This is a genomic window from Gemmatimonadota bacterium, assembly GCA_009838845.1.
Taxonomy (GTDB): domain Bacteria; phylum Latescibacterota; class UBA2968; order UBA2968; family UBA2968; genus VXRD01.
This window is the reverse complement of the sequence record VXRD01000138.1, coordinates 1-42017: the sequence shown is the minus strand read 5'-3', so window position 1 is coordinate 42017 and position 42017 is coordinate 1. Positions and strand designations below refer to the sequence as shown.

Sequence of the window (42017 nt, the reverse complement as noted above, 5' to 3'; positions counted from 1 at the left end):
CTCGAAAGGAGATACAAGATGGGAAAAAAAAGTGCAAACCTCGAGTTACCTTCACAGGGCTTTGTATTCTGGCCTGTCGGAACAGGTGACAGTACTACTATTGCAGTCACAGAGGATGTAGTTCTGCAAGTGGATCTACGCCACATGAAGGCTGCCGATGAAGAAGACGATCCCCACACGCCTATTGTAGACCGGCTGGTGGAATTACTTCCGCAAATTGATGAAAAACCTTATCTATCGGTTTTTGCCCTCACGCATCCAGACGAGGATCACTGCCTCGGATTTGCTGATCTGCTGGAGCAAGTCAATATTGGCGAACTTTGGTTTACTCCACGTATCTTCCGAGAATATACGAAGGATCTATGCGACGATGCAAAAGCATTCCGTAAAGAGGCGAAACGTCGAGTTAAGGAGACTATCTGTCAAGGGGAAGACACAACTTCCGGTGACCGGGTACGTATCATTGGCTATGATGACTTACTGGAAGAGAAAGAATATAAAGACTTTCCGAGTGATCGGCTGACTATACCGGGCAACGAAATTTTGGATCTGGATGGAGAAGATTACTGCGATTACTTCCGTGCCTTCGTACATGCCCCTTTCAAGGATGATGCCGATAGCGAGAGAAATGATACGAGTTTGGCATTGCAGGTAACTTTGTATCAGGGTGATACGTCTGCACGGGCACTTCTCCTGGGAGATCTGTGCTACCCGATAATCAAACGGATATTCGACCGCAGTGAAGCTGATGACCTTGAGTGGAACGTGATGCTTGCGCCTCATCATTGCTCTAAGTCGGTTATGTATTGGCAGGATGAGGACGAAGATGAAGAATCTCTCAAGCAAGATATCCTAGATGATATGGAAGAAGCGGCAGTTGACCCAGGCTACATCGTTGCCAGCAGCGAACCGATTCCTGCGTCTAACAAGTCTGGAGACAATCCGCCTCACGCGAAGGCTAAACGCCGATACGAAGAAATCGCTCCGGATGAGTTTCTTTGCACACAGGAACATCCAAATGAGGAAGCCCCCGAACCTATTATCTTTTCTTTAGACGATGGGGACTTTGAATATATCCAGCCGGGAAGCAAAGAGTCAAAAAATGAAAATGATCTCGCAAATTCTGTTGCTGTCGCAAGGGGTGACAAAGAGCCACCAACTGAACGCATTGGTTTTGGGAGAAGCCTATGACCAAAGAACAGAAATTGGCGGTTGAGCAACTCCAAGAGATCGCTGCTATATCGGACGGTCTCTTGGAGATTATCTCTGTAACCGAACAGTCTATATCTACTAAAGTTGAGATATCCATATCCTGCGGAAATATGGATAAGAAGCCAGATGGACTCCCTCTCAGGAATCGGGAGCGGTTTTTTATATTAATCCCATTGGACTTTCCATTCGATATTCCTACAGTGTGTACGCGGCATACCCGTTTTGAAGGATTTCCGCATGTCCAATGGAAAAGATTGCTCTGCCTCTACCAGTCACCAGCCACCGAGTGGAATCCAAGCGACGGCATGTTTGGCTTTATTGACCGACTTAATATCTGGCTAAAACATGGGGCAATCGGACAACTCGATCCGGAGGGGGTTCCTTTACATCCTCCTGTGGCTTACCTCTCATCCGGCCCTTTCCGCACAGTTATTCCGCGTGTAGACACTCCACCCACCGAGAATCAACCTTGGTTCGGCGTAGCTCACCTACGGGTTGTATCAGACACGCGGGTAGATATCCATGGGTGGTCGAAAATGGGAGAAAGTGCATCTTCTCCTGTTAGTGCTGCGATCCTATTATCTCAACCGATGCCTTATGAGTTTCCGTCCAAACTCAGTGATTTACTTGTCGAGCTTGAGGCGCAAGGAATTTCACGTGAGTTAGTGCTGTGGACGCTACAAAATGCAGTGTTAAAAAATAATGAGGGCGATCCTTTTTTTTTAATTCTTGGAACGCCAATGCGAGGCATTTCAGGAAGCAAAAAGTTGCGCCAGCACTTAGAAGCCTGGTATATCGACCCGATAATTGTGAAAGGCCTGCGGATATCTTTAGAGAAGTTTTCTCACAATGAAAAATTAAAAAAAATAGGGAAAAAGGTAGAAAAAATTATATTAGAGTGGATGGAAGAAGCACCTGTTGAGTGGTGTATAGTTCGAGAAGATCGACCAGAGATTGTAGTGAGGCGCGATAGGGGATCTCCCGTTACATGGTTTGCCGGTAAACGAGTAGCCTTGTGGGGATGCGGAGCGCTGGGAAGCCCAATCGCAGAGTTTCTCGCTAGGGCAGGAGTGAGAAAACTAATCCTACGTGATAAAGGCGTCGTAGCTCCGGGACTATTGGTACGCCAGCCCTTTGATGATAGCGATATTGGACATGCAAAAGCAGCGGTCGTAGCAAAACAGGTCAAACGTATCAGACCGGATATCGAAGTAAATTATTGCACCAAGAGCATTTTAGATGGACCATTAGACAGCGAAAGCTGGACGGAAGATGCTGATATTATTATTGATACTACCGCTTCGGTAAGTGTTATGAAAAAGTTTGAACTGGTGCGCCGCACTTCAAATATACCTCCGGTCCCTGTCGCTTCCCTGATGATCGGACATCAGGCTGAAAATGGTCTGCTTGTCTTGGCGCAGGAAGAATACGATGGGGGACCGGCTGATGTTTACCGGCGTGCAAAAATAGAGGCCTGCAATCAGCCGCACCTCAAACATTTTGCTGATGAGTTCTGGCCTGATCCTTCTCGTACAGAAATTTTTCAGCCCGAGCCGGGATGCTCTGAGAGTACCTTCGTGGGATCTGCCGCCGACGTCACTGTATTAGCGGGTGCAATGCTGAACCGTCTAGCACAGATACTTGCTGAAGATATGTCATCCACCGCTTCTGCATATTTTCTTACTCAGCCATATTTGAACATGAAAATAGATCAAAATACCTATGCGAGTTTCAATTGGGGTGGCGGTCAGATAAGCCAAGACCCACATAGTGGCTATGAAGTTAGGATAGCGGCATCCGCTTGGAGCGAGATTATAGGTTGGATCAGACAAAACCAACGCACTGATGGTTCAGATACGGAAACTGGAGGAATACTGTTTGGAGAACGAGATGATGTTTCGCAGATCATTTGGGTCACCGAAGTCACCGGTCCACCATGTGACAGCCAAAAGTCCACTAAGGGATTTGAGTGCGGAACAGAGGGAGTAAGAGAAACCAATGACGAAAAACGTAAACGTACACGTGGGTCTGTTCAGTATATTGGTATGTGGCATACTCATCCTAATTCTGTACCTCTACCAAGCCCGATAGACTTTCTCGGCATGAAAAAAATACTTAGCACCACAGATAATCCTACCCCTAAATCTCTGCTACTGATAGTGGGTACTAACACAGATTCTGATACATTTACGATTGGTACTTTCGTCTTTAAGCGGTCTGATTTTAAAAATACAAAAAATAATATTCAGGTTCGCTGCTGTTCTATTCAAGTTGCTTGTCAAGAACCTAAGCCTCGCCGCATTGGTCTTGCCTTATCAGGTGGTGGCTCGCGTGCGATTGCCTTCCATCTTGGATGTCTTCGCGCTCTGCATGACCGTGGCATTCTGGAGCAGGTTCAAGTTATTTCAACAGTTTCTGGCGGCTCTATCATAGGAGCGATGTATGCTTATAGTGATGTCCCATTTGAAGAATTTGAAAAACGCGTAATAACTCTTTTACGCCAAGGAATATTTCGCCCGATAGTTTATCGATTATTGTTTTCGCTCACATTAGTAAAGTCTGTAATTACGGTAGCCGTATCCGGTGTGACTGCTTTGGTGGCAGGCGTTTTCCGGTGGACTTTAAAAAAAGGAATTAATGTATTCAAAAAACAAGACAAAGGAAAATTGAGTTGGATCGATAATATTCAGCCACCTTTCTGCCGCTGGAGCAGCAGAACTAGCGCGTTAGAATCTGCGTTGCGTCATAAGCTTTTTAACGATATGAAGCTCACCGACAAGCGTCGAAATGATATCGACGTTATTATTAACGCTACTGAACTGCGGACAGGTTCAGCATTTCGATTTGGAAGCAAGAAATCAGAATGCTGGCGGTTTGGTCGTATAGCCGAGAACGAAGTTCAGGTCGCTCAAGCAGTAGCAGCATCGGCAGCATACCCAGCCATCTTACCCGCTATTGATCGCAGGTTTACCTTTTTAAAAAATAATAGTGAACAATTTTCTGACCGAGTAATTCTTACAGATGGAGGAGTCTATGATAATCTTGGGATTACCTGTATAGAGCCAGAACGTTCATCCGGGTGTGATTACCTTATTTGCTGTAATGCAGGACAAGGAATTTTAAGTAATCATATACATCCATATTGGTGGGTGTCACGCATAAAACGGTCATTTGAGTCCGTTTTTCGTAAAGTTCAGGACCAAGGCAATCAGCGGTTACATAACCACGCGGTTTCAGGTACATTAAAGGGATTTATCTTGTCTTATTTGGGGCAAAATGACGATAGGATAACACTTCCTGATCTTGTTCCCCGGGAAGATGTCTGGAACTATCCTACAGATTTTTTTGCTATGAATGAAGAATATATTGAGCGGCTTGCTAAGCGAGGAGAACAATTGACTCGTTGGCTTATCGCCCGCTATACACCCGAACTTTGAAGCATAAAACTTAGGATTTGAGACGAGCGTATCAAATAAGCTGATACTGAATCATTAACCTATGTGCAGGTCTGTCAAAATAGGGATGTAGAATGATTGACACGCCCGAAATCAATTGATTATGCTAACTGTCTGGGCGAACTGACGTTATGTATTCGAGCGGCTTTCCCGTCGTGCTGTGCTACAACTTGATACAATCTAACCTCAGCCTAAATCCCAGAGCAGAAATAATAGCCATCAGATTGTCGAGCTTCGGTTTGCTGCGACTCGAAAGCACGCGGTAGAGATGTTCGCGGTTTAGTCCGGCGCGTTTTGCCAATGCACCAACGCCACCTTGTGCCTGGGCGACATCGCGCAAGGCCAATAACAGCCCATCCGTCTCGCCGCTTGCTTCACACTCATCCAGTGCAACTTCCAGATAAGCCCGAGCTTCTTCGGGGTCTTTGAGCGCTTTTAGCAGTCCCTCTTCATAACTGACCGTGTGTTTCAAAACCTGTTTTTTAGTCATTACTGCGGCTCCTCAAGTCTTGCCAATAGATTTTGGCGCGTTCATTTTCAGAATGTAGCGCACACGCGACAGAAAGTAAACAATAAGACGATACTGCTTCAGAATCTACCCCCACAAGATCAATTGATTTTGTGGGATTTTTCATATCATCAATTTGTAGGTACATGATTCGATCAGAGATGCAAGCAATAGTACATATTTTGGCATACTATATGTTGATAAATACGACATCACATCGTATGTTTATTTGTACATACGAAAGGAGACCCATCATGGCGAAAAGCAAGCGTGTTGGTTTTTCATTTGATGAGCGGAGTTTAAGAGCTTTGGAAGTTATGACTGAAGAAGGTAATTATGACTCGATGGCTGATACTGTTCGTGAATCTTTGCGAATCAGTCGTGTTCTTCAAACCCAGGCGAAGCAAGGCTTTTCTGAAATCACGTTACGCAATCCCGACACAGGTGAAGAACGCGTTGTTGTCATTCCTCATTTGCAATCATTGGCTTAAGAAATAGCCATATTACTTTTACTGTCACCAAACATCGGCTCGTTTTTTTTAGTACAGGATGCCTGGTGGCTATTGTTCTATCATTCATAATGGAAATCCCAAAGATGTATATCGATTTGGAGTGCCTGAAAATCCGAGGGGGCGGCTGGTTTGATTTTGCGGGTGCAATAGAGCAGGCGTGTAAAAATGTGGGGCGCGCACCCGATCTCAGGCATATTCTATTTTCTATTCGCGATATACCTTATGGCCGTCCGACAAACAATACGCCAGAGGATGTCTTGAGAGAATGGCGGGGAACTTGCTCTGGAAAACACCTTGCTCTGCATGAGATAGTAACGTCGCTTGGTTATATTTCTCGCTTTTACATGGCTCAATGTAGAGTTACGCCTCAGGTTGACTGGATTCCAAGAAAGGTTCGAAAGAAAATTCCAGAGGATGGAATTTGGGATGTTCATAACTTTCTGAAAATTGAAGTTGATCATCATGAGATCATAGTGGATATCACATGGCCTGAATCGCTCAAAAGAGATGGTTTTCCTGTTACAAGTTCTTGGGATGGAAAGGAAAATTTCAATCTGGCGGTAGATATTGAAGAATACGTCGAAATTCCAGCGAATCAGGATGGGTTGAACTATAAGAAGCAATGGCTTCGTGAACTAAACTCTGGAGTAAAGGCGGAATGCAGAGAAGAATTTATTGAAGCATTGTCTGACCATCTTCTCTCTCGTATGGTAGATGAGAATATGCATTGCACAATTGAAAGAATTGTAAATAAGCTGGTGCGTTAGTAAGGAAAACAGCATGCATGTTTATATCGTATTTGCTCATCCGAGTAGGCGATCTTTTACGGGTGATGTGCTGGCAGAATTTTGTCGTGGGTTGGAGGATGGGGGCCACTCATATCAGATAGGCGATTTGTACGAAATGGATTTCATGACCGATATGAGTTTGGATGAATACAACCGGGAGATGAATGTTTATGGCAATCGTCCAGACTTACCTGTTCCCCCTGATGTGCAGGCTGAACACGCAAAGATCGAAAAGGCCGACGGTCTGGTGTTCATCTTTCCAAATTGGTGGAGTGATGGTCCGGCAAAATTGAAGGGATGGTTTGATCGGGTCTGTGTATGTGGATATACGTATGTGTATGAGAACGAGGAATATGCGATATCTGGACTCGATATTGATAGGGCGTTGGTCTTGTGTACTGCAGGTCACACACTTGAGCATCTCGAAGAAACCGGCATTTTAGAGAGCCTGCAGCGGATATATCTCAATGATCGCCTTCGCCCTGAAACAGGCGTGGCACGGACGGATATAGTTGTGTTGGGAGGGATGGCAGAAAGTAGAGAAAGTCTGAGGCTCAGAAATCTCGCACAGGCTTATCAGTTGGGTAAGGAGTTTTGTTGACGCAATCTCAAACTGTTGTGGTTTGATCATGGTGTAGATTTTTTTTATATTTTTGGAATTAAAGGTAAATTGAAGGCAGGCGCACATCCAAAATAGGAGATGGAACGATGGGCCTCAAGATTCAAAACCTTACATTAAAACATTTTCGCGCATTCCGCGAATTGCATATCAATGGCTTGGGCCGCGTGAACCTCATCACTGGAAAAAACAATACCGGAAAGTCGTCAGTGCTCGAAGCATTACACATTTTCGCGCATGGCGCAGCACTTGACGTAATTAGCCACGTACTTGAACGGCGCGAAGGAAACATTAGAGTAGAAGGGGAAGGGCGTACTGCTGATAGGGAGCGCCTAATTCAAATTTCCACTCTATTCTATGGGTTCCCCGAACCTTCAGATTTCACTGAGCCGATCATTATTTCCACCAAAGACAATTCATGCCCCATGCAGTTGACAATACAAGTAGGCTGGTTTTCGGAGGAACGTGACTCTGACGGCAACTTGCGGTTGGTTCCTTTGCAAGCAGACTCCTTTGATGAGCCTGATGATGTAGCAGCATTGGTAGTTGAGACACAAAATAAAAAAAAGCGAATCCTTGCACTGGAAAGGCTTGAGCGGTACTCTTACCTGAGCAGAATTTCCGCACCTGGTTCTGAAACTCAAATACCCTGCATCTTTGTCAGTCCTTATGATGATCGTACAACGATATTAGCTCCCTTATGGGACAAGGTCTCGCTAACGAAATTTGAGAATCATGTCGTTGAGGCTTTGCAAATCATCGAACCACGCATATCTGCTGTCAATATGATATATGATGAAAACAGTAACATAGGACGCAAAGCGATTGTCCGGATAGAGAATATTGATCGACCTATACCACTACGGTTATTGGGCGACGGCGTGAATCGCCTCCTCGACATAGCTCTCTCGCTCGTCAACGCTCGCGGGGGGATCTTGTTGATAGATGAATTTGAAAACGGCTTGCATCACACAGTCCAGTTTGATGCCTGGAAGACTATATTCCTATTGGCGAGAGAACTTGACATACAGGTCTTCGCTACTTCACATAGTTGGGATGCGGTGGAGGCATTTCAGCAGGCTGCGGCTGAAACACCTGAAGATGGGGCTCTCGTGCGTCTGACCCGGAGAGGTGAAGAGATCATTCCCACCGTATTCTCGGAAGATGAACTGGCTATAGTGACTCGTAATAGAATCGAGGTGCGCTGATATGGCTGTCCGAAAGAAACTTTTGGTGGAAGGCACGGACGACGAGAATGTCTTGAAACATATCTGTGGAACGCGCGGCGTAGGTCGCCTTGACAAGGTAAAAAATCTTGGCGGTTTTTACAAACTGCGTGCAAGCATACCTGCTGAGCTCAGAGAAAGTGATCTGGAAGCTGTTGGTGTGGTTGTAGATGCTGATACCGATATGAATAGCCGTTGGCAATCGATTCGCGACCAAATCATCAGTGTTGGATACCAGAGTGTGCCAATACAACCGGTTGTGGACGGAACCATCCTTGATCCGCCCGAGGGAACCCTGTTACCAAAAGTAGGTATTTGGATTATGCCGAATAACCGAACAGACGGAATTTTAGAGAATTTTCTGCGCTTTCTCGTCCGTCCACCAAACGATCTGTTCGACCATGTAGAGGCGAGCGTGGCGGCTATCCCGCAAGAACATCGGCGTTTCAAAGACCTGGATGAAATCAAGGCGATTATACATACCTGGCTTGCATGGCAAGAAGATCCAGGTCAGCCTTACGGCATAGCTATTACTGCTGGATTCCTTGATCCGAACATCGCTGAGGTAGATCCTCTTGTCTCTTGGCTGAAGCGATTATTTTTTGATTCCTGACGCCCGTTCGGAGCAGAACCAGAATAGCTTGAAGACCCAAATGGACAATAAATTTGAAATTTTGCTTGCTCGGATGGACAACACTTTTCATGAGTTGAGGCAAGACAATAAGGACTTGTCCAACCAGCTAAGGCAGAACCACAAAGACTTATCTGACCGGATGCACAAAGATTTTAAGTGGCTGATCGGTGCGATTTTAGGGACTGGGATTCTATTGAAAATTATCGATAAAGTGTGGTGAATCTAAACCTCACGCTGATGATCATTTTACCCCACAAGATCAACTGATTTTGTGGGGTTTTTTTATTTTTGCTAAACTATTTTTTTGAAAAACATTTGATGTGTTTGACTGAGCGTCGTATTATTGGGAAAATAGAGGAGGTGATCTGTGTCAAATATAGAGACAATCAAGTCGGCAAATAAAAAAGATTGGGACACATGGGACAAACAGATTGAGGCGGACTCGAAATCGGGGAAATTGGATTTTTTAATCGCTGAAGCCCTGAAAGAGAAAGAGAAGGGAACGCTCAAGGAGCTTTAATGCATCGGACGGAAAACGAAAAGGTAAAACATGCGCAGAGCGAAAATTGTGAGTACACTGGGTCCTGCGAGTTCATCGGAGCGCGTGATAGAGCAACTGATTGGGGCGGGGGTGGATGTTTTTCGGCTCAATTTTTCACACGGGACGCGGGATGAACACGCGGAGAATGTTGGGCGCATTCGGCAGATAGCGGATAACATGCAGCGCAGTATCGCCATTTTGCAGGATTTGCAGGGTCCAAAAATGCGGGTGGGAAAACTCGCAGAGGATCCGATTGAACTGAAGGAAGGCAACAGGCTGACGGTGACGACCCGCGAAGTTCCGGGCGATGCCGAGTGTGTATCGACAACTTATACGAGATTGCCCCGAGATGTGAAGCCAGCGGATCGCATTTTGCTCGACGACGGGCACATTGAGTTGCTGGTGCGCGAGGTCTATGGCTCGGATGTCGTGTGTGAGGTTGTGGTGGGCGGGCTGTTAAAATCCAATAAGGGCATCAACTTGCCCGGGGTACAGGTCAGCGCGCCTTCTCTGACGACCAAAGATCGAGAGGACCTGGACCTGGGTATCGAATTGGGTGTGGATTATATTGCTCTGTCTTTTGTGCGGGAACCCGACGATGTGCGAGAGGTTCAACATATTATTGAACGGGCAGAGAAGGAGATCCCCGTTATTGCAAAGCTGGAACGCGCCGAAGCTGTCGATCACCTCGAAGATATTCTCGATGTCGCCGATGGCGTGATGGTTGCGCGGGGCGATCTGGGCGTAGAATTATCACCTGAAGATGTGCCAGTGATCCAGAAGCGCGTGATTTCGGCGGCCAACCGCGCAGGGGTATTCGTGATTACGGCCACGCAGATGCTGGAGTCGATGACCGGCCACCCACGGCCCACGCGCGCCGAAGCGTCAGATGTGGCCAATGCGATTTTTGACGGCACCGATGCGGTGATGCTATCTGGGGAGACCGCGATTGGCAAATATCCCGTTCAAACCGTGCAAATGATGGCGCGGATTATTGAAAAGGCCGAAGCGAGTGTGGAACTGGCTCCACCAATTTTGAATCTGGATTCATCGCTCTCTTTTCCCGATGCGATTGGACAAGCTGCCGCTGCGGTATCGACAGCGGTATCTCCCAAAGCCATTGTCGCATTTACCCAATCGGGATCCACAGCGCGTCTGATTTCAAAGCGCAGACCGCGCACGCTGATTATTGCATTTACGCCCAGCGCGCGGATATGTCGGCGGTTGTGCTTGTGCTGGGGCGTTGAACCCCGTCAAATTACGCTGATTGACGATACGGATCGCATGGTTGCCGAAGTTGAAGCGCGTTTGCTCTCTGAGGGCAATGTGCGTTTTGGAGATACGCTGGTGATCCTGGCCGGTGCGCCCATCACGGCGCGGGCAGAGACCAATTTGCTAAAATTGCATCGGGTTGGAGAAATATAGCTCTCATGTTTGATATTAAGCGTTTTTTACTCCTAATTTCCATGACTTATTGTGGCAGAATGGATTACAATGATTTATTAAAGGTCCTCAAAATGAGGGCCTGTTTTATACTGGCCGCTCTAATGGTCGTTGTGCCAGCTCATGGGGAAACGCCATCTGATGATCCCATTGTGAGATGGCTCTACATTTCGGGTCATCGGACGATTTGGGGGGGGGAACTGAAAGCGCTAATGATCACGCACGCTTCGCCATGGTACGATTTTCTACCCTGGGTCCAGGCGCGTAGATACGATCCTTTGACCCTTGCATCTGATCTGAAAAAATTGCGAGCATATTACCGCGATTTGGGATATTTAGCTGTTGCAGTACATTTGACCGTTGAGCAACTTAGCGCAGATGAGATTGGACTGGGGGTACACATTACAGAGGGACCTTTGACACGGATTTCCAAGACGTCGGTAATTGGCAATGAAGATAGTGAGAATGCTTTTGGACAGCTCGAAGGTAAGCCACTATCGCGCGACATCGTAGATAGGAGCGTATCGCGGGTTGTAAGCGGGTTGCGGAATAAGGGCTATGCGTTTGTGCGAGCCGAAGTCGAGACGACGATTGTGGCGCAACAAGCCGAACTCGTTCTAAAACTCACATCTGGTCCCGTATGCTCTCTGGGTACTGTTCACATATCGGGCAACAAAGCCGTGTCTGAGAACACCATTTCACGCGGATTGACATTTCAATCGGGCGAGCTATTCAACGAAGAGGCGTTGCAGAAGAGCCAGCATCTGCTCTACCGCGCAGGGGTGTTCCGGTCTGTAGCTCTGGCCTTAAAGGATAGCTCTGAAAATCGGGTAGATGTAGATGTGCGCGTGTCTGAGCGACCTTTTCAAGCGTTGCGCCTGGGGGCGGGATATGATACGGATGAAGACTTGTGGGTATCGGGGGCGTGGACCCATCGCAATTTTGGTGGGGGTGCTCGTCAGCTCAAACTCTCTGGGCGGATTTCCGGGAACAATAGGGAAACAGTGCTGGGCCTGCGGCAGCCGTATTTTATCAGCAGCAACAATTGGTTGAATATCAGCGGGTTTGTGCAGCGCGAACGGCAGGCAGCGTTTGTGCAGGATGAGTTGGGGGGAAATCTATCTCTTGAACGAAATATTACAACGACAGCGGATTTGATCGCTCAGTTCAGCGGTGGTGTGGTTGATTTTTCGGCCGATAGTGCGTTTGCCGAGATGGAGGTCGGGTTGCTCATGGACACTCGCGACGATATTTTTGACCCGCAATCGGGTATGCTCGCACAGTTCACAGTGCGCGAACGCGGGCGGTTTTTCAGATCCGATAGCGAATTTTTGCAGGCAACGGCAGAGGGGCGATGGTTTCGCCGCATACCCTTGCGAAGTGTGCTGGCACTGCGCGTGCAGGGTGGCATAATTTTTGAACTGGGGAAGGCGGGAGGTGTGCCCAATGTCGAACGTTTTTTTGCGGGGGGACTCAATAGTGTGCGAGGATGGGGACTGAATGAATTGGGGCCAAAAGACCACGGGGGCAATCCAACGGGCGGTTTGAGTCGCGTAGAAATGAGCATGGAGATTAGAACGCAGATATTTTTTTCACTGGGTACAGCCATTTTTGTAGATGTGGGCAATGTCGATGCGAAATCGGGGGCGTTTAATCCCGGATCGCTTAAGTATGCCGTAGGCGCGGGGCTTCGATATTTGAGTCCGGTTGGTCCCGTGAGATTTGATTTGGGCTACCGTATATCAGATGATAGTACTGTGACGAAACGAATTCAGTATCACATTAGTTTGGGACAGGCGTTTTGAATCGTAGAGACTGGTATCGCTTAAAATGAACAGGCGAACAAAATCAATAATCTGGATACTGGTCGGCGCAGGCATTGTGCTGGCGGTAGGAGCAATACTGGTCGCGGGTGGCTATGCCAATGGTATTTTGCGCGGGTTGGCGCAACGCGCCTGGCAAGGGGATGATGTCTGTCTGATTGGCGAGGTTCAGGGCAATCCGCTGGGAGATTGTCGCATCGTGGATATACAGGTCGGAGATTGGGTGCAGGTGGATACGCTTGATGTAGAGTACAGTTTTTGGGGTCTGCTAACAGGGAAGGCTGTGTTTCATCAACTGAGGTTGTCGGAGATTGAGGTGAGGATCGATGCTTCTGACGAAGAGACCGAGACGCCGAGGTGGGATGTTCCGCTACCCCTGGATTTAGGTATCGAATCGCTGGAGATTGCGAATGCCAATGTTGTAGTTGGAGACACACAGGTGCGCGATATCTCGCTAAAGGGCGCTATTTTCGCGGGAGAATCTAAGTGCCGTTTGATCCTGGAGCGTTTTCGCTCGGTGCAATTCGATCCGCCACTGGAGGTGACCAATCTGTCTGGTATTGCCATTTTACAGGCCGATCACTTGCAATTAAACGATGTGGCGTTGCACACCCACGGCTCTCGCATTTTGCTGCGTGGATCGGTGCAACAATTGGATAATCCCGAGGTAGATCTCGTTGTGGAAGCCGATTCTCTATGGCTGGCAGATCTCAGAAATCTGGTCGATCTACCCACACGCGCTATGCAGATGCGTGGAAACGTGAAGGGCAACTTGCAATCCCTTGTTACAGAATTGGTTGTGAAAGATGAAGAAGTTTCAATTGCGTTTAATGGCGTCATGGGGATTGCGCCGTTTGAAGTGCGCGGAGACGCTATTTTTAAGATCGAGACCAATGACCTCATTTCGTTGGGATATACAGAATTTGATACTGATTTACCCCGTATCAGTACAAGTCTGGATGGGATGATCACTTTCGCGGTGGATTCCTCTGGCGTAGAAAATGCCGTTGCTGGGGGTGTTTTTCGACGCGTGCAGTTTGGGGATGCGCGATTCGATTCCGTGCGTTTTGCCGTCAATTTGGCAAATGACCTGGTGCGAACGCAGGTCACTGCTAATGGGCCAAGTGGCAATATAGTGGGCAATGGGGAAGCGCGGTTGACCACCTGGAATGGGAAATGGGAAATGCGATTCCGCGATCTATATGCTGAACATTTACCCGGTGTGCCCAAAAAAGTCGGGCGCGTGACGGGGCGTATTGATGGTGCGAGATATGTAGATCAACAGCTTTTTATCGATCATTTTGAGACACAATTGCAGAATTGGGGAACGCGCGTCAATGGAAATGGGCAGTTGCATTTTGAAGGAGAAAAGCCAGCTATTGCGGGGAATGTTCAGGCGGAGGTGGCGTTGCCACATTTAACGGGTACAAACAGATGGGGTACATCGCTGACGCTTGCTGGAAATGTGGATGGCATCACAGGAGACGATTTGACGGTTGAATTGAGGGGGAATATCACGGGCAATGCAGCAGCTGATAGTTTGCACATTTCTGCATTGGTCAATTCTGAGGGACGATCTGATATTCGCGCGAATCTGTCGGGGACGGGTGGGGTGTTTTCCTCTCAGGGGCATATTGATCGGCATTCCGAGGGCCAATGGCTGATGGATGTACGGGATTTAGAGGCGATAGGTGAGGTGGTGGGTGTGGATTTATCGGGGACGTTGGTCCTATCGGGCACATGGTCGGGAACGTTGGATACACCCGGTTTTTCTGCACAAGGTGGCGCAGATAGCCTCGTCGTAGCGGGCATTCCAATACAAAACCTTACGATAGAGACGCAGTGGGCGCGGCCTGATTCGGGTGCTATTAACCTCCAAGTGGATCGTTTGACCTGGGGTGAACGTTCATTGCAAGAGGTGTTTTTCGAGGCGGTGTACGCACATGGCGAAACATCATTTTTGTTGGGTAACGGCGCGCAAGTAGATGACCGGGTCTTTTTTCAGGGGCGCGCAGGGCAAAAAGAAGATCATTTCCAGGTGGCAATGGATTCGCTGTACATTAAGGTCGATCAGGTCGTGCTGCACAACGAAGGGCCTGTTCGATTTGCGTATTCGCCATCTCGGGGCGTTCACATCGGGCATCTGGTGCTTTCTGGCCCAGCGGGGCGTCTGATTGCGCGGGATCAACAGGGTTTTCAGGCGACTGTAGAGGTATTGTTAAAAGATCTGGATTTGCGCCCCTGGGCATTTCTGGCGGGTGCTTCAGGTATGGGGGGTATTCTCAATGGTGAAGTGCTTTTTGCTGGCACATTGACTGATCCCCTTATTTTTATTCATTTCGCTCTTGCAAAGGGCAAAATATCGGGTGTGGGATTTGATAGTGCCGCAGGAGAGATGTCCCTGGGCAATGACAGGATACACTTTGAAGTGAAAGTCGCACCTCATGGAGATGAGATGCTGGCACTGTTTGGCAGTTTTCCCATTGCAGGTACAGGTGATATGCACCTGCGCGCTCGATCTGAGGGGATCGGGTTGAAGACGCGCCCGAACCTATCGGATGAAAAAACAGAATTGGTCGGAATAAAACGATCCGATAGATTGACATTTGGCACAGTCTCAAACGCGTTTTTTGGTGCCGATGAGGGAATTTCAGGGATGTTATCGTTCGATCTGGAGGCGCGCGGTCGTTTTGAGCAACCGGACATTCGGGGAGAGATCGAAATTCGAGATGGGGTATTCCACCTGCCCGATCTGCATCGCTCTCACAAACCTGTTTCGGGACGTGCTGTGATTGGCGACGGAAAAATTCAGATTGACAGTCTTTCGATTGGGACTTCGGCGAATCTTTCAGGTGACATAATGCTTGAGGGTTTTTTGCCGAGCAGATGGGATTTGTCTGCACAATTCCGCGATTTTGAACCGGTTGCCCTGCCCGAATTACAACTTGTGACAGATGGTCAATTGCAGATCGCTGGAACGCTTCAGGGCATCAAAGTTGTGGGCAAATTGGCGATGAAACAGGCAGAGATTCGCCTGGCGGAATTGCTCGGAGTACCGAGCCTGGCGACGAAACAGGCGGAGATTCGCTTGACGGAATTGTTTGAAGAACCGAGCCCGGAAATGCCGACATTTCTGAGGGATCCGGAAATACACCTGCAAGTGTCTGCCGACAGACAGGTGTGGTTGCGCGACCCGACCTTTGAGGTGGAAATTGGGGGCGATCTGGATGTGATAAAAAATCGCGAAGATTCGCGTATTTATGGCACGATGTCAAGCCGCCAGGGCAATTACATCTGGCAAAACCGCCGCTTGCGTATTACACGAGGTGAAATTCAATTTCAGGGCAGACCTGACTGGAATCCCGATCTGGATATTCGCGCCGAGACACGCGTGCGCGCTGTGACTGCAGTAGGCGAGAAGCCAGGACCTGTCGATATTATTGTCACAGTGGCGGGGACATTGACGTATCCTCAGATTTCGTTTGACATTGACAGCGATCAGCCACTTGGAGAGGATGTGGGGAATATTGCATCTCTACTGTTGACAGGCAGACCGGCTGGTCATTTTCCGTTTTCCCGCGATCATACGCTGGATCTGGTTGCGGGGGTTGTTGCAAATCGCCTGGGGCGGCACATTGGGCAAAAATTGCGTCTGGATCTGGTGGAGATCGATAGTGGCGAGGGCCGCCTTCTCCCCAGGATTAGATTGGGCAAGTATATTGGGGACAGGTTGTTTATAAGTTATGCACAGGATTTTTCGAGCACGGCTTATGAAGCGGCGATGGAGTTTGAGATCTTCCCAGAAGTGATATTGGAAGCGAGTCAGATAGAAGAGGTGAATCGACGCAGGCGAGGATCGGTAGGGTTATTCTGGAAGAAGGAGTGGTGATAAAAAAACGAAATAACAACGGTTGACAATATTATCCTGTAAGGTTAATTTTTTATATGATCAGGACATTTAAGGATAAAGAGGCTGAAAAAATATTTAAGGGTCGTTTTTCCAAAAAATTGCCACAGAATATTCACCACATTGCTGAACGCAAATTGATTTTACTTCACCAATCGACAAATTTAAACGATTTGCGTGTACCACCATCTAATCGTTTAGAGGCTTTGAAAGGCAATCGAAGAGGACAGCACAGTATTCGCATAAATGATCAGTGGCGAATTTGTTTTGAATGGAATGAGGATGGTGTTTATGCTGTTGAAATCGTCGATTATCATTGAGGTGATATTATGAGAGACAGACCTCCCATTCATCCGGGTGAGATTTTGCAAGAAGAATTTTTAAAGCCAATGAGAATCAGTTGTGATCGGCTTGCTCGTGATATTTGCGTTCCCGCAATGAGAATCAACCAAATTATTCGCGAAGAAAAGGGGATTAGTGCAGATATAGCACTCCGACTTGCTCGTTATTTTGGTATGTCGGTTGAATTTTGGACAGGCATTCAAACACATTATGAGATAGAAAAAGCAAAAATGACACTGGCTGACCGAATAGAAAAAGAGGTTAAGGTTTTTGCACCGGTATAGTTGTACAGTATTGACAGAAAAAAAGAAACTGCCTCCAGATATTTTTTGGATGGCAGTTTTTTATTATGGGGTAATTTTCAATAGTTCAGCCACTTCTTCTGATGTGCGGTATTTGCCGTCAAAAAGTTGGAGAAGATAGAGTTGATAGGTCACGTAGCGACTCAGGACGATCGTGTGGTCTTCACCTGCGAGGTGGCGTTGCCAAAGCTTGGAGGTTTCAGATGTGTTATAGAGAAAATGGTCGCCTAAATTTTTACCCGGCGATTGGCGCAACCAATTGGCGTAATCGGCAAAGGTCTGGGACGTGGGGTTGCGCAATCCTGTGAGTCTCCGCAGGATTTTGACCGTCCAGGAAGAATGGGATATGGGAAATCCCGTGGCCTGATAGGGTATATCCTTGAAGTATTCAGGAAAGGTCTCGAGAAGCATTTTTCGATAGAGGCGATTGTTGGCTTTTTGTTGCAGGGGAATAGAATAGAGAAATTCCTGCACCTGATTGTCGAGGAATGGCAAGCGGTATTCAAGCCCGTGCAAAAGTCCCAGACGGGGACCGTGAATGGTGAATCCGCGCATGCGCCAGTCTATGTAAAAAGCGTGTGCCGATCCCGCCTTGTTAAATGCGGTTTCGAGGTATTGGGCTGTGTTGCGATCTGCCTGGATATGTAGCTTATTTTTCAGGTAAACAGAGAGTCCTTTTGGATGAAATAGATGGCCCGCACCTGCTAATCCATCGCCACCTGCGCCATTGAGACAGATATCACAGGCCTCTTTCTGTTGTTTGAGATGTTCAATCCCGTGCATATGGAGCAGGTCAAGCGCGCCATCGGCATACCACACGCCGGAGATTCTCGGCAAGAGCCAATTTTGACTGTGGATGGGGAGAACAGTGTGTGGCGCGTTTTTTACTGATGCGGCCTGGGCTGCAATGCGAACATCTGCGCTGTCGGGGTGACCAAATGTGAAGATTTGGGGCGTGCTGGGCATGGCGGCGAGGATCGCACGCGAATCGAGACCTCCGCTGAGAGCGAGACCAGTTCGTCCTGTGGTTCTCTGTTCTACGGCAGTGCGAAAACGCGTGCCCAATTCCTGTGCCAATTCGCGTTGGCTGTGATGCCCAGTGAGAGGGGCAATTTCATCCCAGGACCAGTAGCGCTGCTGTGTAAGACTACCGTCGGAAATGCGAAATGTCATTTGCGTTGCAGGAGGCACGGGCGCGACGTCTTTGAGCCAGGTGCGATCAGAAGGCAATTGTCCGGTAGAGAAAAACATGTCGCGGGAAATGGGGTCAATCACAGGCGAAAATTCGGGAAGCGCGAGGAAGGCTTTGGTCTGAGACGCCCAGGTAATTCGATTGCCCAGGCGCGTCCAGTAGAGCGGACGCAAGCCATAGCGGTCGGTGATAATGTGCAGTTCATTTTTGTGCGTATCAAAAACCACGCCAGAAAAAATGCCATCAATGCGGTTCAATTGTTCGCGCTTGCCTGTGATAGTCTGAACCAAAAATTCTGGGTCAGAAGTAGCAGAGCGAGTCAGCGCGGCGCGGTTAAAAAATTCGCCATCGAGATAGGCAATATGTCCCATTTGTGTCTGGCAAACAGGGGGTGTCGTACGCCAATCTGGCGCGAATGCAACGCCCGCAATATGCGGGGCAAAAGTGATACGGTGAGCTTTTGGGTGTACGACAAGGCTATCTGCCATGCGCGTGAGCGTGCGGGTGAGTTCGCGAGGGGTAAGAGGCGATTGAGAGATGAATCCGGCGAGCATAAAAAAATACCTGTCTGAATGCCAATTGAAGTTTGTTCGGGATTAGATGTAGTCAATATAAGGAAATCTTTATAATTTCACTTTTCATTTTTCGCTTTTATAGGTACAATAAGACAGTCCTAATATCATCGCATTTAACCACAGAGGTCGGAATGACAGAGAAGAATTACAAGGTTCGCGCAGCGCATTGCAATTGGCGGGCATCGGAGGAAGAAATATACCGGACGTTGCGCCGCATTACAGATCCATTGCATCGGTCGTGGGAAAGGCTGGAAAAAGCCAACCGGATTGTGATCAAGTTCAATATGATGAAGCTACACAATCGCATTATTTACTACATGGGACGGCGGCGCGAGTTGGTCGATGACATGGTTGCACGCGCTGTTTTGCGTTTGTTGCGAGAACGAACCCGTGCGGAAATTATTGCAACGGATACCAATCCCTATACGCGCGAACATTTGATGGGTGAGGATTTTAATTACGCGCATATTTTGAAAGAATACGATGTGGGATTTGTCGATTCAAATGCACCGCCGTTCAAACAGTATGACGTGCCGGGTGGCGGATGTATGTTTGATCGCTATACGCTCAGCGCGTGTTTTGAAGGAGCTGAGGTGGTTTCTGTGGCCAAGATGAAAAATCATCTGTTTATGGGGGTTACGCTTTGCATGAAAAACCTCTTTGGCCTGCCCCCAATCACGCTGCCACACGGCCGCGTGAGATCCTATTATCACCACTTTATCCGCCTGTCTTATGTGTTGCCCGATTTGGGATTGATCACCCAACCTTGTCTGAATATTGTGGATGCACTAACCGGACAATGGGGTAGAGAATGGGGCGGACAGGGGCGTATTTGCAATGCGTTATTAGCCGGTGACCATGTAACCGCAACCGATGCATGTGGTGCCCATTTGATGGGTCACGACCCCGCGTCCGATTGGCCCAATCCGCCGTTTCGACGCGACCGCAACCATTTGTTGATCGCAGACAGGCGCGGTTTTGGTACGGTTGATCTACGCGAGATTGATTTTCATAGCGAGGTATCTGCCCCCCTGGCCGAGTTTGATTCAGAGCGCACAGATAGCGAGGAAATTGTAGAAAGCTGGCGTCGCACCACCTGTGAGCAGGCTCTGTTTTACCAGGACCGTCGGCGGGATATCGTTGACCGGTATCGGAATGAATTTATCTTTTTACAAGATGGCGATGTGGTCTGGCACGGTGCAGATCCCGCCAATTTGGGCAGTCGCAGGCAGTTGAGCGGAAACAAAAAAGATCAGGGAATGTGGCTCAAGCTGGTCGATCCCGAAGAGATCGAGGGCGAACGCTTTGAGACTTATGAGGCGTGTTTGAGAATGACGGGGTGACGAATAGACGAATAGACGAGAAAAGCGCGAATAGACGAATAGACGAATCCCGCCCCGCCACCCCAAGTTGTTACAAACTCCATCGTTGATTCGCTGATTCGCTGATTCGCTGATTCGTTCAAGTCAGTAAACTTATGCATACCTGTTTAGAAGCAAATACGGCCCATGTCTGGGCGGTGGATTTAGACCGCGAGACATTTGATGGTCACATGTTGGCCGAAACGCTATCGGCAGATGAGTGGGTGCGTGCCGACAGATTTCTCTTTGAAAAGCACCGGGCGCATTTTGTTGCCGCACGCGGATGTCTGCGCGCGATTCTCGCCAAATACATGGAGTGCAAGCCAGGTGAACTGGCTTTTTTTTATGGAGAACACGGCAAACCCGCTCTGGCATCTCCGTGGGATAAATCTCAATTGCGATTCAATTTGAGCCATTCGGCAGGGCTGGCCCTTATTGCGGTTTCTCTGCGCTGTGAAATTGGAGTTGATATTGAGCATCTCAGTCGCAAGGTCGGCCATATGCAGGACCTTGCGAAACGTTTTTTTGCACCTGGTGAATACAAGCAGTTGTGTGCGTTGCCGCGAAAAGAACGGCGTCGGGCTTTTTTTTGTTGCTGGACGCGCAAAGAAGCATATCTGAAAGCTGTGGGCACGGGTCTTGCCCAGTCATTAAAAAATTTTGAAGTCAGTTTGGGATGCAAAGCAAAATTGTTGTGGATAAAAGAAGGGAATATAAAAGATTGGACGCTGCTACACCTCGACCCCGCAGAGGGTTATGTCGGGTCGGTAGCGATTGCGAAAAAAGATGTTGAAGTGAAGGTCTTGAAACACTTGTTGCGCGATCTTTGTCTGAATAAGGGTGTGAATTAAAACGCAAGGTGACCGTCCGATTCAGGAGTAGAGATGGATCGTTTACTGGATAATGAACAAAACGGTAGTTTGGATTGGTTGAAACACGCTTTGCCCGAAGGGGAAGATGCACTTATCCGGGTGCAGACCGATCTGGATGAAAAAGGCGACTTCGGAAACCAGTGGGTAGTGGTGACGCGCAATCGCGTACTGGTGCGGCAAAATGGCTCGATTGCAGATATTCCTATTTCAGAAATAGAACTGGCGCGAACAGAGGCTCTGGTGGGCGGTGCGCGTCTGGAAATTCATCGAAAAAATAAGCCGACCATTCACGTTCCGTATTCCCTGACGCAGGCACAAAAATTTTCGGAGACCACGCGAGGGATCGAGCAACTGCGCAAGGGGCAAGAATTTTTTATCAATGCGCATCTGGATCGCACAATCTGCGAATCGTGTGGCAGGCTATTGCCCGAAAAAAATGGGATATGTCCGGCCTGTTTAAACAAATTTGCAACGTTGGGACGCATTGCATCGTATTTGAAGCCCTACAAAACACGCGCGATTGTGCTGGCTCTGGCGTCTATTGTGACGACAGTTGCCGAGTTGATTCCGCCTTACGTGACTAAGCTCATTGTCGATGATGTATTGGTGCTGCCCGAGGGCGTAGAGGCGCTGTACGACGAACGGCTCAGCTTGCTCGGCTGGCTCGTGCTGATTCTGGTGGGTATCCGGCTGCTAACCTGGGGGGCAGAATGGGCGCACGGTTGGACAGTTACGTGGCTTTCCGCACGGGTGACGGCGGATATCCGCAGCCAGCTTTACAGGCGTTTGGAGTTGCTATCCCTGCAATTTTACGACAAGCGGCAAGTTGGCGCAGTGATGTCCCGCGTGACGACCGATAGCAGTCGTTTACAGATGTTTTTGGTCGATGGATTGCCCTATCTGGTGATCGAAGCGATGATGTTGCTGGGGATTCTCGCCGCGCTGTTTATGATGAGTTGGTCACTGGCTATTCTGGTGCTGATTCCCGTTCCGTTAATCATGATCTGGGGATATGCGTTTTATCGGCGGATGCGGAAATATTTTACCAGTTGGATGCAGTCTTGGTCTGACACTATGGCGCGGGTCAATGAAGCGCTCACGGGCATTCGCGTGGTGAAGGCATTTGCACAAGAAAAGCAGGAAATCAGGGTGTTCAAAAGGCGCAATGATAAATTGACGCGCATCGGTATTACCACAGAGGTCAACCGGGGCATTTTTTATAAAACGATGACCCTATTGACCGCGGCCGGCGTGATTATTGTGTGGTATTACGGGGGGCTGGAGGTGATCGATGGGGAGTTGACGCTCGGCACTTTGATGGCTTTTTACAGCTATATGATGTTGCTCTACGGTCCTCTGGAATGGTTTGGGATGGTCAATTCCTGGATGACGCGCGCAATGGCCGGTGCAGAACGCATTTTTGAGATTATCGATACGCCCTCCGAGGCGTACCAAGACCCCAATGCCGTGCCAATGCCGCATATTGGGGGTCGCGTGAAGTTTAATGATGTCACGTTTGGATACGACAAGAGTAAACCCGTGCTTCACGATATCAACCTCGATGTCAAACCGGGGGAGATGATCGGACTGGTGGGAAAATCCGGCGTGGGCAAGACGACAACGGTAAATCTGATTTGTCGGTTCTACGATGTTGACCGCGGAAGCATTGAGGTAGATGGGGTGGATTTACGCGATATTCGGCTGGAGGATTTGCGGTCTCAAATTGGCATTGTGTTGCAAGAGCCGTTTCTATTTTCGGGCAGTATTGCGGAAAATATCGGCTATGGCAAGCCGGGCGCAACATTCGATGAGATTGTGGAAGCGGCCAGGGCTGCCCATGCACACGACTTTATCGTGACAAAACCCGATGGCTACGATACGCTCATCGGCGAGCGCGGAGAATCGCTTTCGGGCGGTGAACGGCAGCGCGTGTCTATTGCACGGGCCATTTTACACGATCCCAGGATTTTGATCTTAGACGAGGCCACATCGTCTGTTGATGTGCAAACGGAAAAACGCATTCAAGATGCGGTGGTGCGATTGGTCAAAGGACGAACGACTTTTGCAATAGCCCATCGTTTGTCCACCCTTCGCAATGCCGACCGGCTGGTGGTGATGGACGCCGGTCGCATTGTGGAAATGGGAACGCACCGCGAATTGCTGGAACAGCGGGGTATGTTTTACAAATTGGTACAGATGCAAGAAGAGATTTCACAGATTATTGCGATTAAGGAATAGGCTCACATGAATTACGTACCAGGAAAGCCATTGATTGAAAAACTCCCGCCATCCGTGGCGAGGAAGCTGGGTGCAGCAAAGTCCAATGGCGAGACTGTGCTGATACAGGTGGGAACGGATCTGGACGAGTCCCTGAATTACAACCCACAGTGGGTAGTGGTGACCGATCAACAGGTACTGGTGATTCCCGAATCGGGTGTGGATGGTACGCAGTCGATGGCGATTGGCGATGTGGAAGACGTGAAAGTGGAGGAGCGCGTGGGGTTGGGCGCCCTGGCGTTGACGCACAAAGCAGGACCTGAAATGCATGTCCCCTATTCGCCATCTCTTACCGCTGTGTTTGCCGAAGTGGCCGATGGAATTCGGCAGTTGAAGGACAATGAGCCGCTAACATTGCCCACAGAATTAGAGCAGACGCAATGCGAGCATTGTGGCAAGAGATTGCCCGAAAAAAATGGGGTATGTGCTGCGTGTTTAAAAAAGTGGCAGACGTTTCGGCGCATTGTGGGTTATATGGCTGCTTATCCCGTGCGACTGGTCACCACCATAGCCCTGACATTTATCAGCGCTTTATTTACGCTGTTGCCACCTAAAATTACGGAGTATGTGATCGACGGTGTTTTGACAACGGGCTGGGACGCGGTTGCAATTCCATTCATTGAGTCAACAGATCGCCTTGATCGATTGGGACTTTTGATCTTAGGGCTTGTTATTATACGGCTGTTAATCTGGGGGGTCGATGTCGTGATGGCTGCGCTGAGTCGATCGTTGGGGTTGCGCGCTATTGGCGATTTGCGGGAAGATCTCTACCGCGCGTTTCAGATGGTGCCCGTTCGCTTTTACGATCGGCGAAAAGTGGGTGCGTTGACGTCTCGCATGAATAATGATACGGACCGCATGGAAGTGATCATGACGTATGATTTTTATTTTGTGTTTTCAAACAGTTTGTTATTTGTCGGTATTCTGGGATTTCTGGCGTGGATGAACTGGCAACTCACGCTGTTTGTCGTGGCACCTATTCCGCTAATTGTGCTCGCGGGCACACGGATATGGTACCGCATTATGACCTTCTGGACGCAGTGGTCGGGAAAGTGGGGCAGGCTATCGGCGCAGTTGAATGAGTCGATTCACGGTATTCGCGTTGTAAAAGCATTTGCACAGGAAGCAAAGGAGAGCGAGCGTTTTGACCAATACAACGAGGATCTGCGCGATGTGGATACCCGGGGCGAACGTGCCTGGTTTGTTTTTTGGACCGTGACAAACCTGTTTATGAACGTGGGGGTGTTTTTTGTGTGGTATTTTGGCGGGCGGCAGATTCTGGGCGGTGAATTGACGCTGGGTGCGTTAATCGCATTTATGAGTTATCTCTGGATGTTGTACCAACCGCTGCGATGGTTTGGCGATTTTTACAGTTATATTTTGCGGGCATTTGCCGGCGCGCAGCGCGTGTTCGAAGTGATTGATTCCGAACCCGAGCCATACCAAAAACCCGATGCTGTGCGCTTGCCCAAAATTGAAGGCCATCTGGAGTTCGAGTCCGTGTTTTTTGGTTATGATCCCGGCAAGCCCGTGCTCAAGGGGGTTGACCTGGAGGTGAAAGCGGGTGAGATGATTGGGCTTGTGGGCAAATCGGGAGCTGGCAAGTCAACGCTGATCAATCTGGTGTGTCGGTTCTACGATCCCGACCGAGGGCGGTTGCTGGTGGATGGTGTACCGATGACCGATGTGAATTTACGCGATTTGCGATCGCAAATTGGGATGGTACATCAACAGCCCTTTTTGTTTGACGGCACGATAGCCGAAAATATCGCCTATGGCAAACCAGACGCGACCTTTGACGAGGTGATGCGCGCAGCAATCGCAGCCGAAGCACACGAGTTCATTGTCAAAAAACCCGATGGTTATGACATGCGGGTAGGGGAAAGCGGTGGGCGTCTGTCGGGCGGCGAGAAACAGCGGGTGTCTATCGCGCGGGCAATTTTGCACAATCCGCGGATTCTCATTCTCGATGAAGCCACGTCTTCGCTGGATACACCGACCGAGAAGAAGATCCAAATGGCGATTGCGCGTTTGGTTGAAGGGCGCACGACATTCGCCATTGCACACCGTTTATCAACTCTTCGCAGCGCGGATCGGCTTGTGGTGATGGATGAAGGCAATATCGCCGAAGTCGGAACGCATCGTGAGTTGATGGACCGGGAGGGCATTTTTTATCGCTTGGTCAAGACACAGCAAGAGACAACGCTGGATATGTTTATGACTGCGGTGGGGATAGAGTTGGAGTAATCCGCAGATGACGCAGATGGACACAGATGAAAAGCGAAGGGTAAGGGGGCTGGGTGGACTGATAACTGACAACAGGAGGTTCGGGGTTGGGGGAGTAATTCTGATTGGAGATTTTGATGGCTACGGATATGCTGGAGATGGAAGTGGAAGAGATTGAAGAAAAAACAGAAGAATGGAAGCCAATACCAATTGAGATGGTGCATCCCGAATCGGTTGACCCGGGTAAGATCCGCTTGTTTAAGGAGCCGCAGTGGATTTTGCGGATGACGATTGAAGGAGATCGGTCCTATACCCGCGTGAAAGTGGTGCGGGCAGCGCCGTTGACGGAACCAGATCGCTATTTTTGCATTTTGGATATCAAGGATGAAGCGATCTGCATGATCAAGGACCTGTCTGATTTGCCTGAAGAGAGCCAGGCTCTGGTTTATGAAGAACTGGACAATCGGTATTTGACAGCGGAGATACAGAAGATCGTGGCGTTGCAAAATGAATACGGGGTAACGTACTGGACCGTCGATACAGACCGGGGCAGGCGCGATTTTGTAGCCAAGTCCGTCGCTGAAAACGCGCAGTGGCTGGGAGAGACGCGATTGATGATTTTTGATGTGGATAACAATCGCTTTGAGGTGCCCGATATACTGGCACTGGACCGCCGCAGTCAGGGGCTGTTGGAATCCGTTGTGTGATGTGAGGGCATCTATCTGCGTCATTACCCAAAAGGGCATTTTCTCAAATGCCCTTTTTTTTCTTGTATGGTCAGTCTTGAATCACTAACTTGTCGAAACTCAGTGAGACATTTGTGCGTCTCACTGCAATCTAAGCAATATCAACAAGTCATTTTAATCCGGTTATCAGGAGGATTTTATGCGCAGGAAAATTGGTCGAATTTTGGCGTGGATTGGTGGGATTACGGTTGGGCTGGTCGCCCTGACCATCTTGTCAGTTGTATTGCTATCTGGCGAAGATCCCGTGCCCGACCAGGTGATTTTGGAGATCAACCTGGAGCAAGGGGTTGCGGAGTATGTGCCCGAAGATCCATTTGCAAAATTAATCTCAGACGATGTGCGCTCGTTGCGCGATGTGGTCGGCGCTTTAGACGCGGCGGCTTCGGATGACCGCGTTGTGGGATTGCTGGCTCGTGGGGGCGGCGCAGCGATGGGATTTGCACAGGCACAAGAGATAAGAGATGCGGTTCTGGATTTTGGAAAAAGCGGAAAACCCACCGCGATTTTTGCCGAGACATTTGGCGAATTCGGGGCGGGTAATGTCGGATATTATCTGGCGACGGCATTTGAGCGCATCTATCTCCAACCCTCGGGCGATGTGGGCTTGATGGGACTGGCGATGGAGCATCCTTTTGTCAAGGGAACATTGGATTCGCTTGGGATTGGTGTGCAGATGGATCACCGGTATGAGTATAAAAATGCGATGAACCTATATACCGAAACCAAATTTACAGACGCACACCGCCAGGCGAGTGAAGCACTTTTAAAGTCGATGGTCGATCAGATGGTCCTGGGTATTTCACAGGCGCGGGGCACAACGCCCGAAGCCGTGCGCGATTTCATTAACCGCGGACCTTTTTTGGCCTTATCTGCCCATGCCGAAGGCCTGGTAGATAGTCTGGCGTATTGGGATGAGGTGCACGGTCTGGTGAAGCGCGAGCATGGCGAAGATACCAAATGGTTGGATATAAAAAATTATCTCAAGCGCATTGATGAAAAACCTTATGGTGAAGGGACAAAGGTGGCGTTGATCTACGGCGTGGGACCTGTGCTTCGCGGGAAGAGTGCCTACGATCCCTTATATGGGTCTGCTACAATGGGCGCAACTACGTTGACCAAAGCTTTTCGCGATGCTGTGAAGGATAAGGATGTACGTGCAATTTTGTTTCGAATAGACTCTCCCGGTGGGTCTTACGTTGCCTCAGATGCGATCTGGCGCGAGGTTGCCAAAGCTAAGAAGGCCGACAAACCAGTAGTTGTATCAATGGGTAATGTAGCCGGATCCGGGGGATATTTTGTGGCGATGAATGCCGATAAAATTGTGGCGCAACCCGGTAGTATCACGGGATCCATTGGGGTATTAGCGGGAAAGTTTGTGACAACTGAATTTTGGGAACGGCTGGGCATTACCTGGGATACGGCGCAGGTAGGCGAAAACGCGCTGATATGGGGCACGGGTGCAGAATTTACGCCCGAGCAATGGGCGAAATTTCAGACGTGGTTGGACCGCATTTATGAAGATTTTACGGCGAAGGTAGCAGAGGGGCGCGACATGTCACAGGCCGATGTTCACGCCGTGGCAAAGGGACGAATCTGGACTGGGGAGGATGCCAAAGCGCATGGCCTGGTCGATGAATTGGGCGGCATGAAGACTGCGATGAGTCTGATTCGTGAGGCATTGGAATTGGAAGCTGATGCATCTCTCAATCTCGTGGTATTTCCCAAAGAAAAGACGCTAATAGAACAGGTGATGGAAAAAGGGTTGATCCGCACGCTGAGCAGGGACGATGCGTTGGAGAGACTCACCACAGAGTTGCAACCCGTTTTTCACTTTGCGCGCACAGTGAGGCAGCCGCGACAGGTTTTGGAGATGACACCCATGGATATTCGGTTAGACGAATAGACGAATAGACGAACCCCGCCTCGCCCCCCAAAGTTAGTCAGAACTGCGTCGCTGATTCGTAGATTTGCTGATTCGCTGATTCGTAGATTCGTAGATTCAAGGAGGGCATGATGATTACCGCAGATTTTGAAGCGTATTTGACAGATGACTGGTATGGGCAGCAGATAACGATTGACGCTTTGCTGGAATGTGAAGCCGAAGCGGGATTTGAGATGGCAGTGGTGATGCCGCAGACCAAGCCCCTTCCAGATAATGATGGGTTGCTCGACAAGACAGCGGGACATCCCCAGCTTTTGCCCTGTCCGCTCGTGGATCCGCATTGGGGCGAAGAAGGGATTTCTGCTTTGAAGACGTATGTTGATCGCGGTGCTCAGGGCGTGAAGCTGATGGGTGCTATTCACAAATACAATGTGGATGATCCCATGGTCATTCCTTTTGTTGAGACGGCGCGCGACCTGAGGATTGTGGTATCGATTCATTCTGGGCGCGACAACTGCAGTGCCGAGCGTATTGGCAATGTGGCGCGACAAGTGCCTGGTGTGCCGATTATTATGGATCACATGGGCTTTCCCGATGGGTTTGACACAGCGCTTGAAGTATGTCGTGAATGCCCCGATGTTTATCTGGGCACAACGATTCTGCGATTTCACAAGTTGTGGGCTATTAACCCCGAAGAAACCGTACCGAATGAGGTCAAACAGGCTGTTGAAGAATTGGGACCCGAACGGATTGTTTTTGGGTCCAATTTGCCGGAATATCGCCCGATTCAGGTCAAGCGGGCAATTCAGCGGTTGGAATTGGGGGACGAGGCGGAAGCACTGATCTTCGGAGGTAATTTGGGACGGATTTATGGGATTGAATGAAGTGTGAAGTGTGAAGTGTAAAATAAAAAAATGGGCGGCCTGTGGGCACGCCCTTTTTTTACTTTTTATCTTTATTTGTGTTTATCGCTGTCTTCTTTTTATAATTTTCCTTGATTTTTTTTCATAAACTTGTTTAAATCTTTGGTTTTGAAAAATTAGTCGTCCTTCCCCATTTTTCAGGAGGTTAGTTCCAGAATGATTCGAGTTGAGAATTTGGAGAAGTTCTACGGCGACATTCATGCACTCAAGGGCATTGATTTTGAGATTGACGACGGGGAAATCGTCGGGTTCCTGGGTGCAAATGGCGCGGGTAAATCCACAACATTGAAAATTATGACGGGCTTTTTAGCACCAAGTGCTGGGAATGTCTTTATAGACGACCTGAATATTCAGGACCATTCGCTGGATATTCGCGAGCAAATCGGCTATTTGCCCGAAATGAATCCTCTGTATGGGGAAATGAGAGTGTATGACTATCTCGAGTTTATATCTCAAGTTCGCGGTATAGACGCCGGAGAGTTCAAAACGGCTTTGGACCGCGTGGTTGATCAATGTGGTTTGCGCGATGTGATTCATCTGCCCATTTCTGCGTGTTCAAAGGGTTATAAACAGCGCGTCGGGCTGTCTGCCGCGATTTTGCACGATCCCAAGGTGTTGATTTTCGATGAGCCGGTCTCCGGGCTGGATCCCAACCAGATTGTGGAGATTCGGAACCTGATTAGAGAATTGGGTCAGCAGAAGATGGTGATTATATCCAGCCATATTTTGCAAGAGATTGAAGCCACTGTGGATCGCATTGTGATTATTGATCACGGCGAAATTGTGGCCAATGGGACGAGTCAAGAGTTGATGGCGGGATTTATGGGGCGCACGCAACTCACGCTCGATGTAAAATACGCCAATGAAGAGAGCCTCGCCGAACTGACCAGCAGCGTTGATGAGATCGAAGTTGCAAATATAGAGGTGGTCGATGGCCACAGTGTTCTGTCGATAGAATACGCCCGTGAGATGGATCCCCGCGAGGCGATTTTTGATTATGCCAAAAACAGTGGCTGGGCCATTTTGGAGATGACACAAAAACAAGTTCACCTCGAAGATGTGTTCCGCGGATTGACTGGGGAAGGAGGGGGCGATGAATAATGTGATGGCGATTTATCGCAAAGAAGTCGGCGCGTATTTCAAAAGTCCTATGGCGTATATTTTTCTGGTATTTTTCGCCCTGTTTAACGGCTATTTCTTTAGCAACACGTTCTTCCTGTTCAGTCAGTCCGATATGCGGGCACTATTTAATATTACGCCGATGATTTATCTGATTTTTGTACCCGCGGTCACGATGGGGGTGCTTGCACGCGAGAAAAGCGCGGGCACCCACGAGTTGATGGCGACACTCCCGATTAAAAATATTGAACTTGTGATTGGGAAGTATTTGTCGGCATTTACCCTGGTGTTGGCCGGGTTGGGTTTTACGCTGATACATTTTTTGACACTTTTGACCGTTGGTACAAATATCGACTACGGCGGCATAATCTGTGGGTATTTGGGACTGGCTCTGGTGGGTGCATTTTACGCAGCTATTGGCACATTCACGAGCAGTTTGACGGATAATCAGGTGGTTGCCTTTATTCTCGCAGCGGTATTCGTGTTGGGATTTTATCTGCTCGATAAATTGCTGATTTTTGTGCCAGCAGCCCTTGCTAGCCCCCTTCAGTTTATGGCGGTCGATTACCATTTGTCCAATATGTCGCGCGGGGTTGTAGATTCGCGCAATCTGGTGTATTTCGGCTCGCTGATCTGGTTGTTTTTGGCGCTTACAGTGCGCGTTATTGACATGCGGAAGTGGAGGTAGTCATGCCTGCGATTGATTCCAAAAAGAGCTTTGTAATTTTTATTGTCGTTGCTATCGCGCTTGTGGCACTCGGCAATCTGGTTTCTCGCAACTTTTTCTTTCGGCTGGACCTGACGGAGAATCAGATTTATTCGCTGTCGCCATCGAGCAAGGTGATACTCGAGAAGATCGACGATTTTTTGACTGCTAAAGTCTATTTTTCCGAAAATTTGCCCGGGCAATACGGCAATACGCGGCGGTATTTGCAGGATATTCTGGAAGAATATGCCGCGTATTCTGATGGCAATTTTCGGTTTGAGTTTTACAGACCCGATGACGATGAAAAATTGGCGCTTGACGCGCAAAAATCCGGTATTCAGCCCGTGCAATTGCAGGTACTCGAAAACGACAAATTTGAGGTGAAGCGCATTTATATGGGAATGGTGTTGCTCTACGGCGATAAGCGAGAGGTGTTGCCGGTTATTCAAACGACCACGGGACTGGAATACGAGATTACAACGCGAATTAAAAAACTGGTTGACGATAACCGCTCTGTAGTTGGGGTGGCGAATACCGGGGCTTCGGCACCGGCAATGGAGCGGGTGAGTGCGCGACTTCGGGAAGCCTACGACGTGCGCTCGGTCTTTTTGAGTGCCGGCGTGCCCGACGATATTGAAATGTTGCTCGTCAATGGGGTTGTCGATTCTCTGTCTGAAGATGCACTCGGTGCGCTGAGGATCTATATCAACTCGGGAGGCAATCTGTTTTTGGCGCAAAGCAAGATCAATGGCGACCTTCAGGCGCAGCGCGGGACGCCCATTCAGTCCAATATCTTCGAGGTGCTCGAACCATTTGGCGTGAGTCTGGCTGACAACCTGGTGATGGACCGGATTTGTGGCACGGTTACAGTATCTCAGCAGCGCGGATTTTTCCGCTTTAATTCGGCTGTGGAGTATCCTTTCTTTCCAGTGTTGCAATCTTTTCCCGATCACGAAATAGTCAGTGGCCTGGAACAAGTTCAGATGCTGTTTTCCAGTGAGATTGTTTACGATACTGCTGATTCAACGCGCCTTGTGAAGCCTTTGCTGGTCACATCGGACCATTCGGGTGCAGCGGCCGGGTTTATCAATCTCAATCCCATTCAAAATCAGGCATTCCAATCGCTCAACGAACCGGGCAAGGTAGTGGGAGTTTATGCGACAGCTACCTCAGATAGTTTGGAAAATGTGATGAGCCAATTGGTGCTGGTTTCTACGACCGATTTTCTACTCGACGGAGGAGGAGGACAGGTGCCATCCAATGGGATTTTTGTGATGAATGCGGTAGATGTGCTCATTGGTGACCGCGACCTCGTGGCTTTGAGATCGCGCGAGATTACGACGCGACCGTTGCAAACTGTGGAGGATACGACTCGAACCACGGCAAAAACCCTCAATATTGCGCTACCCGTGCTGCTGGTCATTGTCTTAGGTCTGGTACAGTGGCGGCTTGTGGTGGCACGTGCAAAGCGATTGGAGGCACTCTATGAATAATTTAAAATGGCTTCTCATCGGGATTGCAGTACTGCTGGGTCTTTACGCGCTTTTGCAGGTGCGAGAAAGCGGATATACGACCCCTACAGGCCAGGTCTTTCCCGAAAATACTGATGATATTTACAGGATTGAAATGATGGCAAAGGGCGATAGTCTGACGCTGCACAAGAAGGATCTTGAGTGGACGATTGTGGGACACGATACTCTGAAAATTCGGGATCTGCGAATCACGGCATTGTTTGAGCAGGTGTTGAAGGTAAGTCGCGAGACCACAATGACAGACAAGTCCGACAACTGGTCTAAGTATGCCGTAGATGACGCGATGGGAACGCATGTTGTGATCTATAATGCGAAAGATGAGTTACTCGCGCACGCGGTATTCGGCAGGTCGAGTACCGATTGGGCGCGCAATTATGTGCGGATTGGAGATGGTCCAGAAGTGTATTTGACGGACCGAAGCATCGTCTATCAGGTCAGCACCGATGCAACATTCTGGGGAGAGAAACTGCCTGATTTCGCACCAGCAGCGGTGGATTCCTCAGATGTAGCTCCCGCACCCACAGTAGTGGATTCAACTAAAGCAGGAGACGAAGGATAGACTAGGTAGGTGAAAAAATAAAAAAGGCCATGGTTTAAATCACCATGGCCTTTTTTTAATGTATCGAAAAAAAACGTAAAGACCGAAGGAGAGTGGACCAAGGCCAACGACCAGAACGCGCCAGAGGATTTTTTGGTCGGGGGACAAATAGGAAAAGCCCGGCGCGATTTTTCGGCGGGCTTGAAGATCGGCAAATTGTGGGCCATGTGTGAGATAGGCAACGGCATTGAGCAGGAATTGTTCGTGTTGAAAACCCGGCGCATAGAGATACTCATTTTTGAACATTTCAGAACTGCCGATTAGCAGCAGATGGCCTTGGGGATTGGGCATTGGGTGCGTGAGGGTGGGGGATGATGCATTGAACTCGGCCAGGGGAAATGTGCCCGTCACGAGTAGTGCGAGAGATTGGTGGCTCAAAAGAAGTGAGTCTGGGGAAAATGCAGTTTTAGGCAACCACCCGCCCGACCAGTGGTATGCCCAGGTGCGGTTTGACGTGCTGATCAGAGGGGTTACCGTCAGATTGTACATCTGTAGCCGATGCGGATCTGGCACAAAGCGATTGCCCCAGATAAAGAGCTGATCGCCGAGTTGCCGCGCAATGGGCAATGTGGTATCAAAATGTGGCGGAACAGCCCGGATGAGAAAGGGTAGAGCCACTTCCTGGGCGTCGTATTCGCGGACTGCGCGTCTATAAATCTGGGTTTCAAGGGCGAGGCGCGAGCGGGTTTGATCCATGAGCACTTCGCGCGCCTGTGGAATGCCCAGAGGTTCCAGATAGCGGTTGAGGTCCTGGTATTGGGGCTGAGGCCAGTACACGGTTTCAAAATCTCCACCTGAGTACTGGCGCTGTTGGATATTGTAGTGTTGTAGTGCGACAATGGCGCGACCACCCCGAGCGAGGTGCTGACTCAAAAGGGCGATCATGGGGCTGGCATCTCGGCGCGGTTGCATCCAGATTACGAGGTCGGTTTGCGGCGGGAGATGGGGGGTGCGCGGATTGACATAGCTTACGCGGTATCCATACGTAAGCAAAAGCGTTTTTAGTTCACTGAATACATCGGCACCTCTGGGGGGAGACAGGTGTTTCTGGCGATACTCATGTGCCTCGGCGGGGGAGAGGCGCGGGGATTCTGAGATAAGGGCAATATGGGGCGTTTTTCCCGTGGATAGACGAAGAGTAGCCGTTGTGAGCAAAAATTCGAGGTGATCTGTTGTTTGGTCATCTAAACGCGGGATGATTGTCGCGCTGCCGGGATAGTGTAGCAAGAGGCCGCTGATAACGGATTGAGAAATTTCTACGTCATCCCGCACGGTTTTCACCTGATATGGGCGCAGGCCAATGCGGTTGAGATAAGCTGTTGACAGATCTTTTGGTCGTCGAAGCGTGTAGTTTATGCCGAGGCTGTTGAGTCGCGCAACGGTCTCCATTTCTACTTTTTTTAGTGCGGGTGGAAGATGCGCGCGAGTGGGGATGATCAAGTCGGTTTTTGGGATTTGATTTTGAATTTGCTCCCGAGAAAATGACAAAGGGGTATGTATTTTTTCGGCTGTGAGGTCAAGTAATTGGCCCCACTGGTAGGCCCAGAGGCGGGAGGCGAGAATCAGCACCAATATCGCAATACATGTACGTAAGGAGAGATGTCCAAAAGATACGCGCATATGGCTATAGTACAAGCACACGCCCAGGATTAGAAGGATCAAGGGGACAACGAATACGACACAGACCCGCCAGATCACACGCGAAGTCGCGCTCAGTTGTGGTATTGGCGGCGATGATGGTCTTTTAACGCGACCGCGCAAAATGCGGTCGTGGTCGGTGAATGTGCGCATGATTGTCTGAAGAAAGACACGATGCGCGTAGTTGGGTTGATTAAATATGCCATTGAGGAACGGACTGGACGTCGCGAGCACCAGAATTTCTCCTTTCCACGGATCCTTGTGTCTGAGCCGCAGCATCACATTTTGTTTGCCTATTGTGGGTGCTTCCTTCAGGTGGCTGTTTGTAAATGGCCCTGTTGGAAGGGGTTGTATATACGCATTATCCGTGGTTGTGCCCAGAATATCGGGGTGATAGCCCGCTTCGGATACCGCACGCGAATCGACTGTCAGCGCACCTGCCGATACAAAATTCAGCGCGCCTCTGGCTGGTGATAAAAAGCCTTTGAGGTCGTAAAAACCCGGCATAACGCGCAGGTGAAAGGGGGCATTGATCTGGTGGATTTTATTTTTTTTATCGCGAAATAAAATCGGCCCCTGGCTCTGATCCATCAAAAGATCGGATTGTGGGCGTATTCCCAGAGGTGCCAGAATTTTTTCCCAGGTCGCGTTGAAATATGCGCGGTATGTTACTTCTCCAGTATCATTGACCGAGTAGTCGATGAAATATGGACTGCCTGCAAGCACGACTGTGCGGCCCTTGTCAATCGCGTTTTGAAGGACAGAAGAATTGGCGGATGTGGGATCGAGCCAGAAGATCACATCCGCATCTGGTGGAATTGTATTGGAATCGGCGAGGGCAATATCACCCCATTGGCCGAGAAATTTTGTGAAGAGACCAAATTGTTGTGGCGCGGAAATCGCGATGACGGGACGTGGGAGATGTGTGGGTGCTTTGAGATGAGCGAGCAGCAGGTGCTCCAGGTAAGGTAAGTCTGAGGATGTGATCCTGGGGATCAAAATTTCGGGATGATCGCCATAAGCGATGACGAGCGAAGACCAGACCGTTTGTTCACCGTGTTCGTCGCGTTGAATATCGCGCACGTGAAAGGGGGCGGCTTTTTTTTCAATGGCGTAAGCGCGTCCAGGTTCAGAGTCCGGATCCACAATGCGGTAATCTATGCGGTCGGGAGCCAGTGCCTTGAGGCGCGCGAGAAAGTTTTGTACGGGTGTTTTTACGCCCTTCAGATGCTTTGCGATATACGTCAGAGAAAGGGGTGCTTCGAGTTTGGTATAAAAGGTTTGTGAATCGGGCGAAAGCGCTGCCGTCAGATACAGGTGTCCTGTGCCCTGATTTTCCAAAAGACGACCTGTGTAAAACACCAGGGCGATAAGAAAAAGAAAGACCAGAGGAATTTTTATCCAATTATCCATATCATCCGCGGTCTCGTTTGAGAGATAGATCGTTCATCCATAAAAAAAAGACACTAAGCAAGGAGAAATAGAGCACTGCCGGCAGGGCAATGATGCCGCGGGTAAAGGCACTGTAGTGCGGGGCAATGGAGAGCGATTCATAGAGCAGGCTGCCGATGTGATATGCGGGAACCAATCCGTCGAGGATTTCAACCACTTTTTCGTGTCCGCTCAATACAAATACAAAACCCAATAGCACTGCGACAACATAAGCGACAATTTGATCGCGCGTAAGCCCCGATGCAAACAGACCAAATGAAAGAAAAAATGCACCCAGGCAGAGCGCGCCTAAATAGGATGAAAAAATCAGACCGAGGTCTGGAGTCCCCAGGACGAGTAGCATAAAAACGATAGGCAAGGTACCCGAGAGGACGATCATGTAAAAGACAAGGGCGGATAAATATTTGCCAAGTACAATCTGGAGAGATTGCAGGGGCATGGTCATCAACAATTCAATGGTGTATTGCGCGCGTTCTTCAGCCCATGAACGCATGGTTATGGCGGGGATAAATGGTATGAGAAAAAAGGGAAGCAGGTCAAAATAAGGTGCCATTTCGAGTACGCCATTGAGAAAAAAGGCGTTCATAAATGTCGAGCAGGACAGAATGATGAAAACCGAGGCATAGATATAGGCAATTGGCGTGTCAAAATAGGCATTAATTTCGCGGGTAAAGATCACGCCAATACCCCGTGCAAAGGCCTTTGGGCGCAAGCGATCGGGCATGCGCGATTTCTCCTTAATTTTGCTGATGTATAAGATGGGTAAAAATGGCTTCAAGATCCCTGGACTGCGCCGTTTGTTGCGCCAGATCATCTATGCGGCCATCAGCCAACAAATTGCCCTGATGTATTATTAGCACGCGATCAGATAGGGTAGAGACTTCATGTATAATATGGCTGCTGAATAAGATAATCCGATTTTTGCTGAGGGATTGGATCAAGTCCCGGAATGCCAGAACTTGCAGAGGATCAAAACCGTGCGTAGGCTCATCGAGCAGGAGAATAGGCGGATCATGGATGAGAGCAGCCCCTACACCGATGCGCTGGCGAAATCCCGTGGAACACTGGTCGATGCGTTTGTATAGATGAGGAGAGAGACCGCATATATCGACAATCCAGGCGAAGTTTTTTTCGAGAACATCGCCTGAGAGGCCGCGCGCTTTGCCACAAAATCTCAAAAATTTATCCACGCGCATTGCCTGATAGAGCGGCGTATCGCCAGAGAGGTAGCCGATTTTGCGGCGTATGGACAAGGAATGTGAAACCACGTCGAGGCCATCAATTGTGATTTTTCCCGAGGAAGGCAAAATATAGGTCGCCAGCATTTTGAGCACCGTGCTTTTGCCCGCACCATTGGGGCCGACAAACCCAACAATTTCGCCAGGCGCGAGTGAAAAGCTGATGTTTTCAACGGCTCTGATTGAACCGTACCATTTTGCGACGTCTGTGGCTTGAATCATGGTAGGACCCGGACTCTGATTTCTTCAATATTCATATCTTAACGCGCAATAGCAAGCGCAATATCTGAGTTTGGGGTTGGAGAGGGGCAATACAGGGTATATATTTGGCACAACTTTATCATAATGCAGACGTTCATCTATATCATTAACCACTGATATCTATGGGCAAACAAATAACAAAAAAAGGCTTTTGTGCCTACTATCTGGGCGGTCTGTTTGTCAGGATGAGCGATAACAATCTCTTTCTGCTCTGTGGCGGCTTGGCTTTTGCCACTCTTTTGTGCCTTGTACCTCTGGTCTTTCTGATCTTCTTCGCACTTGAGGCCATTCTGGACGTGAGGGCGATAGCTCACCTGGTCAATCAAACGGTGGATGTGCTCATCCCATATCCAGAAGAGGCCGAGTATCTGAAGGAGGTTTTATCCTTGCGCGTCTCAGGTGTCATGACCTTCAAACAGGCTTATGGGATTTCGGGTTTGCTGATTTTGATAGTGAGTGCCAGTAGTCTGTTCAGCAGCATGCGAACCCTGCTCAATGCGGTCTTCAAGATCGAACACCATTTAGGACCGAATGGGGATGAGACAGAGTGGGTCGCGATGGACCAGATAAAAAATATAAATACCCCAGGACGCTGGATAAAATTCTTGCAAGGGATTTTGCCAATAGCAGTGGGCAAATTGAAAGATCTCACTATGGTACTTCTGGTAATATATATTTTTCTTCTATTAGTCCTCGCTTTGCCCATCCTATCTACCGTCATCGACACTGCTCCATCTCTGCTGCACACATATATCACCTACTTCTACGGTCTTACCTCCCTCGCCCTGATTTTTGCCGTCTTTCTGGGGTTATACTGGCTGCTTCCATACCAAAAGATCCAGATAAAGATGCTGGCAACAGGCGCTTTTTGGGCTGCTCTGCTGTGGAAATTCACCGAATGGGGCTTTGGCTATTACCTGAGTCACTTCGGTTCTATATCGTATCTGTACGGGGCTTATGTTCTGCTGGTGGTCGTGGCCTTGTGGATATACTTCTCGGCAATTATTTTTATTATAGGCGCTCAGATCGCCCAGCTCTGTCGCGAAAGGCAGGCTGCTGATCTTCAAAGTTCTTTGTTTTAAAAAAAGAAGCCGAGTTTTTTGAAAAACTCGGCTTTTCTGTAACGGCTTACAATACTTAATAGCTGAAATTGTAACTGGCTTTTGCGTACAGGAATGTGCCGCCAAAGCCGTAAGGGCTGTACTCCCCGAATGGCCTGCCGACTATGGGACCCGGGTTGACACCTTCTTCGATATTATCAGGCTCGACATCGAGAATGTTCTGAATGCCAGCAGTTATTGTCGCTCCGTTGCCAAGAGAAAGGCTGGACTCGAGGTCGATCAAAAATGCGTCTCCAAAGACTTGATGCCCCACGCTCCACTCATCCCAGGAACCGTAATAATTGACGCGCCCCAATGCACTCCAATAAGGCGTTATGGGTTTTGACAGGGTCAAGTTTCCGCGGTGTCTGGGAAGACCTTTCTCCAATAGCGTAATGCGTTGTTCGTCGAGAAGGTTAGAGTCGTATTTGGTCACTTCGGTATTGGTGTAGTTATACGCGATACTCAGTTCGCCATGACACCACACCGGGGCCGTAAGAACAAAGTCAATCCCCTGGGTTTTTGTTTCAAAGTCATTGGTAAAAAACGCAAATTCTTGCAGGTTTCTCGCATTGATGCCCGTGGCCTCCAATTGGTCAATTTGTTGAGACGTAAGTGCTTTGTCGCTGGAGGTCGTCATGCGATCTTTCACTGAAATATTGAAATAGTCTATCGTTACATTGAGCGGAGCGATATTGGTATCGACGGGATAAACGTGCTTCGTAAAAATAAAGCCAGCCGAGATATTGACGGACTTTTCCGGTTTAAGCCCTTCGCCACCTACCAATGCCGCTGCGGGATGGATAGAGGGAATTGTGCCTCTATTGACCAAAATAAAATTACCGTTGTCATCTTCTCCAAACTCAGTCGTGACATTAAAGGCATTTTGCTGGCCGGGCGTGGGTGCTCTGAAGCCCGTGCTGAAACTGCCGCGCACGTTCACGTTCTCGTTCAACCCGATATTGGTCGCCACCTTGAAAGTCGTCGTGGCACCAAAATCCTCAAAGTTTTCAAAACGCAGGGCAGCGCCGAGCAACCAGTTTTCCTGTGGACTAAATTCGGCATCTCCATAAATCGCCCAGTTATATCTGCTCCAATTTCCCGCGGCAATATCACCAAAACCGGGGAACCCATTGGAAGCCGAGCTAAATCCTTGACTCGCCAGGGGGCCTATTTCAAAAGACTCGCGCTGACCGGGTACAACTTCAAAATTTTCAGTGCGATATTCAAGACCGGCGGCAAAGAAAAACTCTTCGCTGAATGGGTATGTCACATCAAAGTTGAAATTGGTATCTGTCTGGATATAATCGCCGGGGTTAAATTCCGTTGGCGTGTTGGGCCCCAGAGAAGCATTTACGGTGTTGAAGATGAAGAAATCGGAGTGGTGACGCCCATAAGATGCGCTGAGGTCCCAGGTCAGCAGCGATTGCGTCGAGCCCTTGATACCCGCCAGAAAGGCACGGTCTGTGGTGTTCGCACCAAAGCGGGGCGTGAAGCCACCGGGAAAGAGTTCCTGGAATGTGAACAAATTGGGATCGTCGAAAACCTGTTTTAAGGCTACTGCATCTGGCTCCGAGCAGGTTATGGCTACCACAGGAACATCGCCACCGCTCATGTTGCCGACGAGCAAGGTCGCGACCAGATTGCCGTTGACGCCATCGACAATCCCCAGGGCTTCGGCTTCCGATTTCGTGTAATAGTTCGTGCCGTCCCACATCAATACGGGTCCCTGATATACGGCACCTCGCGTATTGGGATTGCGGAAGTAAAACCCACCTTCAACTTCTTTGCTCGCATAGTTGCCGTGCCCGTAGAACTCCATATTCTCGTTAATGGTGGCACCGTAGTTGACAAAGAGTTTCAGGTCGTCTCTAACAAAGGGTTGACCCCAGGGTTGTGCGGGATCGTTGACCTGGGTATTGCCTACACGTATCAAACGCGCGGCATCGTCGCGCTGGATAGAGCGGTCGGTTTCATCCGTATTCCCATATTCCACGCTGAGGTTGATCCATGTATCGGATGTGCCCAGACCGATATTGCCAGCCAGGGCGTAAGTGCCTCCGTCCCCTTGCCGGAAAATACCGGGTTTGACTTCAATAGAGCCGCCTTCGTAATTGTCTTTGAGCTCGAAATTCAACACGCCGGCAATGGCGTCAGAGCCGTATTGCGCGGATGCGCCATCGCGCAGAACTTCCACGCGCTTGAGGGCAATACTCGGTATGGCGGATATGTCTGGCCCCTGTGCGGCATTGGAGAGACCATTGCCCAGCCAGTAAATTACAGATGCGCGGTGGCGACGCTTGCCGTTGACGAGTACCAGCGCGTGGTCGGGTGCCAGCCCTCGCAGGTTGGGCGGTCGCACGACGGTTGCCGCATCGCTGATCGGCTGGAGATTGACGTTATAAGAGGGCACAACATTTCTCAGCAAGTCCTGTACATCGCTACCGCCTTGCTTGACGAAATCTTCGCCGGTAACCACATCGATGGGCACGGCGGATTCGGTGACAGAACGCGGTTGTGCGCGGGTGCCTATGACCACCAATTCTTCGAGCACGACCACTTCCTCGAGTATATCTGTGAGTGGGGGTAAGGCAGTTGTATCCGCGCTTTCGGTACGCGGTGTTTCTTGTGATACGACAGCACCACTCATCACAAGCAGGGCAACGAGGCCAAGGGCGAGAGACTTGAAATGGAATTTATATTGCATAAAAAAACTCCTTTGTGTTATGAGAACACGGGGGAGAGATGCGGTTGTTGAAAGACGCGTGTGGCAGCCAATCGAATTCTTGTTTAATTGAAAATATAAAAAAAAAAGCCAAACTAAATTTAACCTGACTCATATCTCATTTATCAATAATATAAGGAATAATTTTCGGCCGACATGCCGTCTATATTTTATTTAATTTACAGATTTTTAGGCTATATATCGTCTCCAAAGATAATATTGAGACGATATATACACCTCGTTAAATATTATTCGCATTGATAATTATTACAAAAAAGAAGC

The 42017-nt window shown here is 49.1% G+C and carries 31 protein-coding genes; 25 read left to right on the top strand and 6 right to left on the bottom strand.

What is annotated here, in order from left to right; translation table 11 throughout:
* The first annotated feature begins 18 nt into the window (after window positions 1-18).
* Together F4Y39_19285 and F4Y39_19280 are read left to right on the top strand one after the other, a co-directional pair.
* Window positions 19-1191, top strand: a complete 1173-nt coding sequence (locus tag F4Y39_19285; GenBank protein MYC15874.1) for a hypothetical protein — start codon at window positions 19-21, stop codon at window positions 1189-1191.
* On the top strand, window positions 1188-4649 hold the full coding sequence (locus F4Y39_19280) for a hypothetical protein (protein ID MYC15873.1): 3462 nt from the start codon (window positions 1188-1190) through the stop codon (window positions 4647-4649). The genes F4Y39_19285 and F4Y39_19280 overlap by 4 nt, the downstream gene beginning before the upstream one ends.
* A gap of 181 nt (window positions 4650-4830) precedes the next feature.
* Here F4Y39_19280 and F4Y39_19275 read toward each other — a convergent pair whose 3' ends face one another.
* A complete protein-coding gene (locus F4Y39_19275; GenBank protein MYC15872.1) occupies window positions 4831-5157 on the bottom strand; it encodes a putative addiction module antidote protein in 327 nt (108 codons plus the stop codon).
* A 272-nt stretch (window positions 5158-5429) separates the two neighbouring features.
* On the opposite strand from F4Y39_19275, the gene F4Y39_19270 reads away from it, so the two are divergent.
* The 11 genes from F4Y39_19270 (at window position 5430) to F4Y39_19220 (ending at window position 17294) form a co-directional block, all read left to right on the top strand.
* Window positions 5430-5666, top strand: coding sequence for a hypothetical protein (locus F4Y39_19270; protein ID MYC15871.1), 237 nt, complete (start codon window positions 5430-5432; stop codon window positions 5664-5666).
* Window positions 5667-5731: 65 nt separating this feature from the next.
* The gene (locus tag F4Y39_19265; GenBank protein MYC15870.1) at window positions 5732-6454 is read left to right on the top strand and encodes a hypothetical protein; all 723 of its coding nucleotides are present in this window, start codon (window positions 5732-5734) and stop codon (window positions 6452-6454) included.
* Between the two features lie 13 nt (window positions 6455-6467).
* The gene (locus tag F4Y39_19260) at window positions 6468-7076 is read left to right on the top strand and encodes an NAD(P)H-dependent oxidoreductase (protein MYC15869.1); all 609 of its coding nucleotides are present in this window, start codon (window positions 6468-6470) and stop codon (window positions 7074-7076) included.
* Window positions 7077-7183: 107 nt separating this feature from the next.
* Window positions 7184-8302: an AAA family ATPase gene (locus tag F4Y39_19255; protein ID MYC15868.1), complete on the top strand. Its 1119-nt coding sequence runs from the start codon at window positions 7184-7186 to the stop codon at window positions 8300-8302.
* Window position 8303: 1 nt separating this feature from the next.
* Window positions 8304-8933, top strand: coding sequence for a hypothetical protein (locus F4Y39_19250; GenBank protein ID MYC15867.1), 630 nt, complete (start codon window positions 8304-8306; stop codon window positions 8931-8933).
* A gap of 40 nt (window positions 8934-8973) precedes the next feature.
* Window positions 8974-9174, top strand: a complete 201-nt coding sequence (locus F4Y39_19245) for a hypothetical protein (GenBank protein MYC15866.1) — start codon at window positions 8974-8976, stop codon at window positions 9172-9174.
* Between the two features lie 330 nt (window positions 9175-9504).
* Window positions 9505-10920, top strand: coding sequence for a pyruvate kinase (gene pyk / locus F4Y39_19240; protein ID MYC15865.1), 1416 nt, complete (start codon window positions 9505-9507; stop codon window positions 10918-10920).
* A 5-nt stretch (window positions 10921-10925) separates the two neighbouring features.
* Window positions 10926-12743, top strand: a complete 1818-nt coding sequence (locus F4Y39_19235; protein MYC15864.1) for a BamA/TamA family outer membrane protein — start codon at window positions 10926-10928, stop codon at window positions 12741-12743.
* Window positions 12744-12768: 25 nt separating this feature from the next.
* Entirely contained in the window at window positions 12769-16650 is a 3882-nt protein-coding gene (locus F4Y39_19230) for a translocation/assembly module TamB (GenBank protein ID MYC15863.1), read from the top strand.
* A gap of 56 nt (window positions 16651-16706) precedes the next feature.
* The gene (locus F4Y39_19225) at window positions 16707-16988 is read left to right on the top strand and encodes a type II toxin-antitoxin system RelE/ParE family toxin (protein MYC15862.1); all 282 of its coding nucleotides are present in this window, start codon (window positions 16707-16709) and stop codon (window positions 16986-16988) included.
* Window positions 16989-16997: 9 nt separating this feature from the next.
* Window positions 16998-17294 (top strand): HigA family addiction module antidote protein, encoded by a 297-nt coding sequence (locus tag F4Y39_19220; GenBank protein ID MYC15861.1) that lies wholly within the window; start codon window positions 16998-17000, stop codon window positions 17292-17294.
* Between the two features lie 63 nt (window positions 17295-17357).
* Here the strand turns inward: F4Y39_19220 and F4Y39_19215 are convergent, their stop codons facing one another.
* Complete coding sequence (locus F4Y39_19215) at window positions 17358-19058, bottom strand: hypothetical protein (GenBank protein MYC15860.1); 1701 nt, start codon at window positions 19056-19058, stop codon at window positions 17358-17360.
* A gap of 152 nt (window positions 19059-19210) precedes the next feature.
* On the opposite strand from F4Y39_19215, the gene F4Y39_19210 reads away from it, so the two are divergent.
* The 11 genes from F4Y39_19210 (at window position 19211) to F4Y39_19160 (ending at window position 33282) form a co-directional block, all read left to right on the top strand.
* A complete protein-coding gene (locus F4Y39_19210; GenBank protein ID MYC15859.1) occupies window positions 19211-20422 on the top strand; it encodes a DUF362 domain-containing protein in 1212 nt (403 codons plus the stop codon).
* A 134-nt stretch (window positions 20423-20556) separates the two neighbouring features.
* On the top strand, window positions 20557-21291 hold the full coding sequence (locus tag F4Y39_19205; protein MYC15858.1) for a 4'-phosphopantetheinyl transferase superfamily protein: 735 nt from the start codon (window positions 20557-20559) through the stop codon (window positions 21289-21291).
* Between the two features lie 33 nt (window positions 21292-21324).
* On the top strand, window positions 21325-23550 hold the full coding sequence (locus F4Y39_19200) for an ABC transporter ATP-binding protein (protein ID MYC15857.1): 2226 nt from the start codon (window positions 21325-21327) through the stop codon (window positions 23548-23550).
* Between the two features lie 6 nt (window positions 23551-23556).
* The gene (locus F4Y39_19195; GenBank protein ID MYC15856.1) at window positions 23557-25836 is read left to right on the top strand and encodes an ABC transporter ATP-binding protein; all 2280 of its coding nucleotides are present in this window, start codon (window positions 23557-23559) and stop codon (window positions 25834-25836) included.
* A 116-nt stretch (window positions 25837-25952) separates the two neighbouring features.
* Window positions 25953-26522 (top strand): DUF1854 domain-containing protein, encoded by a 570-nt coding sequence (locus F4Y39_19190; GenBank protein MYC15855.1) that lies wholly within the window; start codon window positions 25953-25955, stop codon window positions 26520-26522.
* Window positions 26523-26700: 178 nt separating this feature from the next.
* A complete protein-coding gene (gene sppA / locus F4Y39_19185; GenBank protein ID MYC15854.1) occupies window positions 26701-28464 on the top strand; it encodes a signal peptide peptidase SppA in 1764 nt (587 codons plus the stop codon).
* A 107-nt stretch (window positions 28465-28571) separates the two neighbouring features.
* Window positions 28572-29327, top strand: a complete 756-nt coding sequence (locus F4Y39_19180) for an amidohydrolase (protein ID MYC15853.1) — start codon at window positions 28572-28574, stop codon at window positions 29325-29327.
* Window positions 29328-29522: 195 nt separating this feature from the next.
* On the top strand, window positions 29523-30467 hold the full coding sequence (locus F4Y39_19175) for an ATP-binding cassette domain-containing protein (protein MYC15852.1): 945 nt from the start codon (window positions 29523-29525) through the stop codon (window positions 30465-30467).
* Complete coding sequence (locus F4Y39_19170; GenBank protein ID MYC15851.1) at window positions 30460-31173, top strand: ABC transporter permease subunit; 714 nt, start codon at window positions 30460-30462, stop codon at window positions 31171-31173. The genes F4Y39_19175 and F4Y39_19170 overlap by 8 nt, the downstream gene beginning before the upstream one ends.
* 2 nt (window positions 31174-31175) lie before the next feature.
* Window positions 31176-32684, top strand: coding sequence for a hypothetical protein (locus F4Y39_19165; protein ID MYC15850.1), 1509 nt, complete (start codon window positions 31176-31178; stop codon window positions 32682-32684).
* Entirely contained in the window at window positions 32677-33282 is a 606-nt protein-coding gene (locus F4Y39_19160; GenBank protein ID MYC15849.1) for a DUF4340 domain-containing protein, read from the top strand. The genes F4Y39_19165 and F4Y39_19160 overlap by 8 nt, the downstream gene beginning before the upstream one ends.
* Before the next feature lie 39 nt (window positions 33283-33321).
* On the opposite strand, the gene F4Y39_19155 is transcribed toward F4Y39_19160, so the two are convergent.
* Genes F4Y39_19155 through F4Y39_19145 form a run of 3 tightly spaced genes read right to left on the bottom strand, consistent with a single transcriptional unit; the run spans window position 33322 to window position 37871 of the window.
* Window positions 33322-36372 (bottom strand): hypothetical protein, encoded by a 3051-nt coding sequence (locus tag F4Y39_19155; GenBank protein MYC15848.1) that lies wholly within the window; start codon window positions 36370-36372, stop codon window positions 33322-33324.
* A gap of 1 nt (window position 36373) precedes the next feature.
* Window positions 36374-37225, bottom strand: coding sequence for an ABC transporter permease subunit (locus F4Y39_19150; GenBank protein MYC15847.1), 852 nt, complete (start codon window positions 37223-37225; stop codon window positions 36374-36376).
* A complete protein-coding gene (locus F4Y39_19145; GenBank protein MYC15846.1) occupies window positions 37149-37871 on the bottom strand; it encodes an ATP-binding cassette domain-containing protein in 723 nt (240 codons plus the stop codon). The genes F4Y39_19150 and F4Y39_19145 overlap by 77 nt, the downstream gene beginning before the upstream one ends.
* 161 nt (window positions 37872-38032) lie before the next feature.
* On the opposite strand from F4Y39_19145, the gene F4Y39_19140 reads away from it, so the two are divergent.
* Complete coding sequence (locus F4Y39_19140; protein ID MYC15845.1) at window positions 38033-38992, top strand: YihY/virulence factor BrkB family protein; 960 nt, start codon at window positions 38033-38035, stop codon at window positions 38990-38992.
* A 55-nt stretch (window positions 38993-39047) separates the two neighbouring features.
* On the opposite strand, the gene F4Y39_19135 is transcribed toward F4Y39_19140, so the two are convergent.
* On the bottom strand, window positions 39048-41717 hold the full coding sequence (locus F4Y39_19135) for a TonB-dependent receptor (GenBank protein MYC15844.1): 2670 nt from the start codon (window positions 41715-41717) through the stop codon (window positions 39048-39050).
* Between the last annotated feature and the right edge of the window lie 300 nt (window positions 41718-42017).

Excerpts from the sequence above, each read along its gene's own strand:
- F4Y39_19285 (MYC15874.1), top strand. The coding sequence starts at position 19 with ATGGGAAAAAAAAGTGCAAACCTCGAGTTACCTTCACAGGGCTTTGTA.
- F4Y39_19280 (MYC15873.1), top strand. The coding sequence starts at position 1,188 with ATGACCAAAGAACAGAAATTGGCGGTTGAGCAACTCCAAGAGATCGCT.
- F4Y39_19275 (MYC15872.1), bottom strand. The coding sequence starts at position 5,157 with ATGACTAAAAAACAGGTTTTGAAACACACGGTCAGTTATGAAGAGGGA.
- F4Y39_19270 (MYC15871.1), top strand. The coding sequence starts at position 5,430 with ATGGCGAAAAGCAAGCGTGTTGGTTTTTCATTTGATGAGCGGAGTTTA.
- F4Y39_19260 (MYC15869.1), top strand. The coding sequence starts at position 6,468 with ATGCATGTTTATATCGTATTTGCTCATCCGAGTAGGCGATCTTTTACG.
- F4Y39_19255 (MYC15868.1), top strand. The coding sequence starts at position 7,184 with ATGGGCCTCAAGATTCAAAACCTTACATTAAAACATTTTCGCGCATTC.
- F4Y39_19250 (MYC15867.1), top strand. The coding sequence starts at position 8,304 with ATGGCTGTCCGAAAGAAACTTTTGGTGGAAGGCACGGACGACGAGAAT.
- F4Y39_19245 (MYC15866.1), top strand. The coding sequence starts at position 8,974 with ATGGACAATAAATTTGAAATTTTGCTTGCTCGGATGGACAACACTTTT.
- pyk (MYC15865.1), top strand. The coding sequence starts at position 9,505 with ATGCGCAGAGCGAAAATTGTGAGTACACTGGGTCCTGCGAGTTCATCG.
- F4Y39_19235 (MYC15864.1), top strand. The coding sequence starts at position 10,926 with ATGTTTGATATTAAGCGTTTTTTACTCCTAATTTCCATGACTTATTGT.
- F4Y39_19230 (MYC15863.1), top strand. The coding sequence starts at position 12,769 with ATGAACAGGCGAACAAAATCAATAATCTGGATACTGGTCGGCGCAGGC.
- F4Y39_19225 (MYC15862.1), top strand. The coding sequence starts at position 16,707 with ATGATCAGGACATTTAAGGATAAAGAGGCTGAAAAAATATTTAAGGGT.
- F4Y39_19220 (MYC15861.1), top strand. The coding sequence starts at position 16,998 with ATGAGAGACAGACCTCCCATTCATCCGGGTGAGATTTTGCAAGAAGAA.
- F4Y39_19215 (MYC15860.1), bottom strand. The coding sequence starts at position 19,058 with ATGCTCGCCGGATTCATCTCTCAATCGCCTCTTACCCCTCGCGAACTC.
- F4Y39_19210 (MYC15859.1), top strand. The coding sequence starts at position 19,211 with ATGACAGAGAAGAATTACAAGGTTCGCGCAGCGCATTGCAATTGGCGG.
- F4Y39_19205 (MYC15858.1), top strand. The coding sequence starts at position 20,557 with ATGCATACCTGTTTAGAAGCAAATACGGCCCATGTCTGGGCGGTGGAT.
- F4Y39_19200 (MYC15857.1), top strand. The coding sequence starts at position 21,325 with ATGGATCGTTTACTGGATAATGAACAAAACGGTAGTTTGGATTGGTTG.
- F4Y39_19195 (MYC15856.1), top strand. The coding sequence starts at position 23,557 with ATGAATTACGTACCAGGAAAGCCATTGATTGAAAAACTCCCGCCATCC.
- F4Y39_19190 (MYC15855.1), top strand. The coding sequence starts at position 25,953 with ATGGCTACGGATATGCTGGAGATGGAAGTGGAAGAGATTGAAGAAAAA.
- sppA (MYC15854.1), top strand. The coding sequence starts at position 26,701 with ATGCGCAGGAAAATTGGTCGAATTTTGGCGTGGATTGGTGGGATTACG.
- F4Y39_19180 (MYC15853.1), top strand. The coding sequence starts at position 28,572 with ATGATGATTACCGCAGATTTTGAAGCGTATTTGACAGATGACTGGTAT.
- F4Y39_19175 (MYC15852.1), top strand. The coding sequence starts at position 29,523 with ATGATTCGAGTTGAGAATTTGGAGAAGTTCTACGGCGACATTCATGCA.
- F4Y39_19170 (MYC15851.1), top strand. The coding sequence starts at position 30,460 with ATGAATAATGTGATGGCGATTTATCGCAAAGAAGTCGGCGCGTATTTC.
- F4Y39_19165 (MYC15850.1), top strand. The coding sequence starts at position 31,176 with ATGCCTGCGATTGATTCCAAAAAGAGCTTTGTAATTTTTATTGTCGTT.
- F4Y39_19160 (MYC15849.1), top strand. The coding sequence starts at position 32,677 with ATGAATAATTTAAAATGGCTTCTCATCGGGATTGCAGTACTGCTGGGT.
- F4Y39_19155 (MYC15848.1), bottom strand. The coding sequence starts at position 36,372 with ATGGATAATTGGATAAAAATTCCTCTGGTCTTTCTTTTTCTTATCGCC.
- F4Y39_19150 (MYC15847.1), bottom strand. The coding sequence starts at position 37,225 with ATGATCTGGCGCAACAAACGGCGCAGTCCAGGGATCTTGAAGCCATTT.
- F4Y39_19145 (MYC15846.1), bottom strand. The coding sequence starts at position 37,871 with ATGATTCAAGCCACAGACGTCGCAAAATGGTACGGTTCAATCAGAGCC.
- F4Y39_19140 (MYC15845.1), top strand. The coding sequence starts at position 38,033 with ATGGGCAAACAAATAACAAAAAAAGGCTTTTGTGCCTACTATCTGGGC.
- F4Y39_19135 (MYC15844.1), bottom strand. The coding sequence starts at position 41,717 with ATGCAATATAAATTCCATTTCAAGTCTCTCGCCCTTGGCCTCGTTGCC.